This window comes from Streptomyces sp. NPDC001393, assembly GCF_053597455.1.
Window position 1 is genome coordinate 1 of the sequence record NZ_JBSFIH010000005.1, and the last position, 57,671, is coordinate 57,671.

Annotated in this window: 51 protein-coding genes and 2 tRNA genes (1 of these 53 running past the window's edge); 20 read left to right on the top strand and 33 right to left on the bottom strand. The window is 69.6% G+C overall.

The window, feature by feature from the left end; genetic code table 11:
• A partial coding sequence (locus tag ACWC2T_RS08230; RefSeq protein WP_450669606.1) for a PASTA domain-containing protein occupies positions 1-1,293 on the top strand: 1,293 nt, incomplete at its 5' end.
• A gap of 126 nt (positions 1,294-1,419) precedes the next feature.
• Here the strand turns inward: ACWC2T_RS08230 and ACWC2T_RS08235 are convergent.
• From ACWC2T_RS08235 to ACWC2T_RS08260, 6 genes are all read right to left on the bottom strand, one after another.
• Positions 1,420-2,172, bottom strand: a complete 753-nt coding sequence (locus tag ACWC2T_RS08235) for a class E sortase (protein WP_450669607.1) — start codon at positions 2,170-2,172, stop codon at positions 1,420-1,422.
• A 106-nt stretch (positions 2,173-2,278) separates the two neighbouring features.
• Entirely contained in the window at positions 2,279-3,397 is a 1,119-nt protein-coding gene (locus tag ACWC2T_RS08240; RefSeq protein ID WP_450669608.1) for a class E sortase, read from the bottom strand.
• Positions 3,394-4,032, bottom strand: a complete 639-nt coding sequence (locus ACWC2T_RS08245) for an aminodeoxychorismate/anthranilate synthase component II (RefSeq protein WP_351217310.1) — start codon at positions 4,030-4,032, stop codon at positions 3,394-3,396. The genes ACWC2T_RS08240 and ACWC2T_RS08245 overlap by 4 nt, the downstream gene beginning before the upstream one ends.
• A complete protein-coding gene (locus ACWC2T_RS08250) occupies positions 4,029-4,190 on the bottom strand; it encodes a hypothetical protein (RefSeq protein WP_351217312.1) in 162 nt (53 codons plus the stop codon). The genes ACWC2T_RS08245 and ACWC2T_RS08250 overlap by 4 nt, the downstream gene beginning before the upstream one ends.
• A 52-nt stretch (positions 4,191-4,242) precedes the next feature.
• Positions 4,243-4,953 (bottom strand): class E sortase, encoded by a 711-nt coding sequence (locus tag ACWC2T_RS08255; protein ID WP_450669609.1) that lies wholly within the window; start codon positions 4,951-4,953, stop codon positions 4,243-4,245.
• Between the two features lie 47 nt (positions 4,954-5,000).
• Complete coding sequence (locus tag ACWC2T_RS08260; protein ID WP_450669610.1) at positions 5,001-5,789, bottom strand: DUF881 domain-containing protein; 789 nt, start codon at positions 5,787-5,789, stop codon at positions 5,001-5,003.
• 154 nt (positions 5,790-5,943) lie between these two features.
• Here ACWC2T_RS08260 and crgA point away from each other — a divergent pair, with 154 nt between their 5' ends.
• Positions 5,944-6,204, top strand: coding sequence for a cell division protein CrgA (gene crgA / locus ACWC2T_RS08265; protein ID WP_450669611.1), 261 nt, complete (start codon positions 5,944-5,946; stop codon positions 6,202-6,204).
• Positions 6,205-6,465: 261 nt separating this feature from the next.
• Here crgA and ACWC2T_RS08270 read toward each other — a convergent pair whose 3' ends face one another.
• Both ACWC2T_RS08270 and ACWC2T_RS08275 read right to left on the bottom strand, forming a co-directional pair.
• Positions 6,466-7,359 carry a rhomboid family intramembrane serine protease gene (locus tag ACWC2T_RS08270; protein WP_450669612.1) on the bottom strand — a complete coding sequence of 298 codons (894 nt, stop codon included), beginning with the start codon at positions 7,357-7,359 and terminating at the stop codon, positions 6,466-6,468.
• A gap of 158 nt (positions 7,360-7,517) precedes the next feature.
• On the bottom strand, positions 7,518-8,048 hold the full coding sequence (locus tag ACWC2T_RS08275) for a peptidylprolyl isomerase (RefSeq protein ID WP_450669613.1): 531 nt from the start codon (positions 8,046-8,048) through the stop codon (positions 7,518-7,520).
• Between the two features lie 282 nt (positions 8,049-8,330).
• On the opposite strand from ACWC2T_RS08275, the gene ACWC2T_RS08280 reads away from it, so the two are divergent.
• Positions 8,331-9,053: a DUF5324 family protein gene (locus tag ACWC2T_RS08280; protein ID WP_450669614.1), complete on the top strand. Its 723-nt coding sequence runs from the start codon at positions 8,331-8,333 to the stop codon at positions 9,051-9,053.
• Between the two features lie 194 nt (positions 9,054-9,247).
• Here the strand turns inward: ACWC2T_RS08280 and ACWC2T_RS08285 are convergent.
• A tRNA-Ala gene (locus ACWC2T_RS08285) sits at positions 9,248-9,320 on the bottom strand.
• A gap of 186 nt (positions 9,321-9,506) precedes the next feature.
• On the opposite strand from ACWC2T_RS08285, the gene ACWC2T_RS08290 reads away from it, so the two are divergent.
• Positions 9,507-10,055, top strand: coding sequence for a helix-turn-helix domain-containing protein (locus tag ACWC2T_RS08290; RefSeq protein WP_351217327.1), 549 nt, complete (start codon positions 9,507-9,509; stop codon positions 10,053-10,055).
• A 225-nt stretch (positions 10,056-10,280) separates the two neighbouring features.
• The gene (locus tag ACWC2T_RS08295; RefSeq protein WP_450669615.1) at positions 10,281-11,699 is read left to right on the top strand and encodes a protein kinase domain-containing protein; all 1,419 of its coding nucleotides are present in this window, start codon (positions 10,281-10,283) and stop codon (positions 11,697-11,699) included.
• Here ACWC2T_RS08295 and ACWC2T_RS08300 read toward each other — a convergent pair.
• On the bottom strand, positions 11,663-13,072 hold the full coding sequence (locus ACWC2T_RS08300) for a hypothetical protein (protein ID WP_450669616.1): 1,410 nt from the start codon (positions 13,070-13,072) through the stop codon (positions 11,663-11,665). The two genes, ACWC2T_RS08295 and ACWC2T_RS08300, sit on opposite strands and share 37 nt — an antisense overlap.
• A gap of 256 nt (positions 13,073-13,328) precedes the next feature.
• Positions 13,329-13,457, bottom strand: coding sequence for a DLW-39 family protein (locus tag ACWC2T_RS08305; RefSeq protein WP_003999697.1), 129 nt, complete (start codon positions 13,455-13,457; stop codon positions 13,329-13,331).
• A 348-nt stretch (positions 13,458-13,805) separates the two neighbouring features.
• Between ACWC2T_RS08305 and ACWC2T_RS08310 the strand changes: the two genes are divergently transcribed.
• Positions 13,806-14,162: a DUF6344 domain-containing protein gene (locus ACWC2T_RS08310; RefSeq protein ID WP_450669617.1), complete on the top strand. Its 357-nt coding sequence runs from the start codon at positions 13,806-13,808 to the stop codon at positions 14,160-14,162.
• A gap of 187 nt (positions 14,163-14,349) precedes the next feature.
• A complete protein-coding gene (locus tag ACWC2T_RS08315) occupies positions 14,350-15,141 on the top strand; it encodes a glycosyltransferase family 2 protein (protein WP_450669618.1) in 792 nt (263 codons plus the stop codon).
• Positions 15,142-15,168: 27 nt separating this feature from the next.
• On the opposite strand, the gene ACWC2T_RS08320 is transcribed toward ACWC2T_RS08315, so the two are convergent.
• Complete coding sequence (locus tag ACWC2T_RS08320) at positions 15,169-15,357, bottom strand: ferredoxin (protein WP_450669619.1); 189 nt, start codon at positions 15,355-15,357, stop codon at positions 15,169-15,171.
• Positions 15,358-15,497: 140 nt separating this feature from the next.
• Positions 15,498-15,980, bottom strand: coding sequence for a hypothetical protein (locus ACWC2T_RS08325; RefSeq protein WP_450669620.1), 483 nt, complete (start codon positions 15,978-15,980; stop codon positions 15,498-15,500).
• 337 nt (positions 15,981-16,317) lie between these two features.
• On the opposite strand from ACWC2T_RS08325, the gene ACWC2T_RS08330 reads away from it, so the two are divergent.
• On the top strand, positions 16,318-16,440 hold the full coding sequence (locus ACWC2T_RS08330; RefSeq protein ID WP_450669621.1) for a hypothetical protein: 123 nt from the start codon (positions 16,318-16,320) through the stop codon (positions 16,438-16,440).
• Positions 16,441-16,904: 464 nt separating this feature from the next.
• A complete protein-coding gene (locus ACWC2T_RS08335) occupies positions 16,905-21,008 on the top strand; it encodes an nSTAND1 domain-containing NTPase (RefSeq protein ID WP_450669622.1) in 4,104 nt (1,367 codons plus the stop codon).
• Between the two features lie 189 nt (positions 21,009-21,197).
• On the opposite strand, the gene ACWC2T_RS08340 is transcribed toward ACWC2T_RS08335, so the two are convergent.
• The 9 genes from ACWC2T_RS08340 to dnaA all read right to left on the bottom strand — a co-directional run bounded on the left by ACWC2T_RS08340 (position 21,198) and on the right by dnaA (position 34,083).
• A tRNA-Ile gene (locus ACWC2T_RS08340) sits at positions 21,198-21,271 on the bottom strand.
• A gap of 110 nt (positions 21,272-21,381) precedes the next feature.
• A complete protein-coding gene (locus ACWC2T_RS08345) occupies positions 21,382-22,116 on the bottom strand; it encodes a DUF3566 domain-containing protein (RefSeq protein ID WP_388764287.1) in 735 nt (244 codons plus the stop codon).
• Between the two features lie 18 nt (positions 22,117-22,134).
• Positions 22,135-24,729, bottom strand: a complete 2,595-nt coding sequence (gene gyrA / locus ACWC2T_RS08350) for a DNA gyrase subunit A (RefSeq protein WP_450669623.1) — start codon at positions 24,727-24,729, stop codon at positions 22,135-22,137.
• 42 nt (positions 24,730-24,771) lie between these two features.
• Positions 24,772-26,871: a DNA topoisomerase (ATP-hydrolyzing) subunit B gene (gene gyrB / locus ACWC2T_RS08355; protein ID WP_450669624.1), complete on the bottom strand. Its 2,100-nt coding sequence runs from the start codon at positions 26,869-26,871 to the stop codon at positions 24,772-24,774.
• A 374-nt stretch (positions 26,872-27,245) separates the two neighbouring features.
• Positions 27,246-27,794 carry a DUF721 domain-containing protein gene (locus ACWC2T_RS08360; protein WP_450669625.1) on the bottom strand — a complete coding sequence of 183 codons (549 nt, stop codon included), beginning with the start codon at positions 27,792-27,794 and terminating at the stop codon, positions 27,246-27,248.
• Positions 27,791-28,912: a DNA replication/repair protein RecF gene (gene recF / locus ACWC2T_RS08365; protein WP_450669626.1), complete on the bottom strand. Its 1,122-nt coding sequence runs from the start codon at positions 28,910-28,912 to the stop codon at positions 27,791-27,793. The genes ACWC2T_RS08360 and recF overlap by 4 nt, the downstream gene beginning before the upstream one ends.
• 92 nt (positions 28,913-29,004) lie before the next feature.
• Positions 29,005-29,880 carry a phosphogluconate dehydrogenase (NAD(+)-dependent, decarboxylating) gene (gene gnd / locus ACWC2T_RS08370; protein ID WP_450669627.1) on the bottom strand — a complete coding sequence of 292 codons (876 nt, stop codon included), beginning with the start codon at positions 29,878-29,880 and terminating at the stop codon, positions 29,005-29,007.
• Positions 29,881-30,069: 189 nt separating this feature from the next.
• Entirely contained in the window at positions 30,070-31,200 is a 1,131-nt protein-coding gene (gene dnaN, locus ACWC2T_RS08375) for a DNA polymerase III subunit beta (RefSeq protein WP_450669628.1), read from the bottom strand.
• Positions 31,201-32,073: 873 nt separating this feature from the next.
• Positions 32,074-34,083, bottom strand: a complete 2,010-nt coding sequence (gene dnaA, locus ACWC2T_RS08380; RefSeq protein WP_450669629.1) for a chromosomal replication initiator protein DnaA — start codon at positions 34,081-34,083, stop codon at positions 32,074-32,076.
• A gap of 396 nt (positions 34,084-34,479) precedes the next feature.
• Between dnaA and rpmH the strand changes: the two genes are divergently transcribed.
• The 9 genes from rpmH to ACWC2T_RS08425 all read left to right on the top strand — a co-directional run bounded on the left by rpmH (position 34,480) and on the right by ACWC2T_RS08425 (position 41,405).
• A complete protein-coding gene (gene rpmH, locus ACWC2T_RS08385; protein WP_003956500.1) occupies positions 34,480-34,617 on the top strand; it encodes a 50S ribosomal protein L34 in 138 nt (45 codons plus the stop codon).
• A 21-nt stretch (positions 34,618-34,638) separates the two neighbouring features.
• Complete coding sequence (gene rnpA / locus ACWC2T_RS08390) at positions 34,639-35,010, top strand: ribonuclease P protein component (RefSeq protein WP_450669630.1); 372 nt, start codon at positions 34,639-34,641, stop codon at positions 35,008-35,010.
• Entirely contained in the window at positions 35,007-35,381 is a 375-nt protein-coding gene (yidD, locus tag ACWC2T_RS08395; RefSeq protein ID WP_450669631.1) for a membrane protein insertion efficiency factor YidD, read from the top strand. The genes rnpA and yidD overlap by 4 nt, the downstream gene beginning before the upstream one ends.
• A gap of 3 nt (positions 35,382-35,384) precedes the next feature.
• On the top strand, positions 35,385-36,674 hold the full coding sequence (gene yidC / locus ACWC2T_RS08400; protein ID WP_450669632.1) for a membrane protein insertase YidC: 1,290 nt from the start codon (positions 35,385-35,387) through the stop codon (positions 36,672-36,674).
• 15 nt (positions 36,675-36,689) lie between these two features.
• Positions 36,690-37,202, top strand: coding sequence for a Jag family protein (locus ACWC2T_RS08405; protein ID WP_450669633.1), 513 nt, complete (start codon positions 36,690-36,692; stop codon positions 37,200-37,202).
• Positions 37,203-37,319: 117 nt separating this feature from the next.
• The gene (gene rsmG / locus ACWC2T_RS08410; RefSeq protein ID WP_351208568.1) at positions 37,320-38,036 is read left to right on the top strand and encodes a 16S rRNA (guanine(527)-N(7))-methyltransferase RsmG; all 717 of its coding nucleotides are present in this window, start codon (positions 37,320-37,322) and stop codon (positions 38,034-38,036) included.
• A gap of 265 nt (positions 38,037-38,301) precedes the next feature.
• A complete protein-coding gene (locus ACWC2T_RS08415; RefSeq protein WP_079133866.1) occupies positions 38,302-39,375 on the top strand; it encodes a ParA family protein in 1,074 nt (357 codons plus the stop codon).
• Positions 39,372-40,469: a ParB/RepB/Spo0J family partition protein gene (locus ACWC2T_RS08420; protein ID WP_450669634.1), complete on the top strand. Its 1,098-nt coding sequence runs from the start codon at positions 39,372-39,374 to the stop codon at positions 40,467-40,469. The genes ACWC2T_RS08415 and ACWC2T_RS08420 overlap by 4 nt, the downstream gene beginning before the upstream one ends.
• Positions 40,470-40,787: 318 nt before the next feature.
• A complete protein-coding gene (locus tag ACWC2T_RS08425; protein WP_450669635.1) occupies positions 40,788-41,405 on the top strand; it encodes a GNAT family N-acetyltransferase in 618 nt (205 codons plus the stop codon).
• A gap of 70 nt (positions 41,406-41,475) precedes the next feature.
• Here ACWC2T_RS08425 and trxA read toward each other — a convergent pair whose 3' ends face one another.
• The 7 genes from trxA to ACWC2T_RS08460 all read right to left on the bottom strand — a co-directional run bounded on the left by trxA (position 41,476) and on the right by ACWC2T_RS08460 (position 51,306).
• On the bottom strand, positions 41,476-41,808 hold the full coding sequence (gene trxA, locus ACWC2T_RS08430; protein WP_351208571.1) for a thioredoxin: 333 nt from the start codon (positions 41,806-41,808) through the stop codon (positions 41,476-41,478).
• A gap of 48 nt (positions 41,809-41,856) precedes the next feature.
• Entirely contained in the window at positions 41,857-42,828 is a 972-nt protein-coding gene (gene trxB / locus ACWC2T_RS08435; RefSeq protein WP_450669636.1) for a thioredoxin-disulfide reductase, read from the bottom strand.
• Between the two features lie 168 nt (positions 42,829-42,996).
• Complete coding sequence (locus ACWC2T_RS08440) at positions 42,997-43,731, bottom strand: hypothetical protein (RefSeq protein ID WP_450669637.1); 735 nt, start codon at positions 43,729-43,731, stop codon at positions 42,997-42,999.
• A 188-nt stretch (positions 43,732-43,919) separates the two neighbouring features.
• A complete protein-coding gene (gene sigM / locus ACWC2T_RS08445; RefSeq protein ID WP_450669638.1) occupies positions 43,920-44,645 on the bottom strand; it encodes an RNA polymerase sigma factor SigM in 726 nt (241 codons plus the stop codon).
• Positions 44,646-44,671: 26 nt separating this feature from the next.
• Positions 44,672-46,390 carry a protein kinase family protein gene (locus tag ACWC2T_RS08450; protein WP_450669639.1) on the bottom strand — a complete coding sequence of 573 codons (1,719 nt, stop codon included), beginning with the start codon at positions 46,388-46,390 and terminating at the stop codon, positions 44,672-44,674.
• A 118-nt stretch (positions 46,391-46,508) separates the two neighbouring features.
• Positions 46,509-48,878, bottom strand: a complete 2,370-nt coding sequence (gene murJ / locus ACWC2T_RS08455; RefSeq protein WP_450669640.1) for a murein biosynthesis integral membrane protein MurJ — start codon at positions 48,876-48,878, stop codon at positions 46,509-46,511.
• A gap of 46 nt (positions 48,879-48,924) precedes the next feature.
• On the bottom strand, positions 48,925-51,306 hold the full coding sequence (locus ACWC2T_RS08460; RefSeq protein ID WP_450669641.1) for a DUF6049 family protein: 2,382 nt from the start codon (positions 51,304-51,306) through the stop codon (positions 48,925-48,927).
• Between the two features lie 303 nt (positions 51,307-51,609).
• Between ACWC2T_RS08460 and ACWC2T_RS08465 the strand changes: the two genes are divergently transcribed.
• Positions 51,610-53,052 carry a CCA tRNA nucleotidyltransferase gene (locus ACWC2T_RS08465; RefSeq protein ID WP_450669642.1) on the top strand — a complete coding sequence of 481 codons (1,443 nt, stop codon included), beginning with the start codon at positions 51,610-51,612 and terminating at the stop codon, positions 53,050-53,052.
• 111 nt (positions 53,053-53,163) lie between these two features.
• Here ACWC2T_RS08465 and ACWC2T_RS08470 read toward each other — a convergent pair whose 3' ends face one another.
• From ACWC2T_RS08470 to ACWC2T_RS08485, 4 genes are all read right to left on the bottom strand, one after another.
• Positions 53,164-53,667 carry an LppU/SCO3897 family protein gene (locus ACWC2T_RS08470; protein WP_450669643.1) on the bottom strand — a complete coding sequence of 168 codons (504 nt, stop codon included), beginning with the start codon at positions 53,665-53,667 and terminating at the stop codon, positions 53,164-53,166.
• Positions 53,668-53,791: 124 nt separating this feature from the next.
• The gene (locus tag ACWC2T_RS08475) at positions 53,792-55,054 is read right to left on the bottom strand and encodes an MFS transporter (protein WP_450669644.1); all 1,263 of its coding nucleotides are present in this window, start codon (positions 55,052-55,054) and stop codon (positions 53,792-53,794) included.
• Between the two features lie 105 nt (positions 55,055-55,159).
• Complete coding sequence (locus ACWC2T_RS08480) at positions 55,160-56,242, bottom strand: inositol-3-phosphate synthase (RefSeq protein ID WP_450669645.1); 1,083 nt, start codon at positions 56,240-56,242, stop codon at positions 55,160-55,162.
• 43 nt (positions 56,243-56,285) lie between these two features.
• Entirely contained in the window at positions 56,286-56,963 is a 678-nt protein-coding gene (locus ACWC2T_RS08485; protein WP_450669646.1) for a helix-turn-helix transcriptional regulator, read from the bottom strand.
• A gap of 396 nt (positions 56,964-57,359) precedes the next feature.
• Between ACWC2T_RS08485 and ACWC2T_RS08490 the strand changes: the two genes are divergently transcribed.
• Positions 57,360-57,671, top strand: partial view of a transglycosylase domain-containing protein gene (locus ACWC2T_RS08490; RefSeq protein WP_450669647.1) — the beginning only. The gene runs 2,397 nt beyond the window's last position; 312 of the gene's 2,709 nt are visible here — the first part of the coding sequence; its start codon is at positions 57,360-57,362; its stop codon lies beyond the right edge, outside the window.

Here is a 57,671-nt window from a genome sequence, read left to right on the forward strand (position 1 = left end):
TTCGACCCCGAGATCACGCCCGAGATGGACGCGATCGTCCTGAAGGCGCTGGTCAAGGACCCGAACTACCGCTACCAGTCGGCCGACGAGATGCGCGCCGACATCGAGGCCTGCCTGGACGGCCAGCCGGTGGCGGCCACCGCCGCGATGGGCGCGGTGGGCTACGGCGGCTACCCCGACGACCAGCCGACGACGGCCCTGCGCCCGGACGCCGGCGCGGGGGCGACCAGCATGCTCCCGCCGATGAACCCGGACGACGGCGGCTACGGCTACGACGAGGGCCCCGGCCGCCGCGGCCGGGGCCAGCAGAAGAAGTCCAACACCTCCACGATCCTCCTGGTGGTCGCGGGCGTCCTGGTCCTGATCGGCGCCATTCTGATCGGGAAGTGGGTCGCCAGCGGCGGCAACACCGGCAACGGCCAGGTGCCGGTGCCGACGTTCGTCGGCCAGCCGTTGAGCACGGCCAGGAACATGGCCGACAACGTCGACCTGAAGGTGTCGGTCACCCGGAAGACCTGCGACGACCAGCCCAAGGGCAATGTCTGCTCGCAGGACCCCGCGAAGGACACCAAGGTCGACAAGGGCAGCACCGTCAACCTGGTGGTTTCGACGGGCGCGCCCAAGGTCCAGGTACCGGACGTCCGTGGCATCCAGTTCGACCAGGCCCAGTCCCAGCTGACGGACAAGGGCTTCAAGGTCGAGGAGAAGACCCAGGTGTCGGACCGGCCGGCCGGAGTGGTCATCGACCAGGATCCGAAGGGCGGCTCGAACCAGCAGAAGGGCACCGTGATCACGCTCACGGTCGCCAAGGCGGAGGACAAGGTCACCGTCCCCAGCGATGTCGTCGGCAAGTCCTGCGACGACGCGAAGGCCGAGCTGACGCAGCTGGGTCTGGCGCCGACCTGCACCGACGTACCCGTGACCGACCCCACCCAGGACGGCAAGGTGCAGAGCACCAACCCGGCCGCGGGCCAGCAGGTCGCCAAGAACACGCCGATCGCGATCAGTGTGGGCAAGGCCCAGAACACCGGCCAGGTCCAGGTCCCCGGCATCCAGGGCCAGAAGCTCAAGGACGCCAAGGCGATGCTCCAGCAGGCCGGTCTGCAGGTCGGCAACATCCAGGGCTCCCAGGACGACAACGCGATCGTCTTCGCCTCGAACCCGACCCCGGGCACGCCGGTCCAACAGGGCACCCCGGTCAACCTGATCACCGTGGGCCAGGGTGGCAACGGTGGAAACGGCGGCAATGGCGGTAACGGCGGCACCAACCTCTTCGGAGGCGTGGGCGGCTGACACCTCCACCGACAGAAGGGTCCGCCCGGGAACCGGAGTTCCGGGCGGACCCTTCTGTTCTCCGGACGGATTACGACCAGGGAGACGTGGGGTTCCGGGACGGCGTCGGCCGTCCCGGAGCAGCGGTCACAGCAGCTCCTTCGGCAGCGTCCGCTTGCTGTCCACCTTCTCCACCCGGACCAGCTCGCCCCACACCACGTACCGGTACTCCGAGGTGTACACGGGTGTGCACGTCGTCAGGGTGATGTAGTGGCCCGGCTTCTTCCTGCCGGACTCCTTCGGGACCTGGTCGATGACCTTGACGTTGTACTTCGAGGTCTCCGGGAGGATCGAGAAGACCTTGTAGACGTACCAGTCGTCCCGCGTCTCGAAGACGATCGGGTCGCCCTTCTTCACCTTGTCGATGTTGTGGAACTTCGCGCCGTGCCCGTCCCGGTGCGCGGCGAGGGTGAAGTTGCCGTCCTTGCCGGTCATGGGGAGCGCTGCCCTGACCGGATCCGTGTAGTAGCCGGCCACGCCGTCGTTGAGGACGTCCGTGCTCGTGCCCTTCTTGACCAGGACCACGCCGTTCTTCATGGACGGAACGTGCAGGAAGCCGATGCCGTCCTTGGTGTCCAGCGCGCCCGGAGCGGAGCTGGTCGCGTGAGCCCATTGCCGGCGGACCTTGTCGGCCTCCTTGTCCGCCTTGCGGTCCGCTATCACGTTCGTCCACCACAGGGAGTAGACGACGAAGAGGGCGAGCAACAGGCCTGCGGTGATCAGGAGTTCACCGAGGACGCTGACCGCCGCCGCGATCCGGCCGGGACGCCGGCCGCGCCGGGCCCGACGTGTGTCGGACGCGTCCGTGTGTTCTTCGGTGTCGTCGGCGGTCGCTGCCACAGTTTCCTCTGCCCCTACTCGCTTCAGCCCTGCTCGCTTCAGCCCTGCTCGCTTCAGCCCTGCTCGCTTCAGCCCTGCTCGCTTCAGCCCTGCTGATGCTGATGCCCTACTCGATCAGCGCGTCCGGCTTGCCCTTGCTGCGCGGGCGTTCCTCGACCATCTTGCCCCAGACGACCAGCCGGTACTTGCTGGTGAACTCCGGCGTGCAGGTGGTGAGGGTGATGTAGCGGCCGGGCTGGGTGAAGCCCGAGCCCTTCGGGACGGGGTCCAGCACGCTCGTGTTGGACGGCGAGGTCACCGGCAGCGTCGAGGTCACCTTGTACACGAAGTACGTGTCCTGCGTCTCGACCACGACCGCGTCACCGGGCTTGAGCTTGTTGATGTACCGGAACGGTTCGCCGTGCGTGTTGCGGTGGGCGGCGAGACCGAAGTTGCCGGTCTTGGCATCGGGCATCGCCGTCTTCAGCGGGGGCTCGCCGTAATGCCCGACCATGCCCTTGTCGAGGACCTTCTCCTTGCTGACGCCCTCCGCTATCGGCGCGACCACGTCCAGCTTGGGGATGTGCAGGATGGCGAAGCCCTGCCCCGGCTCGAAGACCCCCGGGTTGCGCTTGCCGCTCGCCCAGTCGTTCTGGAGCTGATGCGTTTCGCTGCCCGCCTGCGCGTGGGCACGGATGTTGGTCCACCACAGCTGGTAGGTGACGAACAGCAGCATCAGCACGCCGGTGGTGATGAACACCTCACCGATCGCCCGGCTCGCGATGACGCCCGGGCTCGGCTTGCGCAACCGCGCCTGCCGCCGTGCCTCCACCCGGGACAGCGGCCGGCCGGGCTCCGCGTTCTCTGCCGTCTGAGCGGATGCCGCCTCCCGTCCGGCGCCATGACGCCCGCCACGGCGCTTGGCGGCCTTTCTGCGGGCCGCACGGCCGCCGACCGCACCAGGAGTGGCGGATGAGCCTGACGGGGCCCCAGAGGCGCCGCGGTGCCCCCTCTCTAGGCCCGGCGACGGCTCGGGGATCCGCAGCGCCATGGTCTCGTCGTCCGGGACGAGCGGATACGGCCGACCGTACGACTCCTCGTGATTCTCATGCTCCTCGTACGGCTGCCCGTACGGACCTCGGGGCACCGCGCCCGCCGCGCCCCAGTCCCCAAGCGCACCGGAAGCCTCGTACGACTGATCCCCGTACGAGGCATCGGTCTCGCGCTCCGGGCGCAGCGCGGTCACGCCGTGGCCCTGCCCACCACCGGGGCCAGCCCCGTCGACCTCGCCACGGCGCCCTCGTCGCCGCACTCCACCAGCCAGTTGGCCAGCATCCGGTGCCCGTGCTCGGTCAACACCGACTCGGGGTGGAACTGGACGCCCTCGACGGGCAGTTCACGGTGCCTCAGGCCCATGATGATGCCGTCATGGGTGCGCGCGGTCACCTCCAGCTCGGCCGGGACCGTCGCGGGCTCGGCGGCCAGCGAGTGGTATCGGGTCGCCGTGAAGGGCGAGGGCAGGCCCGCGAAGACGCCCTTGCCCTCGTGCTCCACCAGCGAGGTCTTGCCGTGCAGCAGCTCCGGCGCCCGGTCCACCACACCGCCGTACGCCACCTGCATCGACTGCATGCCCAAGCACACCCCGAACACCGGCACGCCGGTGGACGCGCAGTGGCGGACCATGTCCACGCACACGCCCGCCTCCTCCGGCGTTCCCGGCCCGGGCGAGAGCAGCACCCCGTCGAACCCGTCCTGGGCATGCGCCGTCGACACCTCGTCGTTGCGCAGCACCTCGCACTCGGCACCCAGCTGATAGAGGTACTGGACGAGGTTGAAGACGAAGCTGTCGTAGTTGTCGACGACGAGAATCCGCGCACTCACTGGTTGTCCACCGTCACATCGTTGAAGGGCAGCAGCGGTTCGGCCCACGGGAAGACGTACTGGAAGAGGACGTAGATCACGGCCAGGACCAGGACGAGGGAGATCAGCGCCTTCACCCACGCGTTTCCCGGCAGATGCCGCCAGATCCAGCCGTACATGCCGTTCCTTCCGTATCCCCACGGCACCTGACTCACGCCGTACGCCACCAGACTAACGGCGCAGAGCCTTCGGTTCGCCTGCCTCCACAGACTGTGTGGAGTCCAGGTGCGCCCAGACGATCAGCCGGTGGCTGTGCCCCCATTCCGGATCGCACGTGGTCAGCGTCAGATACCGGCCCGGACGCGCATACCCCGACTTACGTGGCACAGGGTCGATCACCTCAACGTCCGTCGGCACCGTTTTGTAGGGCCCTTTGTCGATCCGATACGTGAACCAGGTCGTCCCGTCCGTGAGGACGACGGCGTCCCCGGGCCGCAGCTTCGGGAAGTCCAGGAACGGGTCGCCGTAGGTGCGCCGGTGACCGGCGACCGCGAAGTTGCCCACCTGGCCGAGCTGCGCGGTCCCCTGGTAGTGGGCGAGCCCCTTCGCCAGCACGTCCCGGCCGGTGCCTTCCAGGACCGGCTTGTTCCACGTGAAACCGAGCCGTGGGATGTACATGATCGCGAAGGCCTTGCCGTAGTGGTACGGCTCCGGTTTCGTCGCGGAGACCGTCTGCTCGCCCGGGACCGACGTCTGCCCGCCGGACGACGCCGTCGGCTGCAGCCTCCCCTGCGACCACTGCCGGTGCAGCTGGTCGATCTGGTCGTTCATGGCGCCGTCGGCCCGCACCCCCGTCCAGAACAGCACATAGGCGACGAAGAGCACGATCAGAGTGCCGACGGTGATGCACAGCTCGCTGACGGTCCGGACGATCACGCGCACCGGCGCCTCCGTGGCGGATGGCTGGCGGACGGCTGACGGATGGCTGGTTACTGCACGGGCTTCGCGTAGTGCAGATCCACTGTGCCCGAGTAGCCCGGAAGAGTCACCGTCCCGTCGTCGGTCACTTTCCAGCCGAGGCCGTAGACGTTGACGTACACCATGTACGTCTGGATCGCCTTGCTGGCCGCGAGCGCCTGCTGCAGCTTGTCCGGATCACCGACCGCCGTGATCTTGTACGGCGGTGAGTAGACCCGGCCCTGGAGGATCAGCGTGTTGCCGACGCAGCGCACCGCGCTGGTGGAGATCAGCCGCTGGTCCATGACCTGGATGCCCTGGGCGCCGCCCTGCCACAGCGCGTTCACCACGGCCTGCAGGTCCTGCTGGTGGATGACCAGGTAGTCGGGCTGCGGCTCGGGGTAGCCCGGAAGCTTGGCGGTGGCGTTGGGCGGGGCGTCGTTGAGAGTGACGGTGATGGCGTGGCCGGTGAGCTGCTGGGTGCCGGCGCTCTTCTCCAGCCCGCTGAGCCTGCGGTCCTGCGCCTTGCTGCTGCCGTCGTCGCTCTCGGCGAGGGCCTCCACGCTCCCGCGCAGCGCCGCGTTGGACTCGTCCAGCCCCTTGTTCTTGCGGCTGCGCTGCTGGATCAGGTCGGACAACTTCAGCAGGGAGCCGTCCTGACGGATGTCGGTGCCCTTGGCCGTGTTGAAGCTGGTGAAGAAGATCAGTCCCGCGAGGGCGAAGACGGCCGCCGTGAGGATCCGCGCGGGGCGGACACGCAGGCCGCGGCCAGGGCCGGAGCCCGTTGATTGTGTCCCGGGGGAGTCGGCAGAATTGCTCAACGTACCCTTATCTCCTTCGGCGCCACGGAAGCACTACGCTAACGGACGCCCGGGGGAGCACACAGAGTCGCCATGTTGGCCGCTTGTACGCTGCCCCCGAGCCCCGAACCGGTTACCTGCGCGGCCACGCAGCGCATCGACAGGAGAGACCCTCGTGCCGAAGTCACGTATCCGCAAGAAGGCCGACTACACGCCGCCGCCGGCGAAGCAGGCGCAGGCGCAGGCGATCAAGCTGAACAGCCGCGGCTGGGTCGCGCCTGTCATGCTGGCCATGTTCATCATCGGCCTGGCCTGGATCGTCGTCTTCTATGTGACCGACGGCTCGCTGCCCATCAATGCGCTGGACAACTGGAACATCGTGGTCGGCTTCGGCTTCATCGCCGCCGGCTTCGCCGTCTCCACCCAGTGGAAGTAGCGGCGGAAATAGCTCTGCCCACGGCTGTCCGCTGAGTTATCCACAGGCCAGGGATGCTGTCCACAGTCTCCCTGGGGAAAAGAAACTACGATCTGTGGATAACTCATCGGGCATTGACGCCGGTGTGACTGGCCTACCGGCCCCCGCACTTCTGTTCGCCCCCTGTCCGACCTGCGGAAACGCATCCGAGCGACAGGGGGCACAGCTGTGCCCGCACACCGTGCACAAGATCCGACACGCCCTGTGGACAACGGTTCGGTATCAGGTGAGCTGAGCGGTCCTGACCAGCGTGAGCACCACCACGACAGCCAGTACGACGGCACAGGCGCCGTACTGGACCAGCGTCCGCCGCCGGCGCGGGGCATGGACCATCGCATAGCCGACGGCGACACCGGCGACCAGCCCGCCGATGTGGGCCTCCCAGGCGATGTGCATGGCCGGGGTGAAGGTGATGATCAGGTTGATCACCAGCAGGGCGACGAGCGGGCGCAGGTCGTAGTTGAGCCGGCGCATCAGCACGCCGGTCGCGCCGAAGAGGCCGAAGATCGCTCCGGAGGCGCCGAGGGACTGCTGGCTGGGGTCGGCGATCAGATAGGTGAGCGCGCTGCCCGCCAGGCCCGAGACGAAGTACAGCGCGAGGTAGCGGGCGCGGCCGAGGGCTGCTTCCAGGGGGCCGCCGATCCACCACAGGCTGAGCATGTTGAACAGGATGTGGGCGTAGCCGCCGTGCAGGAACATCGCGGTCAGCAGGCGGTAGTACTGCCCCTCGGCGACGCCCTCGACCGGGCCGAACAGGGAGAACTGGGCCCGGCCGATCAGTTCGAAGTGGTCGGTGAAGCTGTTGCCCACGGCCATCTGCACCAGGTACACGGCGAGGTTGACGCCGATCAGCACCTTGGTGAGCAGCCGCGGGTCGGCCGTGACCGTGCCGCCGGCGATCGTGCGCGGCCGGGACGCGGTCGGTGCGTGTCCGGTGCCGCTGCCGCCGCGCACGCATTCGGGGCACTGGAAGCCGACCGAGGCGCTGACCATGCACTCGGGGCAGATGGGGCGCTCGCAGCGGGTGCAGCGCACACCGGTCTCACGGTCCGGGTGCCGGTAGCACACGGGCACGCGGTGGGCGGCGTTCTGCGTGCTGCCTTCGGCGTGGTCCATCGGTTCCCCTTGCTCCTCGTGGGACTGCCCCGGCAATGCCCCGCCCCGCTCATCCTTGGTACGGACGAGCGGGGCGTTTGGTTCCCTGCGGGACGTTCGGGTGTGTCGCTGTGGGACGTTCCGGTGCCGTCCTGCGGGTGCTCCGGGAAGCGGTGGGCTCAGCCCTCGCGCTTCTCGACGACGACCGACTCGATCTTGACGTCGTTGACCGGGCGGTCGTTGCGGCCGGTGGGCACGGCGGCGATGGCGTCGACCACCTTCTGGCTGGCCGGGTCGGTGACCTCGCCGAAGATGGTGTGCTTGCGGTTCAGCCACGTCGTCGGGGCGACGGTGATGAAGAACTGCGAGCCGTTGGTGCCCGGGCCGGCGTTGGCCATGGCCAGCAGGTACGGCTTGTTGAAGGACAGGTCCGGGTGGAACTCGTCCCCGAACTTGTAGCCGGGGCCGCCGATGCCGCTGCCCAGCGGGTCGCCGCCCTGGATCATGAAGCCGCTGATGACACGGTGGAAGATCGTGCCGTTGTAGAGCGGCTTCCTGCTCTTCTCACCCGTGCCGGGGTGGGTCCACTCGCGCTCGCCCTGCGCCAGCTCGACGAAGTTCTTGACCGTTTCCGGCGCGTGGTTCGGGAAAAGCTTGACCTCGATGTCGCCGTGGTTGGTCTTCAGGGTGGCGTAAAGCTGCTCGGCCACGATCTGCCTTCCGTTGTCTTCCTGTGACTCCCCGATCCTCGCACGGTCGGGCTCGTACGTCGCCCGGCGGCCACGAGTTCCGCCCGGAAGGCAGCGCTCGGCAGCGATTCGTGGCAGTGTCGACGGCAGGATCGGGTTGCCCGGGATTCACCCGGAATCGCGCCGAAGCGAGCAATGGGCACCCATATGCCCGCCCTCGCATGCCGCGCGCACCGTTGGCAGGCATGATCCGTAAAAGGGTGGAAAGTCGAAATACCGTACGCCACCGAGGAGGAGGAACCCGTGACCCGCATCGACAGCGTGCGCGCCGCGACCGGCTCGGCGAAGGACAGCGTGCTGCACGCCGCGGAAGTGGTGGCGCCCTACGCCGACACGGCCAAGGAGCGTGCCGCGCTCTACGCGCAGGAGGCACGCGTACGGCTGGCGCCCGTGGTGTCGCAGGCCGCCGAACAGGCCCGCGTGCAGTACGACGCCCGGCTCGCCCCGCGTCTGGAGCAGGCTCGTGCGCATGTGCCGCCGAAGGTGGACCTGGCGGCGCAGGAGGCCGCCGTCCGCGCCCGTAAGGCTGCCCGGCAGGCCGCCGAATACTCGCGTCAGGCCGCCGAGTACTCACGTCCGAGGATCGAGCAGGCCGTGGCCGCGACCGCTCCGGTCCGCGAGGAGGCCGCCGCGCGCGGCGCTGCCGCCCTGGCCGCATTGCGTGGTCAGGTCTCGGCGGAGGACATCCAGAAGCTGGCCCGCCGGAACGAGCGCCGGTGCCGGGCCGGCCGGGCTGTGAAGACGCTGGCCCTGCTCACCGTGCTGGCCGGTGGTGCCGTCGCGGCCTGGAAGTGGTGGGACAAGCAGGCCAACCCCGACTGGCTGGTCGAGCCGCCGGCCGCGACGGAGGTACCGGAGTCGGGCGGCCGGCTCGGCTCGGTGGACGGCAGCGGCACCTCGGCCCTGGACCCCGAGGTCCAGGCGAAGCAGGCGGAGGAGGACGCCGCAGACCAGGACGACCAGTAGCAGCGCCTCCGGAGCACCGGACACGATCACCTACCGCCGGTCGTCACATGGGCCGTGGGCAGGTCGAGTTGACACTCGCCGCCCACGGCCCGTTTCACGTGAAACCGCACCCGGACGATGGGCACAGGCGGCGGCCTGCGCACGAAAAATGCCTCCCGAACCTGTGTTCTCGCAGGTCAGGAGGCATTTCGGGGTGGAGCCTAGGGGAGTCGAACCCCTGACATCCGCCATGCAAAGACGGCGCTCTACCAACTGAGCTAAGGCCCCGGGAAGCAGCGTCCGGCCGGAAAAGTCGCGTTCCGGTGGGCGCCGCAGACCAGAGTACCGGGTCACCCCCGGTATCCCGCAAAAAGATTGGGGGTCCCCGTGAATGACCACGCTCCGTAAGATGCTCGACGTGGTTCGCTACAGCGAACCGCGCGGTTTTTCAGGGGAAAGCGATGGGGAGACGCAATGGACGCCGCACAGCAGGAAGCCACCGCCAGAGCGCGGGAGCTGCAGCGGAACTGGTACGGGGAGCCGTTGGGGGCGCTCTTCCGTAAGCTCATCGACGATCTCGGGCTCAACCAGGCCCGTCTCGCGGCGGTCCTGGGGCTGTCCGCTCCGATGCTCTCGCAGCTGATGAGCGGCCAGCGCGCGAAGATCGGCAATCCTGCTGTGGTGCAGCGGGTGCAGCTGCTGCAGGAGCTGGCGGCGCAGGTCGCGGACGGCAGTGTGAGCGCCGCCGAGGCGACCGAGCGCATGGACGAGATCAAGAAGTCTCAGGGGGGCTCTGTGCTCAACAACACCACCCAGACCACGAGCGGTTCGGGGGCGCCGACGGTCAAGCGGGTGGTCCGCGAGATCCAGTCGTTGCTGCGCTCGGTGGCGGCCGCGGGCGACATCATCGACGCCGCGGACAGCCTCGCGCCGAGCCATCCCGAGCTGGCGGAGTTCCTCCGCGTCTACGGCGCCGGCCGCACCTCCGACGCCGTCGCGCACTACCAGTCCCACCAGAACTAGGACCCACGGCCCGGTCCGCGGAGGGGGGGTCCGGGGCCGGGCCGGGGCCGAGTCCGGTGAGGGGCGGCTGAGCGCGGGATGCCGGTCTGCGGAGGGAGACCGATCCATGAGCGTGGGCGGGGTGGTATCGCTCGTCACGGGGGAGTCGGTATGAACCGGGGGAGCGGGGAAACAAGGGGGGCAGGGGGGACCGGCGCGGGTTCCGGGGAGGAGCGATGGGCTGCCATGGGTGAGGTGTTCGCCGGCCGGTACGAGCTGGCCGACCCGATCGGACGCGGGGGCGTGGGCGCGGTATGGCGTGCCTGGGACCATCGCCGACGGCGCTATGTGGCGGCCAAGGTGCTCCAGCAGCGTGACGCCCACTCCCTGCTGCGCTTCGTGCGGGAGCAGGCCCTGCGGATCGACCACCCCCATGTCCTCGCCCCGGCCAGCTGGGCCGCCGACGACGACAAGGTGCTCTTCACCATGGACCTGGTGGCCGGCGGCTCCCTGGTCCATCTCGTCGGCGACTACGGCCCGCTGCCTCCGGCATTCGTGTGCACCCTGCTCGACCAGCTCCTGTCCGGTCTCGCCGCCGTGCATGCCGAGGACGTCATCCACCGGGACATCAAGCCCGCCAACGTCCTCCTCGAGGCGACCGGGACCGGGCGGCCACGGCTGCGGCTGTCCGACTTCGGCATCGCCATGCGGCTCGGCGAGCCCCGCCTGACGGAGACCAACCTCGTGGTGGGCACGCCCGGCTATCTCGCCCCCGAGCAGATGCTCGGTGCCGAACCCGACTTTCCCGCCGACCTGTTCGCCGTGGGCCTGGTCGCACTGTATCTCCTCGAAGGCGCCAAGCCTGACGCCAAGGCGCTCGTGCAGCACTTCATGGAGAACGGGACGCCCGGGCCGCCCAAGGGCATCCCGGAACCGCTGTGGCAGGTCGTGGCCACCCTGCTCCAGCCCGACCCGGCCGCGCGTTTCCGCACCGCCACGGGTGCGCGCAAGGCGCTCGCCTCGGCGGCGGAACTCCTGCCGGAGCCCGAGCCCGACGACGAGCTGATCGAGATCTTCGACCAACTCGGCCCGCTTCCGGACGGGTTCGGCCCCGACGGCCCCCTCAGGAAGGCTTCCGGAGTCGCCCTGGAACCGGCCGACGACACGGGCGCCGACGCGGGCACCGGCTCGCTCTCGGACACCGGCAGCTTCCGTCTGCCGCCGCCCCAGGACCCCTCACCCGTCCAACAACTCCAGCCCCCCTCTCTTCCTTCTCACTCCCCTCAACTCCCCCTCCACGAGCCGTACATCGGCTCCCAGAGCGACAGCCCGCACACTCCCCGAGTTCCGCCCGCTCCCGGAGTTCCGCTCGCTCCCCAAGCCCTGCACACTCCCCGAACTCCGCACACCGCCTGGAGCTCCGTGCCCTCCCCCGGCGCGATGGCGGGGCCTCGTGTCGATGCCTCCACTGCTTCGTACACCGCTCAGGACGCGCAGGTTCCCCTTCCCGCTCAGCCGATCGCGAGCGTGCCCGCGCACGGGCGCGGAGCCCGCCGGGCCAGGCGGAATCGGCGGCCCGGGCCACCGGCCAAGGTCGCGATCCCGATCCTGCTGCTGGCGCTGGCCTGCTACGCCGTGGGCTTCTGGGCGTTGACCCGCGTCTGAACCCCCTGAACCCCCTGAACCCCCTGGGCCCGCTGGGTCCGGCGCGCGGTCACCGTCCAGCCGGCGAGCACCAGCAGCAGCACGGTGCCCAGGCCGATCCCGCCGATCGCGACCAGCCTCATCACGGGGTCGTCCCCGGCGGCGGTGTTCCCGGTGAGGGCCGCGTCCCGGTCCTGCTCCGTGACCGTGAACACCTCCCCGGGCACGGGCCGCCCGGCGTACTCCGGTCCGGCGTGCGCCCGCCCGGCCACCCGGACCCTCAGGGTCACCCGGAAGGGCCCCCGCCCGAACGTGCCGGCCATCTGCTCGCTGAGATGCAGCACCAGGTAGTAGTCGCCGGCGAAGCGGACGGAGGTCACCCCGGCCAGAACGGCGTAGCGGTTGGCGTACTCCACCGGCGGGAGCGGGTCGAGCACGGCGGGGCTCGGCGTGCCGGTGTAGCCGAGGCCGGTGTCCTCGACGTAGCCGCGGACGGGGTTGTAGACGGAGAGGTTCAGGGCACCGCCGACATAGCCGTGACCGGCGGCGCCGCCCAGTTCGGCGGAGGCGTGGAGCTGTCGGCCCCAGTCGACCGGCACCTTGTAGAACCGCGTCTCGCCGGGCACGAGGGACGTCTGCCAGACGCCTTGGCCCAGCGGGCTCGCGGAGGCGAACCCGGCGCCGCCGGGCCGGTCGCGGGGCTCACCGGTGAGCGGCTCGGGGGTGGCGGAGTCCCAGGCCTGCGGCGCGGAGGTGGCCCCGGCCCGCGCCGTACGCGGTTCGGTGACGGGTGCGATCTCCAGGTCCCAGCGCGGTGCCGGGGCGGCCGTACCGGCGCCCTGGTCGTCGAGGCGTCGGACGACCACGTAGTACGCCCCCCGGCCCTGGCACAGCGCCTTGCCGGTCTCCCGCTGCCCCAGCGCGGTGACCGGACGCGGGCTGTGCCCGGCGCCGAAGCGGGCGCCCGCGAAGGAGCAGGGCGTTCCGGTGGCGTCCTGGACCGACACGCTGATGCCGTCGGTGGCGGAGACGGTGGCGTTCGGCGGGGGTACGGCGGTGACGGGGACGTAGGCCGTGTCGCCGGCCCCGAGTTCGAGCCGGTAGTAGAGCGTGCCGTTTTTCGCAAGGGTGCTGCGGTAGGTGCGGCCCGCGTCCAGTCGTGGGGCCGTCGCGGCCTCGGTCGCGCCCGCGACGGTTCTGGCGCCGGGCGTGAAGGCGTACGACTGCGGCGACCCGTTCTCGGCGGCGGTCGCGTTCCCGTACGCGGCCGCCGTACCCCCCGGCAGGACGAGCAGCGCGCACAACCCGGACAGCAGGGCCGTCCGCAGGGCGCCGGTGACCGCCCGGGGCCCCTGGCACCGCCACCACGGCGTGCGCCGCCCTCGCTCCCGCACGTGCCGCCCTCCCCAGTCGTACACGTGCCCGCCCTCCCCAGTCGTACCGGACCGGGCTCCATCCTGCCCCGTACGGCCGTGCGCCATCCGGGCAACGTGGACGGCCGTCCGAAACGCACGGCAACGCCCGGTGGGGCACGGCCCGGCGTCTACAGCACCCCGCGAGCCCCCGCAACACACGGACGGAACCGCGGGCAACACAAAGCCCCGACCGCGAAGGACGGTCGGGGCCTGGTTCAGATTCTGGTATCGGCACTCACGAACCCGTGGGCACGGAGTCAGTCGCCTCCGTCCACAGATCCTGCTCGGCGCGATCCGCCTGGATCTGGCGGTACACGAGGAGCCCGCCGATGGCGGCCAGTGCGACCAGGAGCAGCTTCTTCACCGCGCGACCTCGTCTTTCCTTGACGTAGGGGACCTCTGGCGCCCGACTATACACACCGACCGATATCGATCGGTGATCTGCGTCCGGCCCCAACTCCCGCCTCCGGCAGCGCAATAGGCCAGGTCGGGCGCCATTCCGATCGGAGGGTGATCACACCTCCACGGACGGTTACTTTGCTCCCCCTTCGCTCACCCTCACCAGGTTTTGGGGTTTTCCGGCCCTCTTGCGGCCATCCGGGTGGTGTTCATCGGAACATCGACGCGCCACGGGCGTCGGTCCACCACTTCGCGAGCCGCATACACATCATGAACAAAGTACGCAAATCGCCCAACCCGAAAGTGAGGGGCCATGACCCAGAACAAGGTCATGAAGCTGTGGACCGCCATCGTCACCGCATTCCTCGCGCTGTGCACCGCGCTCGGACTCGTCACCACCACGGCCGCCACGACCGCGGCGGCCGCACCCAGGAACGAGGGCTCGAGCACCGGCACCGCACACCGGACCATCCCGACGGTCCCGACGATCCCGGCACCACGTCACTGGTCACGATCCCATGCCAGTGCCCTGCCCCCCACGATGAAGCAGCGGATCCGGGCCGAGGCCCACGGAAAGTCCCCCAGCTGCCGCCACCGCCCCCTCACCGAAACCCAGACGGACAGCGCGACCACCCCCGAAGGGCCCTCGACGGCCAGGCTCGACTGCTGAGCCCCGTCCCCACGCAGTACCGCAACGTCTCGACAACACGGCGACTTGCGTACGCAACAGTCGACACGGAAGACCCCCGGCCGGGTACGGCCGGGGGTCTCGCGCTTTCTCACCTGGAACCATGACCGGCGGACCGATCACGCGTCCAACGATCCCGGACCATGCGTCCAACGATCCCGGAAAGGTGGTGAGCGCTGCCGTGACCCGGCTCGTCACCGTTGTCACCGCTGTCCACGGCCCCTCTGCACGCTTCCTGCCGGACGCCTACGCGTCCCTGTGCGAGCAGCGGCTCCCCGGCGACTGGGAGTGGGAGTGGGTGATCCAGCAGGACGGTACGACGGACGAGGTCCGCCCGTACGTCCCGGACGACACGCGCGTGAGCTTCGGCCGGGGCCGGCCGGGCGGGCCCGGAGTCGCCCGCACCATCGCGCTGGCCCGCGCCGGGGGCGCGTACGTGAAGGTCCTGGACGCCGACGACCTGCTCACGCCGGGCGCGCTGGCCCGCGACGTGGCCGTGCTGGAGGAGCACCGCAGCGTCGGCTGGACGACCTCCCGGGCCCTCGACCTGCTGCCGGACGGCTCGACGGTGGGCTTCCCGGGCGATCCGGACGACGGCCCGCTCGAACGCGGTGTCGTGCTCGATCACTGGAAGCGGAACGACTTCCGCGCACCGGTCCATCCGGCGACCCTGTGCGTCCGGCGCGAGCTGCTCATCGCGCTCGGCGGCTGGATGGCCCTGCCCGCGTCCGAGGACACGGGCCTGCTGCTGGCGCTGGACGCGGTGAGCCGCGGCTGGTTCTCGGCGGAGGACGGCCTGCTGTACCGCAAGTGGGAGGGCCAGGTCACGGGCCAGGCGTCCCATGTCGACCCCGTCGAGCGCACGGCCCGGATGGCGATCGCCGAGGCTCGCGCCCGCGCCTTGGCCGACTTCAGGTGGTCCTATCCGGCCGGGCCCGCCGGCACGTCGTCCACCACGTGAGCCACTCCATGCGTGCGTAGGGGTTGTCTACTCCGTGAGCACGATCGCCTGCGAGGGGCACTTCTCGGCCGCCTCCTGGACCTGCGGGTCGTCGGCGGCCCCCTCACGGCCGGGCCGTACGACGCCGTAGCCGTCCTCGAACGCGAACACGGCCGGCGCCCGGTGCGCACACTCGGCAGAGCCATAGCAGAGGGAGCGGTCGACGGAGACCTTCATGCGTCCTCCAGTCCTGGACGGCGGCTTCCTGGACGTCACTTCCCGGCGAACCGCCCGCCGAACCGGCCCTGTTCGCGCCACCGCCCGCCGAACGATCCCCTTCCCGCCATCGCCCGCTCGCCGCACCGGTCCCGCTCGCGCTACCGCCCCCCGCCCGCGACCGAGAGCCAGTGGGCCACCCGGCGGACCGTGGGCTCGTCGAGCAGGTCGGCCATCGTCCGCACCGCCTTGCCGTCCTCGGCGCTCAGGTCGTACAGGCCCGCCTTGCTCAGGCCGGCCATGAGCACCTGGTGCCGGCGGTCCGTCATGCGTTCCGCCAGCTTGGCCGGTTCGCCGGCGCCGGGCGCGGGCCGGTCGGCCGAGGTGGCCGGGGCGGGCGCGGACGCCCTGCCGGCCGGCGCGTCGAAGAGGTGCCAGCCGCCGTCCTTGGGCCCCCACAACGCGACCGTCACCTCCTCGCCGCGCGCCCGCACGGTCTGGGTCATGTCTCCGACGGCGTACAGCACGGGAGCCCGGTCGGGGGACTCGGCGCCCACCGTCCAGGAGTCGTGTGCGGGCTGGTGGAACATCGCGACCCAGCGCGGAACACCGGGAGGCCGCGGGCACGGGGGACGCTTGTGCATGACACTCACCCCTTCGGGAACGGGACGCTCACCTTCGGGAACAGTCGCCGACGGGAGACCATATCTGACGTACCGTCAGATATCCAGGCCGCCTGGAACAGGAGGGGAGGCCGAGGATGAGCGGACGGGAAGAAGCGGCGCCCGGAGCGGTCGCGCAGGAGGCCGAGGCGCTGCGCAGGCTCCACGGGGCCCCGCGCACAGCGCCTACGACCGTGCGGTCGCCGCGTGCCGGTATGCCGGTGTCGGCCAGGACGCGGCCGAGGTCGTCCCAAGGAACCCCGTCGACCGTGCCGCCCATGCGCTGCGCCTGTCGGCCGAGTCGCTCGCCGCGCTCACCGTGTCCGCCCCCGACCCCGCCGCGGACGCCCGCTGCGCCCGCAACGCCGCCGCCACCGCGGCACTGGCTGCGCAGGTGGCCGCGGCGCGGGACGGAGCCGTCACCACAGCCTCGCCCACATGATCCGCGACCGGCACCGCCTCCGCCGCCGCCCTGCGCGCGGCACTGGCAACATCCCAGGCCGCCACCCTCGCGGCCGACCGGCGCACGCCATGTGAGCGATGTTTCACGTGAAACGTCACCAGGCCCACCCATGCCCCGGCCCGTCCGGCACCGGTCCCTCCCCTCGTGGGGACCGGTGCCGGACGGTGCGAGGTATCGACCTGTGCCGCGTCGGCTCGGCACGGGTCGAAGAAGGGAGCCGATTCAGAGGGCCGACCTTCGATCGAAGTTGGCCGAGATCCTTCGATGCTCAGGGCTGTCTGTCCGAGCACGGGGCCGTGGCCTGTTCGGACAGTGTGTGACGGATCCGCTACCGGGTCCGGATCCTGCCATCTGTTGCCCACGGCGAGGAGACCGTGACCTCCGGTCCGCCGCTTATCCGCAGGTCAGCCGTATAGGGTGGGTTTTCCGGTCCGGACATCGAGATGCGGGGGGAAGTAAGGGGTGGGACCTTGAGTTCCGACTCAGGGGCACGCACAGCTTTCGCCGAGCGCCTTGCGCTGCTGTACAAGGAGGCTGGAAACCCTCCCCTCAAGAGCGTCGCCGAGGCGGTCGTACGGCTGCAGCGGGTCGACGAGCGCGGGCGGCCCGTGCGGGTGTCCGCGCAGCGGATCAGCGACTGGCGCCGGGCCAGGAACGTGCCGGCCCAGTTCACCGCCCTCGCGGCGGTGCTGCACATCCTGATCCCGGAGGCACGGCGGCTGCGGACCGCTCCGGTCTCCACAGGCCTGTACGACCTCGCACACTGGCAGCGGCTGTGGGAGCGCGCGCTGGCCGACCCGGTGGGCGACCGGCCCCCGCCGCCCGCCGAGGAGAACCGGCAGCCTCCCGCCCAGGCCCCGTCCGTCACCGGAGGCGTCTGCCCCTACCGGGGGCTCGCCCCCTACCGGCAGGAGGACGCCCGGTGGTTCTTCGGCCGCGAACGGAGCACCAGCGCGCTCATCACCCAGCTCCGCGCCGCCGAGCGAACCGGGGGCCTGGTGATGCTGGTCGGCGCCTCGGGAGCGGGGAAGTCCTCCCTGCTGAACGCCGGCCTGGTCCCCGCCGTACGCGGCGGCGCGTTGCGCGACGGGCCCGGCACCGGCATACCGCGCACGAGCGCCGCACCCCAGGCTCCCGAGGAAGCCGCCGCCGACTGCGTCCTGCACCTCGTCCCCGGTACCGACCCCCTCGGTGAGCTGGTTCGCCGTATCCCCGATCTCAGCACCGTCGCCGCCGCCGCGCGCCGAGCCGAACAGGAGGCCACGGAGGATCCGGCGGTTCCCGGCTCCGACTCCCCCGGGGTGGCCCGAGCGGCCCGCGAGGCCGTGTCCGCGTGGGCCCACCGCGAGACGGCCGGCCGTTGCCGCCCTGTCGTCGTCGTGGACCAGTTCGAGGAAGCCTTCACCCTCTGCTCCGACGAAGCGGACCGGCGTACGTTCATCCAGCTCCTGCACGCCGCCTGCACCCCGACCGTCGGCTCGGGCGAGCCCGCCCCGGTGCTCGTCGTCCTCGGCATCCGCGCCGACTTCTACGAGCAGTGCCTCGGCTACCCCGAACTCGCCGACGCCCTCCAGCACCGGCACATGGTGCTCGGCCCGCTGACCGGCACCGAGCTGCGCGAGGCGGTGACCGGTCCGGCCAAGGCGGTGGGCCTGGAGCTGGAACCGGGGCTCGCCGAGCTGATCGTCCGCGAGGTCAGTGCCGACGGGCCGCGCGGGGCACACGACGCGGGTGTGCTCCCGCTGCTCTCGCACGCCCTGCTCGCCACCTGGCAGCGCCGCAAGGCCGGACGGCTGACGCTGGCCGGCTATCGCGCGGCTGGCGGGATCCAGGGGGCGGTCGCGGCGACCGCCGAGCGCGCCTGGTCGGGGCTGGACCCCGCGGCCCGTACGGCAGCCCGGCTGCTCCTGCTGCGCCTCGTCCGGCTGGGCGAGGACACTCAGGCCACCCGGCGGCGCGGCACCCGTCGACAGCTGGCGGAGGAGTCGGCGGACCCCGGCAAGACGGAGGAGTCCCTGGAGGCCCTCGTACGGGCCCGGCTGGTGACGCTGGACGCGGACACCGTGGAGATCACCCATGAGGCGCTGCTGCACGCCTGGCCCCGGCTGCGGCACTGGATCGACGACGACCGGGGCGACCAGCTGCTGCGCCAGCGGCTGGAGGAGGACGGCCGGGCCTGGGAGGACTCGGACCGGGACAGCTCGCTGCTCTACCGGGGCTCCCGGCTGGACCAGGCGCGCACCTGGGCACGGTCGGCCGGAGACACGTATCTGACCCGCAGCGCGGTGGAGTTCCTGGCCGCGGCGGTACGGCTGCGCAAGCGCACGGTGTGGCTCAGCCGGGCCGCGGTGGCGGCGCTGGTCGTGCTGGCCCTGGTCGCGGGCGGCTCGGCGGTGATCGCCTGGCAGCAGCGGGACGACGCCGTCTTCGAGCAGGTGCTCGCCGAGGCCGACCGGGTCCAGCGCACGGATCCGTCCCTGGCCGCCCAGCTCGACCTGGTCGCCCACCATCTGCGCCCGGACGACGAGGGCACGTACAGCAGACTGCTCTCGATCGTGAACGCGCCGCTGGCCACCCCCCTGTCCGGCCACACCGGTGCCGTCTACCTCACGTCCTTCAGCCCCGACGGCAGAACACTGGCCACCGCCAGCTACGACCGGACCGTCCGGCTGTGGAACGTGGCCGACCCGCGCCGGCCCAAACCGCTCGGCACACCTCTGACCGGCCACACCAGCTGGGTGAGCAGCGCCGTCTTCAGCCCGGACGGACACACCCTCGCCAGCGCCGGCGACGACGGGACGGTCCGGCTGTGGGACGTCACCGACCCCGCCCACCCGAAGCCGCTCGGCACGCCGCTCGCCGGCCACCGGGGCACGATCTACCTGATCGCCTTCAGCCCCGACGGACGCACCCTGGCCTCGGCCGGCGAAGATCACACGGTACGGCTGTGGAACGTGGCCGACCCGCGCCGCCCGAGTGCCCTCGGCGCCCTGCGCGGGCACAGCGCCGCGGTGCGCGGGCTCGCGTTCAGTCCCGACGGGCACACCCTCGCGGCGGGCGGTGACGACGACACGATCCTGCTGTGGAACCTGGCCGACCCGCGCCATCCGAAGCCGTACCGCACCGCGCTGAAGGGCCACACGGACCTCGTGCACTCGGTGGCGTTCAGCCCGGACGGGCACACCCTCGCCTCCGGCAGCGCGGACGACACGATCCGGCTGTGGAACGTCACCGACCCCGCCCACCCGTCCCCGCTCGGCTCACCGCTGGCCGGGCACACCGGGCCGATCTGGTCGGTGGCCTTCAGCCCGGACGGCAGCAGGCTCGCCGCCGCGAGCGCGGACAGCACGGCGAGCCTGTGGAACGTCAGCGACCCCTCGTCCCCTTCACAGGTCGGGGAGCCCCTCGCGGGCAGCAGCGGGGAGATGTACGCCCTGGGGTTCAGCCCCGACGGGCGGACCCTCGCCACCGGCAGCGGCGACAGCAAGGTGCGTCTGTGGTCGCTGCCGACCTCGGACATCGTCGGCCGCACCGGCGCGTTCCGGCCGGACGGACGGGTGCTGGGCACGGCGGCGCGGGACGGCAGGCTCCGGCTGTGGAACGTGACGCGGCCCGACCGGCCGGTGCTGCTGAGCAAGCCGTTCATGCGGGGGGACGCCGGCCATCGTTCGCTGCGGTTCTCCCCCGACGGCCGCGTCCTCGCCGTCCTCACCTACGACCACACGGTGTATCTGTGGAACGTCGGCGATCCCTCCCACCCGGTCGTCGCCGGCTCGCCCATCGCCCTGCGGACGCGCTTCGCGGGGCCGGCCACGCTCGCCTTCAGCCCGGACGGCCGCACCCTGGCCACCGCCTACGACGACACCACCATCCAGCTGTGGGACATCACCGACCCCGCGCACCCCACCGCGCTCGGCAAGCCGCTGACGGGCCACCGGGGCTACGTCAACGCGATCACCTTCAGCCCCGACGGGCGGACCCTCGCCTCCGGCAGCGCGGACAGCACGGTCCGCCTCTGGAACGTCGCCGACCCGGCCCGGCCGACCGCGCTCGGCCGGCTCACGGACCACTCGGGACCGGTCAACGCGATCGCGTTCAGTCCGGACGGGCATGTTCTGGCCAGCGGCAGCGACGACGACACGGTCCGGCTGTGGAACGTCACCGACCCCGCCTCGGCAACAGCGCTCGGCGCGCCGCTCACCGGGCACACCGAGGCGGTCAAGCTGCTGACGTTCAGCCCGGACGGGCATGTTCTGGCCAGCGGCGGCAACGACGACACGGTCCGGCTGTGGGACGTCGGCGACCCCGCCTCGGCGACCCCCATCGGCCAGTCGATGAGCCCCAATGCCAGGTCCGGCACCTTCCTGTCGTTCAGCCGGAGCAACGTCCTCGGGCTCTCCAGCGGCACGGACACGGTCCGCCTGTGGAGCCTGGACCCCGCCGCGGCGATCGATCACATCTGCTCGGTCACCCGCGGCGTACTGAGCCCGCAGAAGTGGCACGAGTACCTGCCCCGTCTCTCCTACGACCCTCCGTGCGGTCACTGATCGGCCAACCTGACTTATTCCCGACCGACTTGCCCCCACAAGGCGCCCAGGCTTGTTACCCTTGGCCACAGCCCGATCGCTGGTGCATCCCCCGTCGCCAGCGGTCGGGCCTTTTCATGCCCGCCACTCGCTGACACCCCGCACACGAAGAAGACCCCCGATCCATCCGGACCGGGGGTCTTCGTACTGTGGGGCTAACAGGATTTGAACCTGTGGCCTCATCCTTATCAGGGATGCGCTCTAACCAACTGAGCTATAGCCCCGCCGCGCTCTGCGGTGTGTCCCGCGCGCTGACTCCTGAAGATTAGCGCACGACCACGTCAGTCCCAAAATCGGTTGTCGAGGGGCTGTCACCAGCGCGCTGGACGTCGGTTCACTCGTCCTCCGCCAGGGTCAGCTCGATGCCGCCCACGAAGCCCGCGGAGAGGTTGTAGATGAACGCACCCAGGGTCGCGAGCGCCGTGGCCAGGACCACGTCGATGACCGCGATGATCGTCGTGAACGTCAGAACGTGGGGGAGCGACAGGAAAGCCTGGAGGTCGAAGCCGTTCGCCTCGTTCGAGCCGGTCGCCTCCGAGATCGTGCCGCCGACCGTCGAGAACACGCCCATCGCGTCCAGGACCATCCACAGCACCGCCGAGGCGACGATCGTGCAGATGCCGAGCGCGATGGAGAGCAGGAAGCTGACCTTCATCACCGACCACGGGTCGGCCTTGGCCACCCGCAGCCGTGCCTTACGGGTGCGCGGCGCCGTACGAGCGCCCGTACGCGGCCGCCGTACCGCGCCGGCCGGGGTCTGCGCCGGATAGGCCTGCGGCGGGTGGTACGGCCCGGAGGGCTGCTCCGGGCGCCGCTCCCCGGGGAGGGGAGACGACGACTGCGCCTCGCCGGCCGCGGCCGGACCTCGGGTGTCCGTCACAGTTCCCCCCTGGGATCCAGACGTGCCGGCGGAGTCCTTCGCGGACGCCTGCACCGGCTTCAGGTTGGTCGTGTGCGGGTCGCTCGCACTTCCCGCGCCCGCCCCGTGCGCGGCGGAGCCACGGCCGCCGCCGTCCGTTTCCGTACCCGTGGGGGTACCGGCCGATCCGGCGCCCGTGGCTCCGCTCACGATGACTCTCTCCTCGTGCTACTCGGCCGAGGGCGCCTCACCCTCGTCCGTGCCGTTGGCCTGAGCACCCTCGACGGCGTCGACGGCCTCCTCGCCGTCGACCTCCTCCGCCTCGCGCCCCGCCTCGGCGTTACGAGCGATACCGACCACGGCATCGCGCTTGCCCAGGTTGATCAGCTGGACGCCCATGGTGTCACGGCCCGTCTCCCTGACTTCGTTGACTCGCGTGCGAATCACGCCGCCGGAGAGGGTGATCGCGAGGATCTCATCGGTCTCCTCGACGACCAGCGCCCCGACGAGCGAACCACGGTCCTCCACGATCTTGGCGGCCTTGATGCCGAGGCCGCCGCGGCCCTGGACGCGGTACTCGTCGACAGCGGTCCGCTTCGCGTACCCGCCGTCGGTGGCAGTGAACACGAACGTACCGGGTCGAACAACATTCATCGACAGAAGTTCATCGCCTTCGCGGAAACTCATGCCCTTCACGCCGGAGGTGGCGCGGCCCATCGGGCGCAGGGAGTCGTCCGTGGCCGTGAACCTGATCGACTGCGCCTTCTTGCTGATCAGAAGCAGATCGTCGTCCGCCGAGACCAGCTCGGCGCCGATCAGCTCGTCGTCGCTGCCGTCCTCGCGCTCGCGCAGGTTGATCGCGATCACGCCGCCGGAGCGGGGCGAATCGTAATCCTTCAGAGGCGTCTTCTTGACCAGACCGGACTTGGTGGCCAGCACCAGGTACGGCGCCGCCTCGTAGTCGCGGATCGCCAGGATCTCGGCGATCGCCTCGTCCGGCTGGAAGGCGAGCAGGTTCGCCACATGCTGCCCGCGCGCGTCCCGGCCGGCCTCCGGCAGCTCGTACGCCTTCGCCCGGTACACCCGGCCCTTGTTGGTGAAGAACAGCAGCCAGTGGTGCGTGGTGGAGACGAAGAAGTGGTCGACGATGTCGTCTTCCTTCAGCTTCGTGCCGCGCACGCCCTTGCCGCCGCGCTTCTGCGCCCGGTAGTCGTCCGTCTTGGTCCGCTTGACGTAGCCGCCGCGCGTGACCGTGACGACGATGTCCTCCTCGGCGATCAGGTCCTCGATGGACATGTCGCCCTCGTACGGGATCAGCTTGGTCTGACGGTCGTCGCCGTACTTCTCGACGATCGCGGTCAGTTCCTCGCTGACGATCCCGCGCTGGCGGACCGGGGAGGCGAGGATCTCGTTGTACTCGTTGATCTTCGCCTGGAGTTCGTCGTGCTCCTGGACGATCTTCTGCCGCTCCAGGGCCGCCAGGCGCCGCAGCTGCATCTCGAGGATCGCGTTGGCCTGGATCTCGTCGATCTCCAGCAGGTCCATCAGGCCGCTGCGCGCGATCTCGACGGTCTCACTGCGCCGGATCAGGGCGATGACCTCGTCGATCGCGTCCAGGGCCTTCAGCAGACCGCGCAGGATGTGCGCCCGCTCCTCGGCCTTGCGCAGCCGGAAGCGCGTGCGGCGGACGATGACCTCGATCTGGTGCGTCACCCAGTGCCGGATGAACGCGTCCAGGGACAGGGTGCGCGGCACGCCGTCGACCAGCGCCAGCATGTTGGCGCCGAAGTTCGTCTGCAGGTCGGTGTGCTTGTACAGGTTGTTCAGGACCACCTTGGCGACCGCGTCACGCTTCAACACGATCACGAGTCGCTGGCCCGTGCGGGACGACGTCTCGTCGCGGACGTCCGCGATGCCGCCGATCTTGCCGTCCTTCACCAGGTCGGCGATCTTCTGCGCCAGGTTGTCGGGGTTGACCTGGTACGGCAGCTCGGTCACCACCAGGCACTGCCGGCCCTGGATCTCCTCGACCTCGACGACCGCGCGCATCGTGATGGAGCCGCGCCCGGTGCGGTACGCCTCCTCGATGCCCTTGCGGCCCACCACCAGGGCGCCGGTCGGGAAGTCCGGGCCCTTGATGCGCTCCATGAGCGCGTCCAGCAGCTCCTCGTGCGAGACGTCCGGGTTCTCCAGGTACCACTGGGCGCCGGCCGCGACCTCGCGCAGGTTGTGCGGCGGGATGTTGGTCGCCATGCCGACCGCGATCCCGGCCGAGCCGTTGATCAGCAGGTTCGGGAAGCGGGCTGGCAGGACGGTCGGCTCCTGGGAGCGGCCGTCGTAGTTGTCCGTGAAGTCGACGGTCTCCTCGTCGATGTCGCGGACCATCTCCATCGACAGCGGCGCCATCTTGCACTCGGTGTACCGCATGGCGGCCGCCGGGTCGTTGCCCGGGGAGCCGAAGTTGCCGTTGGAGTCCACCAGCGGCATCCGCATCGACCACGGCTGCGCGAGGCGCACCAGGGCGTCGTAGATCGAACTGTCGCCGTGCGGGTGGTAGTTGCCCATGACGTCACCGACGACACGGGCGCACTTGTAGAAGCCGCGGTCGGGGCGGTAGCCGCCGTCGTACATCGCGTACAGCACGCGCCGGTGGACGGGCTTGAGGCCGTCCCGGACGTCGGGCAGCGCACGGGACACGATGACGGACATCGCGTAGTCCAGGTACGAACGCTGCATCTCCGTCTCGAGCCCGACGGGCTCGACGCGCATCGCGAGCTCGCCGCCCTCGGTCTCAGGGGTTTGCGGAGTGTTCTCGTCGGCCATAGCTGGTGAAGATCCTTCCTGGTGCGGTCAGCTGAGACCGACTCAGATGTCGAGGAAGCGGACGTCCTTGGCGTTGCGCTGGATGAACTGGCGGCGGGCCTCGACGTCCTCGCCCATCAGGACCGAGAACAGGTCGTCGGCCTGCGCGGCGTCGTCCAGGGTGACCTGGCCGAGGACCCGGTGCTCCTGGTCCATCGTGGTCACGCGCAGCTCCTCGGCGTTCATCTCGCCGAGGCCCTTGAAGCGCTGGATCGAGTCCTCGCGGACGCGCTTGCCGCGCTGGCGGCCCATCTCGATCAGGGCGTCGCGCTCGCGGTCCGAGTAGGCGTACTCCACGTCGTCCCGGCCCCACTTGATCTTGTACAGCGGGGGGCGGGACAGGTAGACGTGCCCGGCCTCGACCAGCGGGCGCATGAAGCGGAACAGGAAGGTCAGCAGCAGGGTGCTGATGTGCTGGCCGTCGACGTCGGCGTCCGCCATCAGGATGATCTTGTGATAGCGGAGCTTCTCGATGTCGAAGTCCTCGTGCACACCCGTGCCGAAGGCCGAGATCAGCGCCTGGATCTCCTGGTTCTGCAGGATCTTGTCGATCCTGGCCTTCTCCACGTTGAGGATCTTGCCGCGGATCGGGAGGATCGCCTGGTACTGCGGGTTCCGGCCGGACTTGGCCGAGCCGCCGGCGGAGTCACCCTCGACGATGAAGATCTCGCACTTGGTGGGGTCGTTCGACTGGCAGTCGGAGAGCTTGCCCGGCAGCGACGCCGACTCCAGCAGGCCCTTGCGGCGGGTCAGGTCGCGGGCCTTGCGGGCCGCCACGCGCGCGGTGGCCGCCTGGATGCCCTTGCGGATGATGTCCGCGGCCTCGACCGGGTTGCGGTCCAGCCAGTCGTTGAGGTGCTCGTAGACGGCCCTCTGCACGAAGGTCTTGGCCTCCGTGTTGCCCAGCTTGGTCTTCGTCTGGCCCTCGAACTGCGGCTCGCTCAGCTTGACCGAGATGATCGCGGTCAGGCCCTCACGGATGTCGTCACCGGTGAGGTTGTCGTCCTTCTCGCGCAGCAGCTTCTTGTCGCGCGCGTACTTGTTGATCAGCGACGTCAGCGCGGCCCGGAAGCCCTCTTCGTGCGTGCCGCCCTCGTGGGTGTGGATGATGTTCGCGAAGGAGTACACGCCCTCGCTGTAGCCGCTGTTCCACTGCATCGCGACCTCGAGGGACAGGCTCTTGTCCTTGTCCTCCGCCTCCAGGTCGATGACGGTGGGGTGCACCGTCTCTCCCTTGCGGGAGTTGAGGTACTTCACGAAGTCGACGATGCCGCCCTCGTAGCAGTACGTGACGGTCTTGACCTCGGCCTTCTCGTCCGCGCCCGCCTCGTCCGCACCGCTGGTGGCCTTCGCCGACTCGCGCTCGTCGGTGAGTTTGATCGTCAAACCCTTGTTGAGGAACGCCATCTCCTGGAAACGCCGCGACAGCGTCTCGAAGGAGTACTCGGTGGTCTCGAAGATGTCGGGGTCGGCCCAGAAGGTGACCGAGGTGCCGGTCTCGTCCGTCGCCTCGTGCTTGTCGAGCGGGGCCGTCGGGACGCCGAGCTTGTAGTCCTGCGTCCAGCGGTGACCGTCGGTCCTGATCTCGACGGCGACCTTCGTGGACAGCGCGTTCACGACGGACACGCCCACACCGTGCAGACCGCCGGAGACGGCGTAACCGCCGCCGCCGAACTTGCCGCCCGCGTGCAGCACGGTCAGCACGACCTCGACGGCCGGCTTGCCCTCGGAGGGCACGATGCCGACCGGGATGCCACGGCCGTTGTCGACGACCCGGACGCCGCCGTCGGCGAGGATCGTGACGTCGATCGTGTCCGCGTACCCGGCCAGCGCCTCGTCGACCGAGTTGTCGACGACCTCGTACACCAGGTGGTGCAGACCGCGCTCGCCCGTGGAACCGATGTACATGCCGGGCCGCTTGCGGACCGCGTCGAGCCCTTCGAGCACGGTGATGGCGCTGGCGTCGTAGGAGGCGGAGGCCGCGGCCTCGCTGCTGTTCACGGGGGCCTCGGCGGGCTCGCCGTGCACGCCGGCGTCGGTGGACGGGATGTTCTCGTTGGGGTTGCCGGAATCGGCCACGAAGCGCCCTTTCTGGCACAGCACGAGCCGGGCTCGTCGGCGGGTTGCCGGAGCGGCTGCGGCATGTTGCGGTGGTAAGCCTTGATCAGCGTTGCTCAGCTTTTCCCGGGCGGTCCCCACGATGGGGCGGGATTGTCTTCCAGTCTACCGGTAGCTCTGACATCGATGGGGGTTTGCCGGTACCTGAGTCCCCATGTGCCGCCCTGAACCGGCCTCGACCGGGTCCCGATATGCGGATGGGGGCTCCAAGGGGCTCACAGCGGCACTCAGCGCTTCGAGACGTCAACCCTTGGCTACTGGGGGGTCAGATGGCGATCCCCCGGTGCCGCGGCCGCTCTCCGCACCGGTGATACGGCGGCACGCCACCGGCACGGTCGCAGCTGCGGACGTGATGTACGTCACCCGTAGGTATCGCCGGGTCCGGAGCTTCCGGGAGCCCGCAGCGGGCCGTAGCGGCGGGCGGGGCCGCCGGGGTTGAGCACCTTGATCATCCGTACGGTGCCGTGCCCCAGATCCTCGTTGAGGCGGGCGACCAGCGCGGGCGCGAGGTGCCGCAGCTGGGTCGCCCAGGCCGTGGAGTCGCAGCTCACGACCAGCACGCGCTCGTCCTCGTCGTACCGCTGCGGCACACAGTGCTTGGCCAGGTCCTCGCCGACGATCTGCGGCCAGCGGCCCATCACCCCGCCCACCGCCGCGGGGGTCTCCCAGCCGCGCTCGGTCAGCAGCCGGTTGATCGCGGCGCCCAGCGCCATCGGGTCGCGGCCGTCGGCGCGCGCGCCGGAGCGCAGTCCACCGCCACGCCGGGCCTGCTTCTTCTGCCGTGCCGCGTCCCCACGCGCGCGTGCCTGTTCCTTCGCCGCGCGCAACGCCACGCGCGCGAGATCGACGCCGGAAGGTTCGTTCCCGGTCTTCTCCGGGGTCCGCGGGGCGGGTTCGTCGGTGCTCATACGCGTTCCACCGTCCCGCCGGACACGGCGTACCGCGCCCCGGCCAGTACGTGCGGTACGTCGTCGTCCACGGCGGCGGTGACCAGCACCTGCTCGCCGGGGGCGACCAGCTCGGCCAGCCGCTCCCGGCGGCGCGTGTCCAGCTCGGCGAAGACGTCGTCCAGGACCAGCACCGGCTCGTTGCCCTCGGCCCGCAGCAGGTCGTAGGAGGCCAGGCGCAGGGCGAGCGCAAAGGACCAGGACTCGCCGTGGGAGGCGTACCCCTTGGCGGGCAGCTGACCGAGTTTGAGAATCAAATCGTCCCGATGGGGGCCGACGAGGGTGACTCCGCGCTCGATCTCCTGCTTGCGCGCCTCCGCCAGGGCCGCCATCAGCTGGGCGTAGAGATCCTCGCGCGCGTGGGCCTCGCCGGGCGCGGACGGCTTGTACTCCAGCGCCAGCGGCCCGCCGCCGGGGGCCAGCTGCTCGTAAGCCTTGTCGGCCAGCGGCTGCAGCGCGGCGATCAGGTCGAGGCGCTGGGCGAGCAACTCGGCGCCCGCGCGCGCGAGATGCTGGTCCCACACGTCCAGCGTGGACAGATCTATGGACCGTCCGCCGTGCCGGCGCGCCAGCGCAGCCGTCTTGAGCAGGGTGTTCCGCTGCTTGAGGACGCGCTCGTAGTCGGAGCGCACCCCGGCCATACGCGGCGACCGGGCCGTGATCAGCTCGTCCAGGAACCGCCGCCGCTCCCCGGGATCCCCCTTGACCAGCGCGAGATCCTCGGGCGCGAACAGCACGGTGCGTACGATCCCCAGCACGTCTCTCGGCCTGACCTGCGAGGACCGGTTGATGCGGGCCCGGTTGGCCTTGCCCGGGTTCAGCTCCAGCTCGACCAGCTGCTGCCGCTCGCCCTGCCGGACCTGCGCCCGGATGACGGCCCGCTCGGCGCCCATCCGCACCAGCGGCGCGTCGGAGGCGACCCGGTGGCTGCCGAGGGTCGCGAGGTATCCGACCGCTTCCACCAGGTTGGTCTTGCCCTGCCCGTTGGGGCCGACGAAGGCAGTCACGCCCGGGTCGAGCGGCACCTCGGCCCGGGCGTACGAGCGGAAGTCGGCCAGCGAAAGATGCGTGACGTGCATGGTCGTTTCGCCGGCCTTCCCCAGGGTGCTGATGGACTGTGGATCGCGGGGCTCGCGGGGCGGCCCTGTGGATCCCTGCGGGTCCTTGTGGATTACTTCTTCGCTACGGCATGACCGCCGAACTGGTTGCGCAGCGCGGCGATCATCTTCATCTGCGGCGAGTCCTCCTGGCGGGAGGAGAACCGCGCGAACAGCGATGCGGTGATCGCCGGCAGCGGCACCGCGTTGTCGATCGCGGCCTCCACAGTCCAGCGTCCCTCACCGGAGTCCTGTGCATAACCGCGCAGGCCCTCCAGGTGCTCGTCGTCGTCCAGCGCGTTGACCGCGAGGTCGAGCAGCCAGGAGCGGATGACGGTGCCCTCCTGCCAGGAGCGGAAGACCTCGCGGACGTTCTCCACGGAGTCGACCTTCTCCAGCAGCTCCCAGCCCTCGGCGTAGGCCTGCATCATCGCGTACTCGATGCCGTTGTGGACCATCTTCGCGAAGTGGCCCGCGCCGACCTTGCCTGCATGCACCGCGCCGAAGTCGCCCTCCGGCTTCAGCGCGTCGAAGACCGGCTGCACCTTGGCGACGTGCTCGGCGTCGCCGCCGTACATCAGCGCGTACCCGTTCTCCAGGCCCCAGACGCCACCGGAGACACCGCAGTCGACGAAGCCTATGCCCTTGGCCGCCAGCTCCTCGGCGTGCTTCTCGTCGTCCGTCCAGCGGGAGTTGCCGCCGTCCACGACCACGTCACCGGGCTCCAGCAGCTCGGCCAGCTGGTCGATGGTCGACTGGGTGGGCTCGCCGGCCGGGACCATCACCCAGACCACGCGCGGACCGCTGAGCTTGCCCACAAGCTCTTCCAGGCTGTGGACATCCGCGAGGTCCGCGTTGCGGTCGTATCCGATGACGGTGTGGCCCGCGCGGCGGATCCGCTCGCGCATGTTGCCGCCCATCTTGCCGAGGCCGACGAGACCGAGCTCCATCAGTTGTGTTCCTTAGGTCGCTGTGTGGCGTGAGAGGCACGAGGTGCCGAAGGCGAGCCTAAACCCGCCCCTTCACGCACAGCTGTGGGCATACGCGCTCATGCGTGGAGCCTGCGACCTGCGGTTTTCCACAGACCGCCGGGTGCCCACCACAGGCACCCGGCGCTGTGCACAGCTGTGGACGAACGGTCAGCCGCTGAGCCGGACCGGCATGATCAGGTACTTGTACGCGTCATCGGCCTCGGCATCCACCGCGGGCTTCCCGCTGAGCAGCGCCGGCTTCGTGGACGTCGTGAACGACAGCTGGGCCACCGGGGAGTCGATCGCGCTCAGGCCGTCCAGCAGGAACGTCGGGTTGAAGGCGATGGAGATGTCGTCGCCGTCCAGCTGGGCGTCGACCCTTTCCACAGCCTGTGCGTCGTCGCTGGACCCGGCCTCCAGGATCAGCACGCCCTGCTCGAAGCTCAGCCGCACCGGGGTGTTCCGCTCGGCCACCAGCGCCACACGCTTGACGGCCTCGACGAACGGCGCGGTCTCGATCACGGCGACCGAGTTGAACTCGGTCGGGAACAGCGTGCGGTACTTCGGCAGGTCGCCCTCGAGCAGTCGCGTGGTCGTACGACGCCCCGCGCCCTCGAAACCGATCAGGCCCTCGCCCGCGCCCGACCCGGACAGCGCCAGCGTGACGCTGTCACCGGCACCGAGGGACTTGGCGGTGTCCAGGAGCGTCTTGGCCGGGACCAGGGCGACCGCGGAGGCCTCCGGGTTCTCCGGCTTCCACAGGAACTCGCGGACGGCGAAGCGGTAGCGGTCGGTGGAGGCCAGGGTGACCGTGTCGCCCTCGATCTCGATGCGCACACCGGTGAGGACGGGCAGCGTGTCGTCACGGCCGGCGGCGATGGCCACCTGGGACACGGCGGCCGCGAAGACCTCGCCGGGGACGGTGCCGGTGGCGTTCGGCATCTGCGGCAGCGCCGGGTACTCCTCCACAGGCAGGGTGTGCAGGGTGAACCGGGAGGACCCGCAGACCACGGTCGCCCGTACACCGTCTGTGGAAATCTCCACCGGTCGGTTGGGGAGAGCGCGGGAGATGTCGGCGAGGAGCCGGCCGGAGACGAGGACGGTGCCCTCCTCCTCGACCTCGGCTTCCACGGACACGCGCGCGGAGACCTCGTAGTCGAAGCTCGACAGACTCAGCTGGCCGTCCTCGGCCTTGAGAAGGAGGCCGGCGAGGACAGGCGCCGGCGGACGGGCCGGGAGGCTGCGTGCCGCCCACGCCACTGCCTCCGCGAGTACGTCGCGTTCCACCCGGATCTTCACCGTAAGCCGCCTCCTGCTGTTGCTACTGAGTCCTCCGACTCGGTGTCACCGCCCACTGCGACGGGAAGGACACCGGGGACCAGTCTGACGCACCGCACTGACAGTAGGTGCCCGTCGGGGTCAAGTCGCTCCGGGAGGCAGCCGGACGCGAGACAGCGAGTTGTGCACAGGCCCCGCTTCAAAACGATTGCCGGACTCTCTCTAGTCGGGAGTAGTAGTAGGGCCTGTGGATACCGTGGATAACCTCGTTTGCCCAGCTCAGAGCCGAGATTTTGTCCACGGGGCCTGTGGGTGGAGGCGGTGGACAACCGGGGGCATCTGTGGAGAACACAAAGTTCTGCACACACCGCCCACAGCCCGAGGGCAGTTCTCCCCAGCTGCGTCCCCAGGTTTACCCACGTTTCCCACACCCCAATCCGGCACCTTCGTGTGACGGCTTTCACTCGACGCGGTGAGAGGGTGCGTCGCGTTGCCGAACAGTGGACAGCCATGTGGAGAAGGCGGCGATCACTGGGGACAACCGGCTCCAGCCTGTGGGGCGTCAGTGGAAAACTCCGTGCACAGCCTGTGGATCTTTCCTTCGTCCACAGTCTGTGGAGATCGTTCATCCACGATTCCACAGGCAGCTGAGCTGGGCGAACGTCGTATGAACAGGCTCCCTGTGGACGCCGTTCGGGACAACTCGACAGTCCCCAGCATGTGGACGGAAGAAACCCAGCGAATCTGTGGAGGATGGCCGTAACCCGGCACTTAATCGAACACCCGGTGGCGAACGAGGAACACTCCACAACGGGGCGCATGCCAAAGGGCGCCCCCGGGACACGTGTCCCGAAGACGCCCTCGAGGTCGCCGTACGGCCGGCGTCAGCGCACGTCAGCCGTTCTTGATCCGGTTCGTCAGCTCGGTCACCTGGTTGTAGATGGACCGCCGCTCGGCCATCAGCGCACGGATCTTGCGGTCGGCGTGCATGACGGTGGTGTGGTCACGGCCGCCGAACTGCGCCCCGATCTTCGGCAGCGACAGATCGGTCAGCTCCCGGCACAGGTACATGGCGATCTGCCGCGCGGTGACCAGCGCACGCCCGCGCGAGGTGCCGCACAGGTCGTCCACCGTCAGCCCGAAGTAGTCCGCGGTGGCCGCCATGATCGCCGTGGCCGTGATCTCCGGCGCGCTGTCCTCGCCACCGGGGATCAGGTCCTTCAGGACGATCTCGGTCAGGCCGAGGTCGACCGGCTGCCGGTTGAGCGAGGCGAACGCCGTCACCCGGATCAGCGCGCCCTCCAGCTCACGGATGTTCCGCGAGATCCGGGAGGCGATGAACTCCAGCACCTCCGGCGGGGCGTTGAGCTGCTCCTGCACCGCCTTCTTGCGCAGGATCGCGATGCGCGTCTCCAGCTCGGGCGGCTGGACGTCGGTGATCAAGCCCCACTCGAAACGGTTCCGCAGCCGGTCCTCCAGCGTGACCAGCTGCTTCGGCGGCCGGTCGCTGGACAGCACGATCTGCTTGTTCGCGTTGTGGAGCGTGTTGAAGGTGTGGAAGAACTCCTCCTGCGTCGACTCCTTGTCCGCGAGGAACTGGATGTCGTCGACGAGCAGGATGTCCATCTCGCGGTAGCGCTTGCGGAAGCTGTCGCCCTTGCCGTCACGGATCGAGTTGATGAACTCGTTGGTGAACTCCTCCGAGCTCACGTACCGCACGCGCGTGCCCGGGTAGAGGCTGCGCGCGTAGTGCCCGATGGCGTGCAGCAGATGCGTCTTGCCCAGCCCCGACTCCCCATAGATGAACAGGGGGTTGTAGGCCTTCGCCGGTGCCTCGGCGACGGCGACCGCTGCTGCGTGCGCGAACCGGTTGGAGGCGCCGATCACGAACGTGTCGAAGAGGTACTTCGGGTTCAGGCGCGCCGTCGGCTCGCCGGGACCGCTCGCGGGCGCGGGCTGTGCGGCCAGCGGGCCGGGGGCGCCGGTCGCGGGCAGGTCCGGGCGGCCGGGGCCCCCGCGGTGCGCCGGGCCGCCGACCGGCGGCTGCTCGGGCAGCTCACGGCGGACGGGGTCGCGCTGGTCGTACTCGGTGCGGGAGGCGTCGTACTCGGGGCGTACGGAGTCGTAGTCCGCGCGCCCGGGGTCGTAGTCGGCGCGCGGGCTGTCGTACTCGCCGCGCTGCTGCTCGTACGGCGGCCGGTCCCTGCCCTGCGAGCGGTAGTCGGAGGACGGCGAGCCGTAGCTGTCGGGGCCGGAGCCGTAACCCTCGGGTCCGGAACCGTAGGTGTCCTGGGACGACGGCGAGGCGTACGGGTCGCGCTCGGGGAAGCCGAGCCGCGGCTGCTGCCAGCCGTACTCGTCCTGCCCGGGCCGCGGCCAGGTGCCGGGTTCGCGGCGCTGGTACTCGGAGGGGTACGCCGGGCGTACGACGGGAAGCTGGTCCGCGCGGCCGGTGGGCAGCTGGTCGGCGCGAGGCTGCGGCTCGGCCGGCGGCTGCTCCGGGGCGCGGTGGCGGCCGTAACCCTCGTACGACCGTTCCTCGTACGAGGGGCCGGACGGCAGCTCGGGCTCTTCGTAGCGCGGCTTGGGCGGCTGCTGCACCGGTGCCGCGGGGGCCGGCGGCTCGCCCGCGGAGTCGTCCACGGTGATCGCGATACGGATGGGACGGCCGCACTCGCGGCTCAGCGTCTCGCTGACGACCGGCGCGAGACGGCCCTCCAGTACGCCCTTCGCGAATTCGTTCGGTACGGCGAGCAGAGCGGTGTCCGCGACCAGCGCGAGGGGCTGGCAGCGCCGGATCCAGTGCTCGTCCTTCGCCTCGACACCCTGTCCGCGGCCTTCTCCGAGGAGCTGCTCCAGTACTCGCGGCCACACTGCGGCAAGATCGGCGGGTACGTCAGCCACAGGGCACGCTCTCTCACAGGTCCCACGAACGTGTGATCGCGGGACGGGTCGGGGGGTACTTCGGGTGTTCGGTGGGTCAAACCCGCCGGGGCGGGGGACAAAAGAACGAATCGGAGTTCAGCCACGGTAGTCAGCGCGGCGGGTGCGGTTCAAGTTGTTGTCCCCAGCCTGTGGATAGTGTCTCTCCGTGACCCCCGGTTTGACCGGACGGCGCGGCCCCGCGTACCGTAACCAGGTCGAGTTGTCGATGGCTGCTGCCGCCTGCCTCCGATGGGCACAGGTCACGTCAGGTGATCGGGAAGCGGTGCACTCGGGCGTGACGCGAGCTACTCGTGGGCGCACGGTGACAGCCAAGACGGCACCCCGCAACTACCGATTTCTTTCTGGAGCCCCCGAGTGAGCAAGCGCACCTTCCAGCCGAACAACCGTCGTCGCGCGAAGACCCACGGCTTCCGGCTGCGTATGCGCACCCGTGCCGGCCGCGCGATCCTCGCGTCCCGCCGCAGCAAGGGTCGCGCCCGCCTGTCCGCCTGATCCCGATCAGGTCATGACGTCGTGCTGCCTACCGAGAACCGGCTGAGGCGGCGCGAGGACTTCGCGACCGCGGTCCGACGAGGACGCCGGGCAGGACGCCCGACTCTCGTCGTCCACCTTCGTAGCGGTGCCACGGACCCGCACGCGCCTGGGGAGAGCGCTCCTCCGACGCGTGCGGGTTTCGTCGTGAGCAAGGCCGTGGGTGGCGCGGTCGTGCGCAACAAAGTGAAGCGCAGACTGCGTCATCTGATGCGTGACCGAGTCACCCTGTTCCCCCCCGGTAGCCTGGTAGTCGTACGAGCGCTGCCCGGAGCGGGCGACGCAGACCACGCACAGCTGGCCCGAGACCTGGACGCCGCCGTTCAGCGGCTACTGGGAGGGGGCGCGCGATGAAGTACCCGCTGCTGGCTCTGATCAAGCTGTACCAGTGGACGATCAGTCCACTGCTGGGGCCGGTGTGCAAGTACTACCCGTCGTGCTCCCACTACGGCTACACGGCCATCGACCGGCACGGTGCGATCAAGGGAACGGCACTCACCGCCTGGCGCATCCTCCGGTGCAATCCGTGGTCGCTGGGTGGTGTGGACCATGTTCCGCCGCGCAAGCGCCCGCGGTGGCACGAAATGCTGCGCGACGCCTGGCGCGCACGCAAGGGCGGGCCCTCCGCCGCCGAACCGGCCACCGAAGCGAAGCCCGGGAGCCCTGTTTCCGAGCTTCCTCCGAGCCCGGCCGCAGAGACCTCGTCCCATGCCCAAGGAGCATGATTAGTGGACACGATTGCCAGCCTCTTCAGCTTCATCACGACACCCGTTTCATGGGTCATCGTCCAGTTCCACAAGGTGTACGGCGCGATCTTCGGTGCTGACACCGGGTGGGCCTGGGGCCTGTCCATCGTGTCCCTGGTGATCCTGATCCGCATCTGCCTGGTCCCGCTCTTCGTGAAGCAGATCAAGGCCACGCGTGCGATGCAGACGCTCCAGCCAGAGATGAAGAAGATCCAGGAGCGCTACAAGAACGACCGGCAGCGTCAGTCCGAAGAGATGATGAAGCTGTACAAGGAGACGGGTACCAACCCGCTCTCCTCGTGCCTTCCCATCCTGGCGCAGTCCCCGTTCTTCTTCGCCCTGTATCACGTGCTCAACGGCATCGCGACGGGCAAGACGATCGGCGTCATCAACGAGCCGCTGCTCGCCAGCGCCCGTAAGGCGCACATCTTCGGCGCCCCGCTCGCTGCGAAGTTCACGGACAGTGCGGACAAGGTCGCCGCGCTCGGTGCCGCGCTGACCGACGTCCGGGTCGTGACCGCGATCATGATCGTCCTGATGTCGGCGTCGCAGTTCTACACGCAGCGCCAGCTGATGACGAAGAACGTCGACACAACGGTGAAGACGCCGTTCATGCAGCAGCAGAAGATGCTGATGTACGTCTTCCCGGTCATGTTCGCCGTCTTCGGCATCAACTTCCCGGTCGGTGTCCTCGTCTACTGGCTGACCACCAACGTGTGGACCATGGGCCAGCAGATGTACGTCATCCACAACAACCCGACCCCGGGCTCCAAGGCCCAGGCCGCCTACCTGGAGCGCCTGACCAAGCACGTCACGCAGCACGGCAAGGTCCGCCGGCGCAGCGAGAAGGCCATCGTCAAGGCGATCGTCGCCAAGGGCCGCGACCGCAACGAGTTCGAGCGCAAGTTCATCAACGCCCTGAACAAGACCGGTCTCGCCGCCCAGGCCGACGGCACGGTGGTGAAGAGCACGGCCCAGGCCGCGGCGCAGACCGCGGACGGTGCGGAGACCACCTCGGCGGTCGGCACCGGCACCGCCGCCCGGCGCCAGCAGCCCAAGCGCCAGTCGAAGGCCCAGCGTCAGTCCGGCGCCTCCAAGCAGGCGGGCGGGTCCACCTCGTCCACCTCGCTGGAGAAGTCCGACGAGCCGCAGGACGCCAAGCCCGCCGCTGCCCAGCAGGCCCCGAAGCCCGGCTCCGGCACCCGCAGCAAGGCCCAGTCCGGCCAGCGCAAGGGTGGCCCGCAGCGGCCCAAGTCCCCGTCCAAGAAGTAAGAAGGAGCCCATCCCGTGACGGAAGGCACCACCTCCGCCGCTGCCGAGGGTGCAGACGCCCTGACCCGCCTGGAGCAGGAGGGTGAGATCGCGGCGGACTACCTGGAGGGTCTGCTGGACATCGCCGATCTCGACGGCGACATCGACATGGACGTCGAGGCCGACCGCGCCTCCGTGTCGATCATCAGCGACACCGGCAGTCGCGACCTGCAGAAGCTGGTTGGCCGTGACGGCGAGGTGCTGGAGGCGCTGCAGGAGCTGACGCGCCTGGCGGTGCACCGGGAGACCGGCGACCGCAGCCGGCTGATGCTGGACGTCGCGGGTTACCGTGCCAAGAAGCGGGCGGAGCTGTCCGAGATCGGCGCCAAGGCCGCTGCCGAGGCGAAGAACAGCGGCGAGCCCGTCAAGCTCAAGCCGATGACCCCGTTCGAGCGCAAGGTCGTGCACGACGCGGTCAAGGCCGCGGGACTGCGCAGCGAGTCCGAGGGCGAGGAGCCGCAGCGGTTCGTCGTCGTGCTGCCCGCCTGATCGGCCCTTGCGTTTCGCCGGCCCCGTCTGTTGAGCAGACGGGGCCGAACTTTGTCAGCCTGGTAGTTCTGGTGGCCGGTGCGTGAAGCGCCGGCGCTGTACGGAAGGACGGTCCCCGTGACGGAGGCAGCGGAGCTTCCCCCCGCGCCCGAGCAGGCGCGGGAAGTGTTTGGTGATCGCTTCGCCGATGCGGTCCGCTACGCGGAGCTGCTCGCCGAGGCGGGCGTGCAGCGGGGCCTGATCGGCCCGCGGGAAGTGCCCCGCCTGTGGGAGCGGCATCTGCTGAACTGCGCGGTGCTCTCCGAGGCCGTCCCCGAGGGAGTGACGGTCTGCGATGTCGGCTCCGGCGCCGGCCTGCCCGGCATCCCGCTGGCCCTGGTCCGGGAAGACCTGAACATCACCCTGCTGGAGCCGCTGCTGCGACGCACCAACTTCCTCACCGAGGTCGTCGAGCTGCTCGGCCTGGACCACGTCACGGTGGTGCGGGGCCGGGCCGAGGAGGTTCTGGGCAAGCTGCCGCCGGTCCATGTGGTTACCGCCCGGGCCGTGGCGCCGCTGGACCGGCTGGCCACCTGGGGCATCCCGCTGCTGCGCCCCTACGGCGAGATGCTTGCGCTGAAGGGAGACACCGCTGAGGAGGAGCTGAAGGCCGCGGCCACGGCCCTTAGCAAGCTCGGCGCGGTGGAGACGTCGATCCTGCATGTGGGTGAGGGCATCGTGGACCCGATGTCCACGGTAGTGCGAGTCGAGGTCGGGGAGAGCCCGGGTGGTGTGCGGTTCGCGGCGAAGCGGGCGAAGGCGGCGCGCACCGGCCGGGCACGTCGCCGCCGCTGATCCGTTCTGACCACGAGACGTACTCCACACAAGCTGCCAAACCTACGCAGGACGGAGTGTCGCAGAGGTCCGGTCGTCGTCGCTGTGCATCGTGTTTCACGTGAAACGTCGCTCACTGCTGCACGGGATCATCAGTCGTGGCCGCGCTGCGGCCGAACCTCGCGACCGAAAGCCTCTCGGTTCACTCGGAGGGGCAGCGGAGTTGTCCACAGAGGTGGATTTCTCCACAGAACACCAGGCCTCACTGGTTCACGACCCCGAAGACATGGGAGGCTCTGTTCATTGCGAGCCTGAAGTCGAGGAGAGTGAATCCTTGCGGTCCGACGCCAACATCGCGGGACCGATGACCGATCCGGTCCCCGGTCCCCGTACCGAGTCGATGGGGGCGGATGTTTCACGTGAAACACCGCCTCCGATGGACGACACTCCGATCGGTCGTGCGGCCCAACTGGCGGTAGAGGCTCTGGGCCGCGCCGGCGAAGGCCTGCCACGGCCGGAGCAGACCAGAGTCATCGTGGTCGCCAACCAGAAGGGCGGCGTGGGCAAGACGACGACCACCGTCAACCTTGCTGCTTCGCTGGCTCTGCACGGCGGCCGCGTCCTGGTGATCGACCTCGACCCCCAGGGCAACGCGTCCACCGCCCTCGGGATCGACCACCACGCCGAAGTTCCTTCCATCTATGACGTGTTGGTGGAGAGCAAGCCTCTCGCCGAGGTCGTTCAGCCGGTCCCCGACGTAGAAGGTCTCTTCTGCGCCCCCGCCACCATCGATCTCGCCGGTGCGGAGATCGAGTTGGTGTCCCTGGTGGCCCGTGAGAGCCGACTGCAGCGAGCGATCCAGGCCTACGAACAGCCGTTGGACTACATCCTCATCGACTGCCCGCCCTCGCTCGGCCTGCTGACGGTCAACGCGCTGGTGGCGGGCCAGGAGGTCCTCATCCCGATCCAGTGCGAGTACTACGCACTCGAGGGCCTGGGTCAGCTGCTGCGCAACGTCGACCTGGTGCGGGGGCACCTCAACCCCACGCTGCATGTGTCGACCATCCTGCTCACCATGTACGACGGCCGGACGCGTCTCGCCTCCCAGGTCGCGGAAGAGGTGCGCACCCATTTCGGCGACGAGGTGCTGCGGACAAGCATTCCCCGCTCGGTCCGTATCTCTGAGGCGCCGAGTTACGGGCAGACGGTGCTGACTTACGATCCTGGATCGAGCGGTGCCCTGTCGTATCTTGAGGCGGCTCGAGAAATCGCGCTGAAGGGCATCGGCATCAGCTATGACGCCAGCCAGGCCCACATCGGCGTCCAGAACGACCCAAGCATGGTGGAGGGGATCCAGTGAGCGAGCGACGGAGGGGGCTGGGCCGTGGTCTCGGCGCACTGATCCCCGCTGCCCCGACGGAGAAGAACCCGGCTCCGGCTGCGTTGGGAGGCGGGGCGTCCGCCTCCCCCGCTGCCGTCCCGGTCCTGACGACCGACCGCGGGGTTGCCGCAGCGAAGGTGGCCACACTGCCGCCTGTTTCACATGAAACCGAGGAGCCCCCGGCAGGCCCCGCCATGGAGACGCCGGCTCCTCCGATGGGTGCGCACTTCGCCGAGATCCCTCTCGACGCGATCTCGCCGAACCCGCGCCAGCCCCGTGATGTCTTCGACGAGGACGCGCTCCACGAGCTGGTCACCTCCATCAAGGAGGTCGGTCTCCTCCAGCCGGTCGTCGTACGGCAGATCGGGCCCGCCCGCTATGAGCTGATCATGGGCGAGCGGCGCTGGCGGGCCTGCCGCGAGGCCGGCCTGGAGGCCATCCCGGCGATCGTCCGGGCCACGGAGGACGAGAAGCTTCTCCTGGATGCGCTGCTGGAGAACCTCCACCGCGCCCAGCTGAACCCGCTGGAAGAGGCTGCCGCCTACGACCAGCTGCTGAAGGACTTCAACTGCACGCACGACCAGCTGGCCGACCGGATCGGGCGCTCCCGGCCCCAGGTCTCCAACACACTGCGTCTGCTGAAGCTCTCGCCGGCCGTGCAGAAACGGGTGGCTGCCGGTGTTCTCTCCGCCGGGCATGCCCGGGCACTGCTGTCCATCGAGGACTCGGAGGAGCAGGACAGGCTTGCTCACCGCATCGTGGCCGAGGGGCTGTCGGTGCGGGCCGTCGAGGAGATCGTGACCCTCATGGGCTCGCGGCCTCAGAAGCCTCAGCGCCCCAAGGGGCCGCGCGCCGGCTCCCGGCTCTCCCCGGCCCTGAACGAGCTGGCGACCCGTCTGTCGGATCGCTTCGAGACACGGGTGAAGGTCGACCTGGGCCAGAAGAAGGGCAAGATCACCGTCGAGTTCGCCTCGATGGACGATCTCCAGCGGATCCTCAGCACGCTCGCTCCGGGCGAGGGACCGGTGCTGCCTCAGGAACTGCAGGACGCGACGGACGACCAGGACGACTGATCCTGCCGACCACTCTGCCGTAGAGGAGGCGGGCCGTGTCCGGTGTGTACCGGAACACGGCCCGCTCTTTGCTTTGAGGCGCTGTCGAGCGAATCGCATCGTGGATACGATGCGAAGGGGTATGGCGCATCCACCGGACAGCATCTGTATCTCTGAGTGGGGAGACGGGGCCATGCGATCGATGAGCCGAACCGGACTGGTGAGCGCGGGCCTGGGCCTCGGAGCGGTCGGCGGATTCGTCGGCAGCCTGCTCAGGGGGCGGAGTGCTCTGACAGCCGCTCGTGACGCGGCGGGCGAAGGAAGCGAGGATCAGCCGTCATGGGACGTCGGCTCGTGCCGCTCACGCTGGACAACCTTCAAGACCTTCCCCCACGCTGTCGGTCGTGTGTCTTCTGGGAACTGGACCCCGTCAGCGGAGAAGCGGCGGTAAGGGCGGGGACCTCGGCACTCGAGAAGGAAGCCTGGATCTCCGCCGTTCTGCTGGACTGGGGATCGTGCGGCCGGGTGGTGTACGTCGATGACATACCGGTGGGCTTCGTTCTCTACGCGCCTCCGGCCTATGTCCCGCGCTCGACGGCCTTTCCCACGAGTCCCGTCTCACCGGACGCCGTGCAGCTGATGACGGCGTTCATCATGCCCGGATATCAGGGTCAGGGGCTGGGGCGCGTGCTGGTGCAGACGGTCGCCAAGGATCTGCTGCGCCGGGGCTTCAAGGCGATCGAGGCCTTCGGTGACGCCCGCTGGAAGGAGCCCGCCTGCCTTCTGCCTGCGGATCATCTTCTGGCCGTGGGCTTCAAGACGGTCCGGCAGCATCCCGCGCATCCACGGCTGCGGCTGGAGCTGCGATCGACGCTCTCCTGGAGGGAAGACGTGGAGATGGCGCTCGATCGGCTTCTCGGCGCGGTCCAGAAGGAACCGGCGCTGAGGCCGCTGTAGCCTCAGCGAAGTGCCCTAAGCGAATGGGCCGACCCTGTCGGGTCGGCCCATTCGTGTTTCACGTGAAACGTCACTCGGCGATGAAGTCCTCGAGGTCGCGAACGATCGCGGCCTTCGGCTTGGCACCGACGATGGTCTTGGCGACCTCGCCACCCTGGTAGACGTTCAGGGTCGGGATGGACATGACGCCGTACTTCGCGGCCGTGCCGGGGTTCTCGTCGATGTTCAGCTTGACGACCTCGATCTTGTCGCCGTACTCGGCAGCGATCGCCTCCAGGGAGGGAGCGATCTGGCGGCACGGACCGCACCAGGCGGCCCAGAAGTCCACCAGGACGGGCTTGTCGCTCTTGAGGACGTCCTGCTCGAAGGAATCGTCGGTCACATTCTTCAGGCTGCCGGCCACGGCGGGCTCCTTAACTCGATCGTGCGGTGGGGCGGGGGAAGGGGAGGGTCAGGCGGTGGCGGTCTTCTCGGGCTCCGCCTTGTCCTCGGCCGCGAGGGCGGAGAGGAAGCGCTCGGCGTCCAGAGCGGCGGAGCAGCCTGTGCCGGCCGCGGTGATCGCCTGTCGGTAGGTGTGGTCGACCACGTCACCGGCGGCGAAGACACCGGTCACATTGGTGCGGGTGGACGGGGAGGCGACCTTCAGGTAGCCCTCCTCGTCCAGGTCCAGCTGGCCCTTGAACAGCTCGGTGCGCGGGTCGTGGCCGATCGCGATGAACAGACCGGTCACGGGCAGCTCGGACAGTTCCCCGGTCTTGACGTTGCGCAGCTTCAGACCGGAGAGCTTCTGCTCGCCCTGGATCTCGGCGACCTCGCTGTCCCACACGAACTTGATCTTCGGGTCACCGAAGGCACGCTCCTGCATCGCCTTGGAGGCGCGCAGCGTGTCCCGGCGGTGGACGATCGTCACGGACTTGGCGAACCGCGAGAGGAAGGTGGCCTCCTCCATCGCGGTGTCTCCGCCGCCGATCACGGCGATGTCCTGGTCCTTGAAGAAGAAGCCGTCGCAGGTCGCGCACCAGGAGACACCTCGGCCGGACAGGGCGTCCTCGTTCGGCAGGCCCAGCTTGCGGTGCTGGGAGCCGGTGGTGACGATGACGGCCTTGGCCTTGTGGACCGTGCCTGCGGTGTCGGTGACGGTCTTGATCTCACCGCTGAGGTCGACGGAGACGATGTCGTCCGGGATGAGCTCGGCGCCGAAGCGCTCGGCCTGCGCCCGCATGTTGTCCATCAGCTCGGGGCCCATGATGCCGTCGCGGAAGCCCGGGAAGTTCTCCACCTCGGTGGTGTTCATCAGCGCGCCACCGGCGGTGACGGCGCCCTCGAACACCAGGGGCTTCAGCGACGCTCGCGCGGTGTAGAGCGCCGCCGTGTAGCCGGCGGGCCCGGAGCCGATGATGATCACGTTACGGACGTCGCTCACGGCTTGATTCCTCGTCTCTGGTCTGCGTCAGTCGACCGGTGGGAGACCCTTCCAGGACTCTCACCCCACCCAACGGATCCTACGGGGCCCGCATTCCCGGTGTGTCCGGGCACACGCATGCGCCGGGTGACAGAGGGAGCGGCCCGGCAGTCCCAGGGATGGGTGGACTCAGGGACGTGTGAAGGAATGCTTCAGAAGAACCGTGCCGGCAGAACCGGGCTGCTGCCGGATGCAGGCCGCATCGACGATGTACACCGTCACGCGCGCGCTGTCTGTGGCATCGGGCACCACGACGAGATAGGCGGACTTGCCGTCGTACGTTCCCGTCTTGGCGCCCAGGACGTTGTCGCCCCGGTGGAGCGCGGCTCGGACGCAGTCGGGGACGGCGACGTCGGTCTGGATCAGAGTGTTCGCGCTTTCGGTCGAGTGAGGGGTGTTCTGCTCGGACTGGTGGCCCGATCGAGGCTGCTGGCCCTGCTGCGGGTTCTTCTTGGTGGTGAGTAGATCCTTCACCTGGCTCTCGACACTCGTGCCCGAGAAGGGACCGACGGAAGGCGTCGGCTTTCCATGGGCGGTGGTGTCGGACGAGTGATCACCGAGCGACTGCAGTACTAGGGACCCCACTCCGAGGACGGCAGCGGTCAGCACAGCCCCCAGGACCACACGCCCCCGACGTCGGCCCCGCTCGCGCCCCTTGCGGCCCGGGCCGGTCGCCGCCTGAGGACGGCCAGCGGGGCGGTCCGAGGGAAGCGATGTTTCACGTGAAACATGACCCTGGCCGTCCCCTTGCCCCGGCTTGGTCTCCGTGGAGGCCTGAGCGCTCAGCGGTTCCGGAGCGGAGGCGCTGAGCAGCGCCTCCGCAGCGAGCGCGGCATCAATACGCTCGGCCACGTCGGCCGGCATGCTCTCCGCTTCCGATACGGATCCCAGCAGCCCCCGGATCTCATCCAGCGAGGCGCGGACGTCCGCGCACAGCTCACACGTCTCCAGATGGCGCCGTACGTCCGTGCTGCGGTCCGGAGGCAGAAGGCCTTCGGTGAGGTCGGAGATCTCCGCGACGTCCGGGTGCCCGGTCGTGTCTGTCGTGGAAGTCACGCTCGCCCACCTCCGCCCTTCACTACGGCTGAATCGCTCGGTCCCGCGCCCTCGGGGCTCTCGCTTGACGTCCCCGTTGCCGGTGGGACGGATGTCCCCTCCACCCGGTTCCGTCCCGCGCCGGGTTCTTTTCCGCTTCCAGAGCCTTCGGGCCGTAGATGAGTGAGGAGAGGCATCAGCCGGGCTCTGCCCCGGGCACAACGGCTCTTCACCGTGCCCGTCGGCACATCGAGGATCCGCGCGGCCTCGGCCACGGCATAGCCCTGCATGTCCACCAGGACCAGGGCAGCTCGCTGGTCGTGCGGGAGGGTGCCGAGCGCTTCGAGCAGCTGACGGTGCACATCGTTCCGCTCGGCCGGCGCCGAGGCCGACTCGTGCGGCTCCAGGAGCTGCTCCAGCCGCTCGGTGTCGTCGACCGGAGCGGTCTTCCGGGAGTCCGCCTTGCGGGCACGGTCCAGGCAGGCGTTCACCGTGATCCGGTGCAGCCAGGTCGTGACCGCCGACTGGCCCCGGAAGGTGTGAGCGGCCCGGTAGGCCGACAACAGGGCGTCCTGGACCGCGTCGGCGGCCTCCTCACGGTCCCCCAGCGTCCGCAGCGCGACCGCCCAGAGCCGATCCCGATGCCGGCGCACGATCTCCCCGAAGGCATCGGGGTCGCCTTCCACATGGCGGGAGAGCAGATCCTTGTCGCTCACTCCGTCGTATCCGGCGTCCTCCGCCATCTGCCCCCTCCGGTCCGGGTGCGACGTCAGCCCGTGAACTTCACTTCTCCGATGGCTTGCTTGTAGCCGGCCTTGGCGTACGCGGCCGAGTCCGGACCCGAGTACGGCACGGCCGTCAGCCACACGAGGACGTATTGCGTCTTCACTGACTTGGTGACCCTCACCGTAGCGGTGGTGCTCGTGGTCGTGCCCTTGCCGATCTGGTCCATCGAGTCCAGCGACCCGGGTGTCAGCGAGTCGGCAGCGTACAGCTCCACGGTCGTGTGGTCACCGGGGTAGCGCAGGTCGAGGGTGGCCGTCCGAAGCGTCTTGGCCGAACCCAGGTCGTAGACGATGCCGACGCCTGGCTTGTAGGGCGCGATCGGGGGACCTTCGTTGAAGGTCTTCGTCCTCCAGTACGTGGAGGTGTTGCCGTCGTAGGTATTGGCCACATCGCCGGGGTGCTGGGCGTCCCCCGTGGCGACGAACTCCCGGCTGCCCTTGATGCTTATCGGCATCGGCTTGGGCTTCGCACCGCCCTTGTCGCCGTCACCCGTCTGCTGGCTCTTGTTGGTGTCGTCGGACTTGCCGCTCTGGTCCATCAGTGCGTCCGCCAACTGCCAGCTTCCCAGGCCGAGGGCGGCGATGAGGAGGGCGGACACGGCCCACTTCAGCACCTTGCCAGTACGGCTCTGCAGCGGGGGCGGCGGCGGGGTGATCGGCTGGGTGGCGCCGGGGTGCGGTGCCGGGCGGCCGTACGTGCCCTGCTGGTAGGTCGTGCGCTGGTACTCGGGCGGGGCCGTGAACGCAGGCTCCGGTGGGCGGATGCGCGGCATCTCGCCGATCGCCTTCACCAGCTCCTCCGGCGTGGTGCACGGGGCCTCGTGACGGGAGGCGGTGGCACCGTCGTTGGCGAGCGCGCGCATGGCCAGTTCGGACAGGCCCCGGTGCACACCGGCCCGCACCTGGTCCGGTGCGATGAGGCCGACGCCCTTGGGAAGCCCGGACAGGCCGTACGCGTTGTTCTCGTACGGCCAGCGCTGGGTCAGCGCCGCGTACAGCAGGGCGCCGATCGCCTCGGTGTCGGTGCGCTGCGGGGTGTCGGAGCTGATGCCGCGCAGCGCGGCGTTCACGGCGAGGCCCCGGATCCGCCACTGGCCGGTCGAGGCGCGCAGGACGGCGTTGGGGTTGAGCCGGAGATGGGCGAGGCCCTCGCGGTGCGCGGCGGCCATGGCGGAAGCGACCTGACTGACCATCTGGTAGGCGTCGTGCGGCTCCAGTGGGCCGTTCGTGAGGAGCGTGGTCAGCTCGGTGGCGTCGGGCAGCCACTCGTGCACGACGTAGACGAGGTCGTTCTCCTCGACGGCGTCGAGCACCTGGACGAAGCGGGGGTCGCCGAGCAGCGCGGAGGAGCGGGCGGCGGCGAGGACGGAACGGGCCCGCACGTGTTCCGCGGGCAGGATGTGGACGCCGACGGCGCGACGGAGCTTCTCGTCGACCGCACGCCAGCTGCTGAATCCGTCCAGACGGGTGACGCACTCCTCCAGTCGGTAGCGTCTGGCGAGTTTGTGACCGCTGTGCAGTTCGGGAGGCGAGGCCTTCTGCACGGAACCCTCGGGCCCGGTCCTCTGTGCCTCGTCGCTGTCCGTGTCCCGCTCCGGGTTCTTGGCCACCCCGTCGGCCGTGGACTGGTCCGCCTTGGCGGTCAGCGGCTGCTCACCGCTGTTGTCTGCCACGTCGACGGCAGCTGTGCTCCGTTCCGCCACCGTCGTCCCTGCCTCCCCATCCGTTGCACGCTGTCCGACGCCGAAACCAATTGTGCCCACAGTCCGCCGCTATGCACGACACACGGCGGCGGACGATGGTTGTGCGCCTACCCCCGCCTCAGCGGCCCAGACGCCCGCGGACCATGCCCACGAGCGAATTGAGTTCCTCGATGCGCATCCGGCGGGCGGCGACGAAAAACATGCCGAGCAGGACGGCACCACCGGCGATCAGCGCGGCGAAGGAGCCGACGACGCCCTGGCCGAGGGTGTGCCCGATGCCGTAGCAGGCCGCGCCGCTGAGCAGGGCGGCCGGCACCGAGGCGAGGCACAGGCGCGCGTACGTCCGCATCACCCGGGCGCCGTCCAGGTCACCGCCGAGCCGCTTGCGCAGCCGCCGCCAGGCGACGCCCACACCGATCGCGTAGGCCAGGCCGTACGCGGCTGCCATGCCCGCGACCGCCCAGCGGGCGGGCAGCAGGAAGTAGCAGAGCGCCGAGGCGCCCGCGTTGACGACGGCGACGATGACGGTGTTGTAGAAGGGCGTGCGGGTGTCCTCGTATGCGTAGAAGGCCCGCAGGACGACGTACTGCACCGAGTACGGGATCAGGCCGAGGCCGAAGGCCATCAGCATGTAGCCCATGTTGGTGGCCGAGTCGGTGCCTGCGGAGCCGAAGATCAGCGTGCACATCGGAATGCCGAGGGCGAGGAAGCCGAAGGCGATCGGCACGATGGCGACCGCGGTGGTCCGCAGGCCCTGGGAGATGTCATCGCGGACGGCGCCGACGTCGCCCTCGGCGGCCGAACGCGAGATGCGCGGCAGCAGCGCGGCCATTAGGGAGACCGTGATGATGGCCTGCGGCAGGCCCCAGATCAGCTGGGCGTTGGCGTAGGCGGCGAAACCGGTGCCCTTGATGTCGGAGTCCTTGCCCGCGGCGGTGGACAGCTGGGTGACGATCATGGCGCCCGCCTGGTTGGCCAGGACGAACAGGACCGTCCACTTGGCGAGCATCGCGGCCTTGCCCAGGCCGTGGCCGCGCCAGTCGAACCGCAGCCGGATCCGGAAGCCCGTCTCGCGCAGGTACGGGATCATCGCCAGCGCCTGGACGACCAGACCGAGCAGCACACCGATCCCGAGCAGCCGCTGGCCCTCCGCCGGGATGTTCTCGACCTTCATGTGGGAGTGGGAGGCGGTGCCGTAGACCCAGATGAACATGCCGAGCGACACGATGATGACGATGTTGTTCAGGACCGGGGTCCACATCATCGCGCCGAACTTGCCGCGGGCGTTGAGGATCTGACCCATCACCACGTGGATGCCCATGAAGAAGATCGAGGGCAGGAAGTAGCGGGTGAAGGTGACCGCCACGTCGTTGGCGGCCGGGTTGCCGGCGATGGTGGGCGACAGGGCCCGCACCAGGAGCGGCGCGGCGAACATCGCGAGGCCGGTGAGCGCGGCCAGCGCGACCATCACCAGGGTCAGCAGGCGGTTCGCGAAGGCCTCGCCGCCGTCCTCGTCCTCCTTCATCGACCGCACCAGTTGCGGCACGAAGACCGAGTTCAGGCCGCCGCCGACGGTAAGGATGTAGATCATCGTCGGCAGCTGGTAGGCGACCTGGAAGGAGTCGCCGAGGAAGCCGAGGCCGAGCGCCGAGACGATCAGCGCCGAGCGGATGAAACCGGTGAGGCGGGAGACCATCGTGCCCGCCGCCATCACGGCACTGGACTTCAGCAGCCCGGTGGCCTTGCCACCCTTCTTCGCGGGTGCGGCAGAGGCTGCGGGAGCCGCTGCCAGCTCGGGTTCCGCGTCCTGGTACGGACCGGCGGGATCCGGCGCCGCGGCCGGGGCGGGCACGGGCGGCTGCGCCGCGTTCCCCGGGGCGGCCGGATAGGAGGCCGCGGCGGCGTACGGGCTGTCCTGCTGGGCGCCCTGGCCGGGCGCCGACGGGTACTGGTCGGCGGGACCGTACCCGGTGCCTGGAGCGGTGGCCGGCTGGGAGTAGCCGGGCGGGTCCATGGGCGCGTGCCCACCGCTCTGCTGCTGGTCCTTGAAGAGGTGCGCGAAGGCGTCCGGCTCGTGGTACTCCTCGCCCGAGTGCGTGACCAGGTCGTCCACGCCCACGAACTGGGTCGTGCGCGGGTCGTCGCCGTACGGCATGTAGGGGGCCGCGCCCTCCGGCTCCGGTGCCGGCGTCTGTGCCCACACCCGAGGGTCGGGCGCGTACGGCGACTGAGCGGGCTGTCCGTAGAGCGGCTGCTGCCCGTGGCTGCCCTGAGGGGGCGGCGGGTGCGCGGCGCGGTCGTAGAGCGCCTCGGCGACCGGATCCTGGGCGGCGAGGTCCTGCCCCCGGTAGGGGTCCTGGTCGTAGGCGTCCTGGAGGTACATGTCCGCCGGTTGCTGCGGCGGTACCTGACCGGGCTCCGGCGGTGTCTCGGGGTAGCCCGAGCCGGCCGCGCCCTGGCCGCGATCACCGTCGTACGGCGCGTTCATGCTTACCCCACCTCATCGTCCCTGGCCCCACCGGCCATGACATCGCTCAACGGTCCACTCTCTCACCCGTCCCGGACGGGTCGGGGCTTTCCGGTGCGGTGTCCGGTGCAGGGTCACTCGGGTGCTCCCGGTCGTCTGCCCTCGTGGGAGAGGCGGAATCCTCCGGTTCCTCCGGGAGACGGTCCGCGGGGGCGTCGGGGTTCCCGGGCTCGTCGGCGGCCTGCTCTTCCGCGTCGGTGCCGTTCTCCTCCGTCTGGCGTGCGGATGCCCGTTTGCGCTGGGTGTACATCCGGAAACCGGCCAGGACGAGGAGGAGCACGCCGCCGCCGATGACCAGCATCACCGTGGGCGTGATCTCGGTGACCTTCACGTCGAAGCTGACGGGATCGCCGTACTTCTGGCCGTCCTCGGTGTACAGCTGGGCGATCACCGTGACCCGGCCGTTGGCGTTGGCCGAAGTGGTGAACTTCACGGACTGGCTGTGCCCGCCGGAGATCTCCACCGGCTGCTCGGAGTATGCCTTGCCGCCGATCTTCAGACGCGTCGGCATGGTCGAGGTGAGGCGCAGGACCAGATGGCCGACCGGCTGGACGAGGTTGTTCTGGACGGTCACCGGAATGGTGGCGCTGCGTCCGGAGAGCTTGGTCTCCGACTTGTCGATCAGCTTGACCTGGTCGGCCAGCTCGTCGAGCCATCCCTCCACGCCGTCGCGGTAGCTCTGTGCGTGCCAGCTCCGGCCGGTCCACGACGTGGACATCTCACGGTTTATGGCCCGCCCGAAGGGCGTGACGACGCGGGACTGGTCGGAGAGGATCACCTGGAAGCTGCCGAGCTTGTCCTGGGTACGCGCGATCTGCTCGAAGGCCGTCCGTGGCAGTTCCTGCGAAAGCAGCGAGGAGGGGTAGGCGGACTCCGACGGGATGCGCGTGGTGGCGTTCGGGTCCGGCTTGTCCTTGGCCGCGGCGGAGAGGTCCTGGGACTGGGACCAGTTCCCGCCCTGGAGGGCCTTCAGCGCCGCCGCCATCGCCTGGGCCTGGCTCGCGGTGGGCATGCGCTGCGGGGCGACCACGATGCTGCGCTGCTTGTCCGTCTGCGCGTTCACCTCGAGGCTCTGCGCCAGGAACTCCTGCACCGCGAGCGTGGCCGTGTCCGCCTTCGTCAGATCGCCCTCGAAGGCCGTGGACAGCCGGGCGTCGGAGACCACCGCTGTGGTGCCGCCGCCGACCGGGCGGGCGGCTGAGGGCGTGTACGGCAGCCCGGCGGTCTCCTGGAGGCTGTCACTGCGGGCGATCACGCGGTCGGCCCCGGCGGAGGTCGCGACCTTCATGATCGCCGGGTCCACGGCGCCCTCCACCGGCCAGGCGAAGTCGGTGCTCGGCGTGACGTGGAGCACGGTCTTGACCGTGGTGGCGGCGACGTCGGTCGCGTCCTTGAGGTGGCTGAGGGAGCCGGTGACGCTTGTGCCGTTGTGCGCGAGGGACGCCAGGTCCGGGTCGGCGAAGGGCAGCGCGACGACCTCCTTGCCCGCCACCGCGTCCTGCAGGTTCGCCAGCCACTGCTTGGCGAGCGCCTGGTGATCCTTCGGGCCGGGCTTGGTGGTGCCACCGTCGCCCGGCAGCCGGTAGTTGCCGGTGGCCATCGCGTCCACGGAGGCCAGCAGGTCCGGGTCGATCACCCAGGTGACGTCCAGGTCCTTGCCCAGTTCCACCATCTGGGCCAGCCGGCCGCCCGGCGCGAGGTCCTTGGCCAGGTCGTCGTTGAGGAACACCGGTGTCTGGAGCTCTCCGGCACCCGTCTTGGCCGTCATGTGGACCGTGGAGATCAGCGGCCACAGGTATGTCGTCTTCGTCTTGGTGTCGGCCTCGGACGGCTGCCACGGCAGGAACGTCCGCTGGATGCCGAGCATCTGGTCCCAGGGCTGGGCGGCGGTCCGACCGGAGAGGGAGACACCGAACTCGTACACGCCGGCGTCACCGAGGTCCAGCTTGTCCACGGGGACGGAGATGCTGAAGTGCTCGGCGACGCCCGGCGACAGCTTGGCGAACTTCTCCACGTACTTGCCGCCGACCTCGGAGCCCGTGTCGCCCGACAGGTCGTCGGGGTTCTGGGCGACGGAGTCGATCGCCGAGCGGGTGGTCAGCATGGGACCCACCTGCAGGCCCACGTGCGCGCCCGTGACGGCCTGCTTGCCGTTGTTGGTCACGGTGCCCGACACGGTCAGCGTGTCCCCGTCCGTGGGGGCGCTGGGGGTCAGTGAGTCCAGGGAGACGGACACCGCGTCCGAGGAAGCGGCCGCGGCGGGCGCCGCCGCGGGCAGCTGGAGCAGCCCGGCCAGCAGCGGCGCACCAGCGAGCAGTGCGCCGGCACGTCGCAGCCACCGGCGGGCAGGTGAGGCACTGGTCCCCTGGAATTCAGCCGCCTCGGCCACGCGCTCGCCCGTCCCTCGTCGTCGTCAGTGGTCGTCGGAATGTGCGTCCACGCATGGTAACGATGCGCGCTGAGGGGAAGTGCCGCGGTCTCCGTCACAAGATCGAAGAACTCCCGGCGACCTGTCCTCTATATCCAGTATCGAGGGGAGAGCTTCCGTACGCCGTAAGAGCAGCGCTTGCGCCGGTATGCCGACAGCTGTCCGCGGCCCCTCTCCCCGGGCCGGCCCTTGGTCCTCGTCCGGTCGGCCCCGGACGAAAATGGAGGGCGCCCCTGGTCGCCGGGGCACGTACCCTCTTCTGTTGTGCCGAACCCCAACGAAGACACTCCCTCTGCCCTGAGCCAGGCGCAGCAGCGCGCGGTCGCCGAGCTGCTGCGGGTGGCCCCCGTTGCCGACGATCTCGCCCGCCGATTCCAGGCGGCCGGGTTCTCCCTCGCCCTGGTCGGCGGGTCGGTGCGGGACGCGCTGCTCGGCCGGCTCGGCAACGACCTGGACTTCACGACCGACGCTCGCCCCGAGGACGTTCTGAAGATCGTCCGTCCGTGGGCGGACGCCGTCTGGGAGGTCGGTATCGCCTTCGGTACCGTCGGCGCGCAGAAGGACGGCTACCAGATCGAGGTCACCACCTACCGGTCGGAGGCCTACGACCGCACCTCGCGCAAGCCCGAGGTGTCGTACGGCGACTCCATCGAGGAGGATCTGGTCCGCCGTGACTTCACGGTCAACGCGATGGCCGTGGCACTGCCGGCGAAGGAGTTCATCGACCCGCACGGAGGCCTGGAGGATCTTGCGGCGCGTGTGCTGCGGACGCCGGGCACGCCGGAGGAGTCCTTCTCGGACGATCCGCTGCGCATGATGCGGGCCGCCCGGTTCGCCGCCCAGCTGGACTTCGCGGTCGCCCCCGAGGTCGTCACCGCGATGAAGGAGATGGCCGGACGCATTGAGATCGTCTCGGCCGAGCGGGTCCGGGACGAGCTGAACAAGCTGATCCTGTCCGCGCACCCGTGCAAGGGGCTGACCCTGCTCGTGGAGACCGGGCTCGCCGACCATGTGCTGCCCGAACTGCCGGCGCTGCGCCTGGAACGTGACGAGCACCACCGGCACAAGGATGTCTACGAGCACACGCTGATCGTCCTGCAGCAGGCGATCGCCCTGGAGCAGGACGGTCCCGACCTCACGCTGCGGCTGGCGGCGCTGCTGCACGACATCGGCAAGCCGCGTACGCGCCGCTTCGAGAAGGACGGTCGGGTCTCCTTCCACCACCACGAGGTGGTCGGAGCCAAGATGACCAAGAAGCGCATGACGGCCTTGAAGTACTCCAACGAGCTCGTGAAGGACGTCTCACGGCTGGTCGAGCTCCACCTGCGCTTCCACGGCTACGGCACCGGGGAGTGGACGGACTCGGCCGTGCGCCGCTATGTCCGCGACGCGGGCCCGCTGCTGGACCGCCTGCACAAGCTGACCCGTTCCGACTGCACCACCCGCAACAAGCGCAAGGCGGCCGCGCTGTCCCGGGCCTACGACGGCCTGGAGGAGCGCATCGCCCAGCTGCAGGAGCAGGAGGAGCTGGACGCGATCCGCCCGGATCTCGACGGCAACCAGATCATGGAGATCCTGGGGGTCGGCCCCGGCCCCGTCGTCGGTAAGGCGTACAAGCACATGCTGGAGCTGCGCCTGGAGAACGGACCGATGGGGTACGACGCGGCGGTGGCGGCTCTCAAGGACTGGTGGGCCGAGCAGAACTGATCTCTGACGGGCCAGGCGGTGCCATGTTTCACGTGAAACACACCGCCTGGATCAGAACGCGCGGAGGGGCGATGTTTCACGTGAAACATCGCCCCTCCGCGCGTTCAAGCGCTACTTCTTGTTGTCTCCCAGGCAGAGAACGAATGAGTCGCTGCCTTCTCGCCACGAGATGGCGGCGGTCGTTCCCTGGACCGACTGGCAGGCGAGCATGGCGATGCTGGTGCTGCCGTCCTTCTTGAGTACCTTGTAGTCCGCCTTCGGATCGCTGCAGTCCAGCTGCTCGATGTTCGGGTCCTTGGCGGTTCCCTTGTTCGTCAGGCAGTCGCCGACAGCCAGCTTCTGGGTGTCGTCGCTGTGGCTGCCGAGGTAGCCGCCGGCCGCCGCGATAAGGCCGACGACGATGATGGCTATGCGCACGTACAGCTTGACGTTGCGCTTCGGCCGCTGAGGTGGCACCGGTGCGTACGGTGCCGTGCCCTGCTGGGGGAAGCCAGGCTGGCCCGGCTGCTGCGGGTAGCCGCCCTGGGGCGGGTACGGGGCCTGCGGCTGGGGCTGGCCGTACGGCTGCTGCCCCGGCGCGTACGGGTACTGGCCCTGGGGCGGCGGAGTCGTCACTTGGTGGTCCCCCTAAGAGAGTTGGCGAGCAGCGCACATAAGTGGCGCATAAGACGCACGTAAGTTACCGGGCACTACTGACACTCCTGTAGCCCAGGGGGACTCTGTGGCTTTGATGTGACACTCACCGGTGTTCAAAGCGGGCCATAGCCCCAGCAACTGTGCCGTAGATGACGGCGACTGTGACGACCAGCGTTGCCGTGCGTCCGTCCGGCGGCAGCATCAGGGCCGCTACTCCGGCCGCTCCGACGAAGGCCACATTGAACAGCACGTCGTACACGGAGAAGATCCGGCCGCGGAAGCCGTCGTCGACGGCGGCCTGGACGATCGTGTCCGTGGCGATCTTCGCGCCCTGGGTGATCAGTCCCAGGACGAAGGCCGCGACCAGGAGGGGCCCGGTGGCGAACGGGAGGCCGAGGGCGGGCTCCAGTACGCTGGCGGCGCCCGAGCACACCACGATCCAGCGCCCGGGTCTGAGGCGTCCCGCCGCCCACGGCGTGATCGCGGCCGCCGCGAAGAATCCCGCACCCGACAGCGCCAGCGCGAGGCCGAGCAGCCGAAGGCCGCCCTCGGGACTCGCGGAGAGGGCGTAGCGGCACAGCATCAGCAGAAGGACGAGGAGCGCGCCGTAGCAGAAGCGCATCAGCGTCATCGCGGCCAGCGCCCATGCGGCTTCCCTGCGCTGCGGTGCGGCCAGATGCCGGACGGCCGCCAGGAGTTCGCGTGCCGTCTCGGCGAGGGCGGTGCCCATGCGCGGCCGTACCGGCTGCCGGTCGGGACCGAGGAGCGCGCGAGGCATGGTCAGGGATGTCAGGCCGGCGCACAGATAGAGGAAGGCGCCGAGGAGCACAACCGCCGCGTCGGAGTCGGACGCCACGAGCCGTACGGCGAAGGCGAGACCGCCACCCGCGGTCGCCGCGAGTGTTCCGGCGGTCGGGGACAGGGAGTTGGCGAGCAGAAGACGCTCGGCGTCCACCACGCGGGGCAGGGACGCGGACAGCCCGGCGAGGATGAAGCGGTTGACGGCCGTGACACACAGCGCCGAGACGTAGAAGAGCCAGTCCGGGACATGACTGACCATCAGCACGGCGGTGACCGCGGCCAGCAGGGCGCGCAGCAGATTGCCGTAGAGGAAGACCTGCCGACGGCGCCAGCGGTCCAGCAGGACGCCCGCGAACGGGCCGACCAGCGAATAGGGGAGCAGCAGGACGGCCATCGCCGAGGCGATGGCGGTGGCCGAGGTCTGTTTCTCCGGTGAGAAGACGACGTACGCGGCGAGCGCGACCTGGTAGACGCCGTCGGCGCCCTGGGACAGGAGGCGGATGGAGAGCAGACGTCGGAAGTACCGCAGGCGCAACAGGACGCGCAGGTCACGGACGACGGGCATGGAGCACAGCCTCACACATGTGGAAGGTCCCCGGGTCAGGGAACCCGGGGACCTTCACAGCCCTGGCAGGAGCGTTCTGGTGCGAGCGATGCGCCGTGGGGCGTTCTAGCGCTCGACCTCGCCGCGGATGAACTTCTCGACGTTCTCGCGGGCCTCGTCGTCGAAGTACTGGACCGGCGGGGACTTCATGAAGTAGGAGGACGCCGACAGGATCGGGCCGCCGATGCCGCGGTCCTTGGCGATCTTCGCGGCGCGCAGGGCGTCGATGATGACACCCGCGGAGTTCGGGGAGTCCCAGACCTCGAGCTTGTACTCCAGGTTCAGCGGGACGTCACCGAAGGCGCGGCCCTCGAGGCGGACGTAGGCCCACTTGCGGTCGTCCAGCCAGGCCACGTAGTCGGACGGGCCGATGTGGACGTTCTTCTCGCCGAGGTCCCGGTCGGGGATCTGGGAGGTGACGGCCTGCGTCTTGGAGATCTTCTTGGACTCCAGGCGCTCGCGCTCGAGCATGTTCTTGAAGTCCATGTTGCCGCCGACGTTCAGCTGCATCGTGCGGTCGAGGATGACACCGCGGTCCTCGAACAGCTTGGCCATGACGCGGTGCGTGATGGTGGCGCCGACCTGGGACTTGATGTCGTCACCGACGATCGGCACACCGGCCTCGGTGAACTTGTCCGCCCACTCCTTGGTGCCGGCGATGAAGACCGGGAGGGCGTTGACGAAGGCGACCTTGGCGTCGATGGCGCACTGGGCGTAGAACTTCGCCGCGTCCTCGGAGCCCACCGGCAGGTAGCAGACCAGGACGTCGACCTGCTTGTCCTTCAGGACCTGGACGACGTCGACCGGCGCGGCGTCGGACTCCTCGATGGTCTGGCGGTAGTACTTGCCGAGGCCGTCGAGGGTGTGGCCGCGCTGCACGGTGACCCCGGTGCTGGGCACGTCGCAGATCTTGATGGTGTTGTTCTCGGAGGCGCCGATCGCGTCCGCGAGGTCGAGGCCGACCTTCTTGGCGTCGACGTCGAACGCGGCGACGAACTCGATGTCGCGCACGTGGTAGTCACCGAACTGCACGTGCATCAGGCCGGGGACCTTCGACGCCGGGTCGGCGTCCTTGTAGTACTCGACTCCCTGCACCAGCGACGCGGCGCAGTTGCCCACGCCGACGATGGCTACGCGAACCGAACCCATTCCGGTTGCTCCCTGTGTGTACGAGTGAGGCCCTGAGTGGGTCTCACGTGGCGGTGTCGCCGGGCGTATCCGTGCGAGGGGTGTCCCCGCGACGGGGCAGGCCGCCCGTCGATCCAGTGGTGGTGTCCTGCTGAGCGGACCCCCCGGACGCGGAACCCTTCAGATCCCGCCCGGCCCGCTCGCTCTCGATGAGCTCGTTCAGCCAGCGCACTTCGCGCTCCACGGACTCCATCCCGTGGCGCTGGAGCTCGAGTGTGTAGTCGTCGAGGCGCTCCCGGGTGCGCGCCAGCGAGGCGCGCATCTTCTCCAGGCGCTCCTCCAGGCGGCTGCGCCGGCCCTCCAGCACGCGCATGCGCACATCGCGCGAGGTCTGCCCGAAGAAGGCGAACCGTGCGGCGAAGTGCTCGTCCTCGTACGCGTCGGGGCCGGTCTGCGAGAGCAGCTGCTCGAAGTGCTCCTTACCTTCTGCCGTCAATCGGTACACGATCTTCGCTCGGCGTCCGGCGAGAGAAACGGCGTCCTCGTGGGTGCTGCCCGGTTCCTCGATCAACCAGCCGTTGGCGACCAGCGTCTTGAGACAGGGATACAGGGTCCCGTAGCTGAACGCCCGGAACACACCCAGGGACGTGTTGAGTCGTTTGCGCAGCTCATAGCCGTGCATCGGGGACTCGCGCAGCAGGCCGAGCACGGCGAACTCGAGGATGCCGGAACGTCGGCTCATCGTCGCCTCCTCTCGGTCCCGCTGATCGCTCATGCGGGTCTCGCAGTGCCTCTCAGCGTCTTTATGTCGCGCTGATGTATCGACTCGATACATCACGACGATAGAACGGCCGTCCGCGCGGGACAAGAGGGGCGGTGGTGAACGGGATCACATCACCGATTCATACGGTGCGGGTTGCCTGGTTTGGGGTGAACTTCAGGGCTCGGCGGGTTTTGGTGGTGCGTAGTCTGTGCGGCATGCAATCCACCGGGAACCAAGTGACGCCCGGGGAGCGTCGTCGTCCCTGGTGCAGTACGGGTGAATGCAGGACCGACCACATCCGTACTTCGGGGGGACCGGAAACCAGCCGCCGTTCCAGGCGCGCAAGGGTGCGCCTGCCCGAGGAGTAATCGTTCGATGAGCGAGCACCGTCGCAAACCGCCGCAGCCGCAGGGAGGCGGACGTGCCGCGGCCCGACGCGGCCAGTCCGGTTCGTCCTCCGGTCGCCGTGCGGCACCGCGAGGCGCCACCGGATCGCCAGCCGACTCCTATGGGTCCAGTTCCTATGGGTCGGGTTCCAGCGGTCCGGGAGGTGAGGAGCGTTCCTACGGCGGCCGTGCCGAGGCCCGCCGGGCGGCGCAGAGAGGCAGCCGCCGCAGAGGCGCTGACAACGCCGGTCCCGGCGGCCGGCGCGGCGCTCCTGGCGGCCCGACCGGTCCCGGGCGCGGC

Excerpts from the sequence above, each read along its gene's own strand:
- ACWC2T_RS08485 (WP_450669646.1), bottom strand. The coding sequence starts at position 56,963 with ATGAGCCGACGTTCCGGCATCCTCGAGTTCGCCGTGCTCGGCCTGCTG.
- ACWC2T_RS08295 (WP_450669615.1), top strand. The coding sequence starts at position 10,281 with ATGGGTGAGGTGTTCGCCGGCCGGTACGAGCTGGCCGACCCGATCGGA.
- murJ (WP_450669640.1), bottom strand. The coding sequence starts at position 48,878 with ATGAACGCGCCGTACGACGGTGATCGCGGCCAGGGCGCGGCCGGCTCG.
- gnd (WP_450669627.1), bottom strand. The coding sequence starts at position 29,880 with ATGGAGCTCGGTCTCGTCGGCCTCGGCAAGATGGGCGGCAACATGCGC.
- ACWC2T_RS08360 (WP_450669625.1), bottom strand. The coding sequence starts at position 27,794 with ATGAGCACCGACGAACCCGCCCCGCGGACCCCGGAGAAGACCGGGAAC.
- ACWC2T_RS08440 (WP_450669637.1), bottom strand. The coding sequence starts at position 43,731 with ATGCCGGCCGACGTGGCCGAGCGTATTGATGCCGCGCTCGCTGCGGAG.
- ACWC2T_RS08320 (WP_450669619.1), bottom strand. The coding sequence starts at position 15,357 with ATGAAGGTCTCCGTCGACCGCTCCCTCTGCTATGGCTCTGCCGAGTGT.
- recF (WP_450669626.1), bottom strand. The coding sequence starts at position 28,912 with ATGCACGTCACGCATCTTTCGCTGGCCGACTTCCGCTCGTACGCCCGG.
- ACWC2T_RS08270 (WP_450669612.1), bottom strand. The coding sequence starts at position 7,359 with ATGGACCACGCCGAAGGCAGCACGCAGAACGCCGCCCACCGCGTGCCC.
- yidD (WP_450669631.1), top strand. The coding sequence starts at position 35,007 with ATGAAGTACCCGCTGCTGGCTCTGATCAAGCTGTACCAGTGGACGATC.
- ACWC2T_RS08415 (WP_079133866.1), top strand. The coding sequence starts at position 38,302 with ATGGGAGGCTCTGTTCATTGCGAGCCTGAAGTCGAGGAGAGTGAATCC.
- ACWC2T_RS08290 (WP_351217327.1), top strand. The coding sequence starts at position 9,507 with ATGGACGCCGCACAGCAGGAAGCCACCGCCAGAGCGCGGGAGCTGCAG.
- ACWC2T_RS08325 (WP_450669620.1), bottom strand. The coding sequence starts at position 15,980 with ATGCACAAGCGTCCCCCGTGCCCGCGGCCTCCCGGTGTTCCGCGCTGG.
- sigM (WP_450669638.1), bottom strand. The coding sequence starts at position 44,645 with ATGGCGGAGGACGCCGGATACGACGGAGTGAGCGACAAGGATCTGCTC.
- gyrA (WP_450669623.1), bottom strand. The coding sequence starts at position 24,729 with ATGGCCGACGAGAACACTCCGCAAACCCCTGAGACCGAGGGCGGCGAG.
- ACWC2T_RS08425 (WP_450669635.1), top strand. The coding sequence starts at position 40,788 with ATGGGACGTCGGCTCGTGCCGCTCACGCTGGACAACCTTCAAGACCTT.
- ACWC2T_RS08480 (WP_450669645.1), bottom strand. The coding sequence starts at position 56,242 with ATGGGTTCGGTTCGCGTAGCCATCGTCGGCGTGGGCAACTGCGCCGCG.
- ACWC2T_RS08250 (WP_351217312.1), bottom strand. The coding sequence starts at position 4,190 with ATGTACGGCTGGATCTGGCGGCATCTGCCGGGAAACGCGTGGGTGAAG.
- ACWC2T_RS08335 (WP_450669622.1), top strand. The coding sequence starts at position 16,905 with ATGCGGGGGGAAGTAAGGGGTGGGACCTTGAGTTCCGACTCAGGGGCA.
- ACWC2T_RS08475 (WP_450669644.1), bottom strand. The coding sequence starts at position 55,054 with ATGCCCGTCGTCCGTGACCTGCGCGTCCTGTTGCGCCTGCGGTACTTC.
- ACWC2T_RS08310 (WP_450669617.1), top strand. The coding sequence starts at position 13,806 with ATGACCCAGAACAAGGTCATGAAGCTGTGGACCGCCATCGTCACCGCA.